The organism is Pinirhizobacter soli (assembly GCF_015905305.1).
GTDB classification, from domain to species: domain Bacteria; phylum Pseudomonadota; class Gammaproteobacteria; order Xanthomonadales; family Rhodanobacteraceae; genus Pinirhizobacter; species Pinirhizobacter soli.
In genome coordinates this window covers 400,581-458,251 of the sequence record NZ_JADZLQ010000001.1, presented here as the reverse complement: position 1 = coordinate 458,251, position 57,671 = coordinate 400,581, and the positions used below count along the sequence as shown (strand labels likewise).

At 63.3% G+C, this 57,671-nt stretch carries 40 protein-coding genes (2 of these 40 cut by a window edge); 30 read left to right on the top strand and 10 right to left on the bottom strand.

Annotation, left to right across the window (positions count from 1 at the left end; translation table 11 throughout):
- The 13 genes from trbG to NDK18_RS01590 form a co-directional block, all read left to right on the top strand.
- Positions 1-235 carry the 3' end of a P-type conjugative transfer protein TrbG gene (trbG, locus tag NDK18_RS01650; RefSeq protein ID WP_062794346.1) on the top strand. 767 nt of this gene lie to the left of the window's left edge, so the window shows 235 of its 1,002 coding nt (coding positions 768-1,002); its start codon lies beyond the left edge, outside the window; the stop codon is at positions 233-235.
- Positions 236-237: 2 nt separating this feature from the next.
- On the top strand, positions 238-1,524 hold the full coding sequence (locus tag NDK18_RS01645; protein ID WP_250626913.1) for a TraB/TrbI/VirB10 family type IV secretion system protein: 1,287 nt from the start codon (positions 238-240) through the stop codon (positions 1,522-1,524).
- Positions 1,521-1,736 carry a DUF2274 domain-containing protein gene (locus tag NDK18_RS01640; protein WP_019718195.1) on the top strand — a complete coding sequence of 72 codons (216 nt, stop codon included), beginning with the start codon at positions 1,521-1,523 and terminating at the stop codon, positions 1,734-1,736. Before NDK18_RS01645 ends, NDK18_RS01640 begins: the two co-directional genes overlap by 4 nt.
- A gap of 176 nt (positions 1,737-1,912) precedes the next feature.
- Complete coding sequence (locus tag NDK18_RS01635; RefSeq protein ID WP_250626912.1) at positions 1,913-3,013, top strand: hypothetical protein; 1,101 nt, start codon at positions 1,913-1,915, stop codon at positions 3,011-3,013.
- The gene (locus tag NDK18_RS01630; protein ID WP_250626911.1) at positions 3,013-3,909 is read left to right on the top strand and encodes an antitoxin; all 897 of its coding nucleotides are present in this window, start codon (positions 3,013-3,015) and stop codon (positions 3,907-3,909) included. Before NDK18_RS01635 ends, NDK18_RS01630 begins: the two co-directional genes overlap by 1 nt.
- 8 nt (positions 3,910-3,917) lie before the next feature.
- Positions 3,918-6,917: a DEAD/DEAH box helicase gene (locus NDK18_RS01625; RefSeq protein ID WP_250626910.1), complete on the top strand. Its 3,000-nt coding sequence runs from the start codon at positions 3,918-3,920 to the stop codon at positions 6,915-6,917.
- Between the two features lie 85 nt (positions 6,918-7,002).
- Positions 7,003-7,908 carry an AbiJ-NTD4 domain-containing protein gene (locus tag NDK18_RS01620; protein WP_019718199.1) on the top strand — a complete coding sequence of 302 codons (906 nt, stop codon included), beginning with the start codon at positions 7,003-7,005 and terminating at the stop codon, positions 7,906-7,908.
- Positions 7,909-8,004: 96 nt separating this feature from the next.
- Complete coding sequence (locus NDK18_RS01615) at positions 8,005-8,718, top strand: TIGR02391 family protein (RefSeq protein ID WP_250626909.1); 714 nt, start codon at positions 8,005-8,007, stop codon at positions 8,716-8,718.
- 167 nt (positions 8,719-8,885) lie between these two features.
- Positions 8,886-10,616, top strand: coding sequence for an ATP-dependent nuclease (locus NDK18_RS01610; protein WP_250626908.1), 1,731 nt, complete (start codon positions 8,886-8,888; stop codon positions 10,614-10,616).
- Positions 10,603-12,021 carry a UvrD-helicase domain-containing protein gene (locus NDK18_RS01605; protein ID WP_250626907.1) on the top strand — a complete coding sequence of 473 codons (1,419 nt, stop codon included), beginning with the start codon at positions 10,603-10,605 and terminating at the stop codon, positions 12,019-12,021. Before NDK18_RS01610 ends, NDK18_RS01605 begins: the two co-directional genes overlap by 14 nt.
- Before the next feature lie 76 nt (positions 12,022-12,097).
- The gene (locus NDK18_RS01600; RefSeq protein ID WP_250626906.1) at positions 12,098-13,555 is read left to right on the top strand and encodes a hypothetical protein; all 1,458 of its coding nucleotides are present in this window, start codon (positions 12,098-12,100) and stop codon (positions 13,553-13,555) included.
- 226 nt (positions 13,556-13,781) lie between these two features.
- Complete coding sequence (locus tag NDK18_RS01595; RefSeq protein ID WP_250626905.1) at positions 13,782-14,384, top strand: 2'-5' RNA ligase family protein; 603 nt, start codon at positions 13,782-13,784, stop codon at positions 14,382-14,384.
- A gap of 110 nt (positions 14,385-14,494) precedes the next feature.
- On the top strand, positions 14,495-14,881 hold the full coding sequence (locus NDK18_RS01590) for a YciI family protein (RefSeq protein ID WP_250624398.1): 387 nt from the start codon (positions 14,495-14,497) through the stop codon (positions 14,879-14,881).
- Between the two features lie 66 nt (positions 14,882-14,947).
- Here the strand turns inward: NDK18_RS01590 and NDK18_RS01585 are convergent, their stop codons facing one another.
- From NDK18_RS01585 to NDK18_RS01575, 3 genes are all read right to left on the bottom strand, one after another.
- Positions 14,948-15,487, bottom strand: a complete 540-nt coding sequence (locus tag NDK18_RS01585; protein ID WP_250626904.1) for a hypothetical protein — start codon at positions 15,485-15,487, stop codon at positions 14,948-14,950.
- Between the two features lie 40 nt (positions 15,488-15,527).
- Positions 15,528-18,086: a glycoside hydrolase family 3 C-terminal domain-containing protein gene (locus NDK18_RS01580; protein WP_250627639.1), complete on the bottom strand. Its 2,559-nt coding sequence runs from the start codon at positions 18,084-18,086 to the stop codon at positions 15,528-15,530.
- A gap of 131 nt (positions 18,087-18,217) precedes the next feature.
- Complete coding sequence (locus NDK18_RS01575; protein WP_250626903.1) at positions 18,218-18,829, bottom strand: NAD(P)-dependent oxidoreductase; 612 nt, start codon at positions 18,827-18,829, stop codon at positions 18,218-18,220.
- Positions 18,830-19,086: 257 nt separating this feature from the next.
- Between NDK18_RS01575 and aqpZ the strand changes: the two genes are divergently transcribed.
- Together aqpZ and tadA are read left to right on the top strand one after the other, a co-directional pair.
- On the top strand, positions 19,087-19,812 hold the full coding sequence (gene aqpZ, locus NDK18_RS01570; RefSeq protein ID WP_284692063.1) for an aquaporin Z: 726 nt from the start codon (positions 19,087-19,089) through the stop codon (positions 19,810-19,812).
- Between the two features lie 224 nt (positions 19,813-20,036).
- The gene (tadA, locus tag NDK18_RS01565) at positions 20,037-20,489 is read left to right on the top strand and encodes a tRNA adenosine(34) deaminase TadA (RefSeq protein WP_250626901.1); all 453 of its coding nucleotides are present in this window, start codon (positions 20,037-20,039) and stop codon (positions 20,487-20,489) included.
- A gap of 9 nt (positions 20,490-20,498) precedes the next feature.
- Here the strand turns inward: tadA and NDK18_RS01560 are convergent, their stop codons facing one another.
- Both NDK18_RS01560 and NDK18_RS01555 read right to left on the bottom strand, forming a co-directional pair.
- Complete coding sequence (locus NDK18_RS01560) at positions 20,499-21,314, bottom strand: NAD-dependent protein deacetylase (protein ID WP_250626900.1); 816 nt, start codon at positions 21,312-21,314, stop codon at positions 20,499-20,501.
- Positions 21,315-21,349: 35 nt separating this feature from the next.
- Positions 21,350-23,272 carry an LTA synthase family protein gene (locus tag NDK18_RS01555; RefSeq protein ID WP_250626899.1) on the bottom strand — a complete coding sequence of 641 codons (1,923 nt, stop codon included), beginning with the start codon at positions 23,270-23,272 and terminating at the stop codon, positions 21,350-21,352.
- Between the two features lie 209 nt (positions 23,273-23,481).
- Between NDK18_RS01555 and NDK18_RS01550 the strand changes: the two genes are divergently transcribed.
- The 4 genes from NDK18_RS01550 to NDK18_RS01535 all read left to right on the top strand — a co-directional run bounded on the left by NDK18_RS01550 (position 23,482) and on the right by NDK18_RS01535 (position 30,386).
- Positions 23,482-24,123, top strand: a complete 642-nt coding sequence (locus tag NDK18_RS01550; RefSeq protein WP_250626898.1) for a response regulator — start codon at positions 23,482-23,484, stop codon at positions 24,121-24,123.
- 324 nt (positions 24,124-24,447) lie between these two features.
- A complete protein-coding gene (locus NDK18_RS01545) occupies positions 24,448-28,563 on the top strand; it encodes an ESPR-type extended signal peptide-containing protein (RefSeq protein WP_250626897.1) in 4,116 nt (1,371 codons plus the stop codon).
- Positions 28,564-28,723: 160 nt separating this feature from the next.
- Positions 28,724-29,308, top strand: a complete 585-nt coding sequence (locus NDK18_RS01540; RefSeq protein ID WP_250622820.1) for a DUF1989 domain-containing protein — start codon at positions 28,724-28,726, stop codon at positions 29,306-29,308.
- The gene (locus tag NDK18_RS01535) at positions 29,301-30,386 is read left to right on the top strand and encodes an ATP-grasp domain-containing protein (RefSeq protein WP_250626896.1); all 1,086 of its coding nucleotides are present in this window, start codon (positions 29,301-29,303) and stop codon (positions 30,384-30,386) included. The genes NDK18_RS01540 and NDK18_RS01535 overlap by 8 nt, the downstream gene beginning before the upstream one ends.
- Before the next feature lie 12 nt (positions 30,387-30,398).
- On the opposite strand, the gene NDK18_RS01530 is transcribed toward NDK18_RS01535, so the two are convergent.
- The 3 genes from NDK18_RS01530 to NDK18_RS01520 all read right to left on the bottom strand — a co-directional run bounded on the left by NDK18_RS01530 (position 30,399) and on the right by NDK18_RS01520 (position 33,218).
- The gene (locus NDK18_RS01530) at positions 30,399-31,325 is read right to left on the bottom strand and encodes a lysylphosphatidylglycerol synthase domain-containing protein (protein ID WP_250626895.1); all 927 of its coding nucleotides are present in this window, start codon (positions 31,323-31,325) and stop codon (positions 30,399-30,401) included.
- 46 nt (positions 31,326-31,371) lie between these two features.
- Positions 31,372-32,067, bottom strand: coding sequence for a DODA-type extradiol aromatic ring-opening family dioxygenase (locus tag NDK18_RS01525; RefSeq protein ID WP_425600623.1), 696 nt, complete (start codon positions 32,065-32,067; stop codon positions 31,372-31,374).
- Positions 32,068-32,258: 191 nt separating this feature from the next.
- Entirely contained in the window at positions 32,259-33,218 is a 960-nt protein-coding gene (locus NDK18_RS01520) for a LacI family DNA-binding transcriptional regulator (RefSeq protein ID WP_250622824.1), read from the bottom strand.
- Positions 33,219-33,542: 324 nt separating this feature from the next.
- Between NDK18_RS01520 and pgmB the strand changes: the two genes are divergently transcribed.
- From pgmB to NDK18_RS01470, 10 genes are all read left to right on the top strand, one after another.
- Positions 33,543-36,608: a beta-phosphoglucomutase gene (gene pgmB, locus NDK18_RS01515; protein WP_250626893.1), complete on the top strand. Its 3,066-nt coding sequence runs from the start codon at positions 33,543-33,545 to the stop codon at positions 36,606-36,608.
- A 33-nt stretch (positions 36,609-36,641) separates the two neighbouring features.
- Entirely contained in the window at positions 36,642-39,200 is a 2,559-nt protein-coding gene (locus NDK18_RS01510; protein WP_250622826.1) for a TonB-dependent receptor, read from the top strand.
- Between the two features lie 103 nt (positions 39,201-39,303).
- Positions 39,304-40,569, top strand: a complete 1,266-nt coding sequence (locus NDK18_RS01505; RefSeq protein WP_250622827.1) for an MFS transporter — start codon at positions 39,304-39,306, stop codon at positions 40,567-40,569.
- 4 nt (positions 40,570-40,573) lie between these two features.
- Complete coding sequence (locus NDK18_RS01500) at positions 40,574-42,178, top strand: tannase/feruloyl esterase family alpha/beta hydrolase (protein WP_250626892.1); 1,605 nt, start codon at positions 40,574-40,576, stop codon at positions 42,176-42,178.
- Positions 42,175-44,688: a glycoside hydrolase family 95 protein gene (locus NDK18_RS01495; RefSeq protein WP_250622829.1), complete on the top strand. Its 2,514-nt coding sequence runs from the start codon at positions 42,175-42,177 to the stop codon at positions 44,686-44,688. Before NDK18_RS01500 ends, NDK18_RS01495 begins: the two co-directional genes overlap by 4 nt.
- A 12-nt stretch (positions 44,689-44,700) precedes the next feature.
- Positions 44,701-46,236, top strand: a complete 1,536-nt coding sequence (locus NDK18_RS01490) for a GH39 family glycosyl hydrolase (RefSeq protein ID WP_343219736.1) — start codon at positions 44,701-44,703, stop codon at positions 46,234-46,236.
- 8 nt (positions 46,237-46,244) lie between these two features.
- Positions 46,245-48,401, top strand: a complete 2,157-nt coding sequence (locus tag NDK18_RS01485) for an alpha-N-acetylglucosaminidase (RefSeq protein WP_250626891.1) — start codon at positions 46,245-46,247, stop codon at positions 48,399-48,401.
- A gap of 170 nt (positions 48,402-48,571) precedes the next feature.
- A complete protein-coding gene (locus NDK18_RS01480; RefSeq protein ID WP_250622831.1) occupies positions 48,572-49,564 on the top strand; it encodes a hypothetical protein in 993 nt (330 codons plus the stop codon).
- Positions 49,565-49,623: 59 nt separating this feature from the next.
- Positions 49,624-51,462 carry a family 43 glycosylhydrolase gene (locus NDK18_RS01475; RefSeq protein WP_250626890.1) on the top strand — a complete coding sequence of 613 codons (1,839 nt, stop codon included), beginning with the start codon at positions 49,624-49,626 and terminating at the stop codon, positions 51,460-51,462.
- Between the two features lie 336 nt (positions 51,463-51,798).
- Complete coding sequence (locus NDK18_RS01470) at positions 51,799-54,636, top strand: TonB-dependent receptor plug domain-containing protein (protein WP_250622833.1); 2,838 nt, start codon at positions 51,799-51,801, stop codon at positions 54,634-54,636.
- Positions 54,637-54,640: 4 nt separating this feature from the next.
- Here the strand turns inward: NDK18_RS01470 and NDK18_RS01465 are convergent, their stop codons facing one another.
- Complete coding sequence (locus NDK18_RS01465) at positions 54,641-55,147, bottom strand: hypothetical protein (protein WP_250626889.1); 507 nt, start codon at positions 55,145-55,147, stop codon at positions 54,641-54,643.
- The gene (locus NDK18_RS01460; protein WP_250626888.1) at positions 55,144-57,480 is read right to left on the bottom strand and encodes a glycoside hydrolase family 31 protein; all 2,337 of its coding nucleotides are present in this window, start codon (positions 57,478-57,480) and stop codon (positions 55,144-55,146) included. Before NDK18_RS01460 ends, NDK18_RS01465 begins: the two co-directional genes overlap by 4 nt.
- A 151-nt stretch (positions 57,481-57,631) precedes the next feature.
- On the opposite strand from NDK18_RS01460, the gene NDK18_RS01455 reads away from it, so the two are divergent.
- Positions 57,632-57,671, top strand: partial view of a nuclear transport factor 2 family protein gene (locus NDK18_RS01455; RefSeq protein ID WP_250626887.1) — the 5' end (the start) only. It continues 419 nt past the right edge of the window; 40 of the gene's 459 nt are visible here — the first part of the coding sequence; it begins with the start codon at positions 57,632-57,634; its stop codon lies off the right edge, out of view.

The following is a 57,671-nucleotide window of genomic DNA, read 5'->3' as shown; positions in this document are numbered from 1 at the left end:
CGCTTTCGACGACGGCGAGAAGGTCTATATCCAGTTCCCAGGTGGCATCGCTCAGGGCGAGCTGCCGCCTTTGTTCGTGATCGGCGCTCAGGGCGATGGGCAACTGGTGAACTACCGCTTCCGCTCACCGTACTACATCGTGGATCGGCTGTTCGGCGCGGCCGAACTTCGCCTGGGCGGTGACAAGGGCGACGTGGTGCGCATCGAGCGCACGGATGGCACGCGGGGGAAATGACCATGAGCCAGGACGAAACCCCGGATGTGCCGATTCTCGACGCTGCGCCGAAGGTCGCGCCCGAGAACGTAGCGCTGCGGGCGCAACCGCGCCCGGTGACGCGCCTCAATCGACGGACGCTGGCGCTGCTCACTGGCGGCCTCGGCGTAGCCGTACTGGGCGCAACGATGTGGTCGTTGCAGCCTACGCATCGGCGCGGCGGCAATGAGCCTGCCGAGCTTTACAACGTCGATCGCGTCTCGCGCTCCGAAGGACTGGACCAGCTTCCTACCGATTACTCCAAGCTGCCGCCCAAGGTGCCAGAGCTGGGGCCGCCGTTGCCCGGCGACCTGGGGCCGGCCATCGTAAAGTCTCAGCAGCCGGCCGTGGCCCAATACTCGCCGCCCGGTCAAGACCCGGGCGCCGCCGAGCGTGACGCGCGGCGCAAGGAGGCTGAAGCGGCAGCGGGATCATCGGTATTCTTCCGCTCCAGCAATCAACGCGCCTCAGCTAGTGCGCCGGCGCAGGTGGCCGCTGCCGGCCCGACATCTGGCTTGACCGGCTTCGATCCGCAGGCCGCTGGCCCGGCCTCGACGGCGGCTCAGCCCGCAGACCCGACTGCCGTGCAGAACCGGCAAGACCAGAAGGAGGCGTTCCAGAAAGCCGGAACTACGGAAACACGTAATTCCGGCAATCTGCAAATGCCGACCTCGCCGTACCAGGTGATGGCTGGCACGGTGATCGCGGCAGCGCTCGTAACGGGCATCAAGTCCGACCTGCCGGGCGACGTGATCGGCACAGTGACGGAGCCGGTCTATGACACGGCGACCGGCCGCTACCTGCTGATACCGCAGGGGGCGCGCATCTTCGGCAAATACAACAGTCAGGTCGCTTATGGGCAGAGCCGCGTGCAGGTGGTGTGGAACAGGGTCATTCTGCCGGACACGTCATCGCTCACGCTGGACAACCTTGCCGGCACAGACCCAGCCGGCTATGCCGGACTGGAGGATGGCGTCGATTGGCATTGGGATCGCATCTTCGCTGGCGCCGCACTGACGACGCTACTGGGTGTCGGTGCCGAGCTGGCCGCGCCGGAGAACCGCCAGGGCGGCGATCGCGTCATCGTCGCCGGTCGCGACAGCCTGCAGGACAGCGTGAACCAGGCCGGACAGGAGATGACCCGGCGCAATCTCAACATCCAGCCGACTCTGACAGAGCGGCCAGGCCTGCCGGTGCGTATCATCGTCAACCGCGACCTTGTGCTGCGGCCCTACCAACCGTTGTTCTTCAACCGGGGGACTTCACGATGAGCACGGCGCGCAAGCTGCGACTGGGCCCGTTGCCCAAGACCGAGAGCGTCAAGCTGACCTTCGTGTGTCCGGTCGCGCTGAAGGCAGACCTCGACCGCTATGCGGCCCTTCATGGCCGCACTTACGGTGAAAATGTCGACGCGGCGACCCTCATCCCTTACATGCTGGAGGCGTTCATGTCCCGCGATCGGGGATTCAAGCAGGGCGGGTAGGGCGCATCGAGTCGGGGGGCTTTGTCACGGACGCTCGGCCAGTAGACGCCGTCGCAGCCTTGGCGGAGGCGTCAGAGCGGCGGAAGCCATGATCTTCACTGCGCAGTAAATATTGAGCTTTTGCCGAATATTCGGTAGAATAGCCATATTCACTGCGCAGTAAAGAACCAAAAACCATGGTGCTTGAGTCCCCGACGAACGAGTGGCAACTGATCGAGCAGTTCCTGGAAACCCTCCAGGGGCTGCCGGAAGTGCATGCGAATCTGGGTCGCTGGGAGTCCGTTGGATCGCCGGACGAGCCTCGGCACGACGCCCAGATCGAACTCCATGTTGCTGGCAGGTCGTTCACGCTGCTGATCGAGGCGAAAAAGGCGGTCTATCCCAGGGATGTGCGCGAAGTTCTCTGGCAGTTCCGGGACTATGGCCGCAGCCAGCCTATGGGGAAGAGCGCCGACGAGGCTTTGCCATTGCTGGTTGCTGAGTCGATCTCTCCGGGAGCCAAGGACCTACTCAGAACCGAGCGTGTCGGGTATTTCGACAGCGGCGGCAGCCTGTTCTTACCTGCGCACGGCGCCTATCTCTACATCGACAGGCCGCCGCCCAAGACGTTGGCTAAATCTGTCCGATCGCTCTTTGCGGGTCGCCGCGCGCAGGTGCTGCACGCCTTGTTGGTTCGACACCAGGACTGGTTCAGCGTCAAGGAACTAGCCGAACAAGCGCAGGTGTCCCCGGCGACCACCTCGCAGGTGCTGACGGAACTGGAACGTTTCGATTGGCTGGCTACGCGCGGCCAGGGCCCGAGCAAAGAACGGCATCTCAAAGAGCCAGGCGCGATGCTGGACGCCTGGCTGAAGCAGCTTGCATCGATGCGTGCCCCCGCACTGCGGCGCTATTACGTGCCCGCCCTCAAGGCGGATCAATTGGTCGAGCATGCAGGCCATGTGTTCGGGTCCCACCAGGTTGGCTACGCGATCACCCATGAAGCGGCCGCGCAACGCTATGCGCCGTTCCTTTCCAACGTGTCTCAGGTTCGTTGCCGGTTGTTGGTCGGGTCCGCAGCTGACGCCGCCATCGACGAGTTGGGTGCAAGGGCCGTCAACGAAGGTGCCAATCTGACGGTCATTGAAGCCAAATCACCGGGCGAACTGCTGTTTCGCGAGCGCATTGGCGATGTCTGGTTGGCAAGCCCCATTCAGGTCTACCTCGACTTGCTGGGGGGCGAGGGGCGAGCCAAGGAAATGGCCGAGCATCTGCGCAGAGACAGGATTGGTTTCTGATGACCAAGCCCGCGACCCTTGACGGCTACAGCGATCAATACACCCTCGACTGCGAGCGTGTTCTCGTGACGCTGTTGCGCGGGCTAGGTCCATGGAAGGATTCGGTCTACCTGGTCGGTGGCCTGACTCCTCGATACCTAGTGGCCGCCCGTCCGCCACTAATACCTGCGCACGCCGGCACGCTGGACGTGGACATCGTGATCGACTTGCAGATGCTGGCCGACACTGAGGCGTACCAAACGCTGGAGGACAACCTCAAGAAGATGGGCTTCGAGCGCGCCGAGAACGAAAAGAAGCAAAAGCTCTCGTGGCGTTGGCAGACCCGCACCGAACACGGTGCCTTGATGGTGTTGGAGTTGTTGGCCGACGCGCCGCAGATCGCCGGCGGCAAGGTGCAGCCGTTGCCTACCGAAGGAACGATCTCGGCGCTGAATATCCCGCACTCGTCCATCGTCTTCGATCTCCACCAAGTCACCGAGATCCAAGCGGAACTGTTAGGCGACAACGGCGTCGCGACAGAGAAAATCAAGCACGCCAACTTGGTGAGTTTTACCTGCCTGAAGGCGTTCGCCTTCGACCAACGGTTTGAACGCAAGGATGCGCACGACCTGATCTATTGCATTGAACACGCGCCCGATGGCATGGACGCCGTTGCCGAAGCTTTCCGCAAGGAAAGCGATGGCACGCATGGCGCCGTGATTCAGGCTTGCCTGGCGATCCTGCGTAGCCGCTTTGTGTATGACGACAAGACGGAGGGGTATCGCAAGGACGGTCCGGTGTCCGTCGCCAAATTTGAACTGGGCGAGGGTGACGAGCCCGAGCAACGCGAGGCGAGGGCGTTGCGTCAGCGCCAAGCGAGCGACGTAATCGAACAACTCTTGGCGCGAATCGAATAGGGGGCGGCGTGGCGATCAAAGCAATTTTCGTGGGTATCAATAAACACCTCGACGCGACGATCCCCGAGCTGGGCGGGGCCCGCCGCGATGCTACGGCGTTGTGGGCGCTGTTCACCGACACTGTCGAAGGCTTGGCTGGCCGACTGCTTGTCGATGAGGCCGCCACGCATGCAGAGGTGTCTCAGGCCATCCTCGGAACGCTGTCGGCCGCGGGCCAGGACGACGTGGTCGTCATCACATTCGCTGGGCATGGCTCTCCCGATGGAAACCTGGTCCTGTTCGATACCAACGCAGCCGATCTTTCCAGCACAGGCCTGTCGATGGCGGGCTTGGCCGATGCCTTCAAGGCGACGAAGGCGCGTGCGGTGCTGTGCGTGCTTGACTGCTGCTTCAGCGGGCAGGCGCCTGCACGCGTACTGGAGGCTGCAGCGCGCCCGCGAAGCGCATTTGCGTTGACTGGGATTTACGGCGAAGGGCGCATTCTGCTTGCCGCCTGTGCAACCAACGAATCTGCCTGGGAGCAGCCGGGCACCGGACACGGATTGCTTACGCATGCCGTGATAGAGGCGTTGACGGGTGCGGTCGGCGACTCGGTCAGCTTCCCGGAAATCGCCGGCGAGATTATCCGGCTGGCGCGTGTCGAGGCCGAGCGCATCAGCGTGACACAGACGCCTGTATTCCTGGGCAACGTCCAGGGTGGCCTTGTGTTTCCAGCCCTTAAGCGTGGTGACAACTACGCCGCTGCGTTCCCGGCCAGAGCGGTCCAGCAAATGTCGGGATCATTTGCGGAATTTTCCGCGCACGGCTTTCCGCCGGAGATCGTCGATCAGTGGACGACGGATTTCCCGCGAGGCCTCAACGCGCTGCAACTCAAGGCCGTCAACGAACATGGCGTACTGGCCGGCAGATCGCTGCTGGTGGTCGCGCCGACCAGCTCGGGTAAGACCATGATCGGCGAACTGGCTGCGATTCAGGCGGTCACAGCCGGCAAGAAAGCGGCGTTTCTGCTGCCATATCGGGCGCTGGTCAACGAGAAGTTCGAGGAGTTCAGCAAGCGATACGGACCTGCGGGCCTGCGCGTCGTTCGGTGCAGCGGTGATGCAACGGATGGCATTGGCCCCGTGTTGGGCGGTCGCTATGACCTGGGTTTCTTCACCTACGAAACCTTTCTCAATCTGGCGCTCGGTTCGCCGCGCCTGCTCAACCAGCTCGGCCTCGTCGTGCTTGACGAGGGCCAATTCATCACGGACCCGAATCGAGGCATTACGGTCGAGTTGATTTTCGCGCTTCTGCTGCGGGCGCGTCAGCGCGGCATCGAGCCGCAACTGGTGATCTTGTCGGCGGTCATTGGCAACCTCAACAGCTTCGATCGCTGGCTCGACCTGCCCTTATTGATGTCCCGCGAGCGGCCTGTGCCCCTGGTCGAGGGCGTGCTCGATCGGCGCGGGACGTTCCAGTTCGTCGATGTGGACGGCACCACCAAGACCGAAGCCCTGTTGCCTGCGCATCGCATCGTGCAGCGTCGCGACAAGCCCAGCTCGCAAGACGTGATCGTGCCGTTGGTTCAGCAACTGGTAGCACAGGGCGAGAAGTTGCTGGTCTTCCGCAACATGCGTGGTCCGGCACAGGGGTGCGCCAAATACTTGTCCAAGGAATTGGGCCTGGGTCCTGCGACGACCGTCTTGGACGTGCTGCCAACTCAGGATCTGACCGGCGCCTCGCAGGATCTGCGGGAATGCCTTGCGGGGGGCACCGCGTTCCACAACACCAACCTCTTGCGCGCGGAGCGCGAAGCCGTCGAGAAAGGTTATCGCAACGCTGGCGGCGGTATCCATGCGCTGGTGGCCACCACAACGCTAGCTGCCGGTATCAACACGCCGGCATCGACGGTGATCCTGGCCGAGAACGAGTTCGTCGGTGAGGACGGCCGCCCATTCACCGTCGCCGAGTACAAGAACATGGCAGGACGGGCAGGACGGCTCGGATACAACGAGACCGGCAAGGCCATCATCCTTGCCGACACGCCGATGGAACGCGCGCAACTGTTCCAAAAGTACGTGCTCGGCGTGCCTGAAGACGTGAAGTCATCCTTCCAGCAGCGCGACCTGCCAACCTGGACATTGCGCTTGCTTAGCCAGGTTCGGGGCGTGCGAGCCACCGAAATTCCTGGCCTTCTTGTCAACACGTTCGGCGGCTACTCTGCATCACGCGCAAACCCGCAATGGATCGCGATCGTGGAGCATGAAGTCACCGCGTTGGTCGAGCGCCTGCTGCAGGCCGGGCTGGCCGAGCGCGAGGGCGAGTTGATCCACCTGACCTTGCTCGGACGCGCCTGTGGCGCTTCGTCCTTGTCGTTTGAGTCGAGCCTGCGGCTGGTCGAGTTGATGAAACAACTGAACGCCGCACAGACGTCGCCCACCCACGTGCTGGCGATGGTGCAGGTCCTCGACGAAATGGATGCGATCTACACACCGGTCATGAAGCGGGGGCGATCGGAGAGCGTGCGCGCCAATGACGTGGCGCAGCGTTATGGGCATGCGATGACGCAGGCACTGCAGCGATATTGCCGGGACGAGATTGAGTTCTGGTGCCGATGCAAACGCGCGGCGCTCTTGTACGACTGGATCGAGGGTACCCCCGTCGACGTGTTGGAGAAGCGGTTCTCGACCACGCCCTTCGGAGGCGCTGTCGGATACGGAAACATCATCGGAATCGCCGACGCAACCCGCTTTCACCTGCGCTCGACGCACCAAATCCTGTCGGCGCTCTTCCCGGACCAGCCCACGTTCCTGGCGGGACTCGACGAAGTTCTTCAACGACTCGAATTCGGCCTTCCGGCCGGTGCGCTGCCGCTCACAAACTTGCCGCTCGCCCTGACCAGAGGGCAATACCTCGGGCTCTTCAACGCCGGATGCTCGACGCCGGAAGCCGTGAACGACTTGAGCGGCGAGCGGCTAGAAGCATGCATTGGTCCAAACAGCGCGTCGCTGCTGAGGCCAAAAGCATGAACACAATGGTCCTGCGCAGGGGAATGAAATTATTGGATAGACACGTCGCCACCATGGCGTCGTGGCCGCGAACGGAGTCAACGTGATGAGCGACTACTTCAGCGATCGTCAGAACGGTCCGCGCGCACGCACCGAGCAGGTGATTTCTCCCACGGTCTGGGCAGGCCTCGTGGCAACGGTACAGGCGTTGATCAATAGCGGCGCATTCGGCCTGCGTTTTCCCGAACGCTGCCCGGATGGGCAAGCCACTTGCGGCGGCGATGCTGTCGCCTTGGCGGCTTCCGTAAGCGCAGAAATGCTGGGTCTGGCTTGGCCGTTGGAGACAGCCTCCATTGATGGGGAGGGCTACTTTGCTGAACGCCAGCCGTTCGCGCCGGACACCTTGCTCGTCTTGGATTTCATCGAGTTCGTTCACGCATCAGTGGCTAAGCCGATCTCAGGGAAGTATCACGACTACTTCAGTCATCACCACCTGACTTTCGATCAGGAGGCGGGGCAGGAAGACTTCCGAATGACTGTCAATCGCATATTCGCGCGCAACGGGGTTGCGTTCGAGATGCTGCCCAATGGCCGAATTGAACGAGTGCTCCCGCCGGTGCTTGGTGAAGAACTGAAACGAACGCTTTTCAATACGGGAGATCGCACGCTCGACAACATGCTCGATGAGTGCCGAGCCAAGTTTTCGGACCGCAATCCGTTGATGCGTCGTGAAGCGCTGGAGCGGTTGTGGGACGCATGGGAGCGACTCAAGTCACTGGCTGACCCAAGCGACAAGAAGCGCTCGGTCAAGATCATCCTCGATGCAGTTACCTCCGTGCCGTCGCTGCGAGAGAGATTGGAGACAGAAGCGGCAGAACTGAACTCCATTGGAAACAGTCACCTCATTCGGCATTCGGAGATCAGCCAGGTGCCGGTGATCGATGTGGACCAGGTCGACTATCTGTTCCACCGCCTGTTCGCCATGATTCAGCTGATGCTGAGGAAAAAGTAAAAGTGCAAAAGCCCGCACGTTGCGCGATAACGGCGATCGCTCATGCGGGTTTGCGATGCCTTGTGGAATTGAAAAGATCAAACGGGGAGAGGCGCAATGCTTGAATGGTACTTGGAGGTAAATGCCCTGTTTCGGGCAATGCGTCAGAAAGCGGTCGATGCACAAGGCCTCCTTGCGAGCGACGATAAAGCAGGGGCCAAGTTGATCAATGGCTATTTGAAAGCCGACTATCAACTACTGCGCAAGCTGTGGACCGGTGCAGGGTTCCCTGAGCAAGACATGGGAAATCTTGGCAGGCATATCGGATTTGGCGACGCCAATGACTACAACGATATCCTTGCGCGCGATCTTCCCCAGGTAGAAGTGAGGGCGGAAGCGCATGTGCGCGAAGCGACAGGTACCAAGCCGAGCATGGGCTTCGAGGAACTGCTGCACCCCGTTATCTTCGCGCATGCCTTCCAGCACTATGTGGACGGACACTACCGCGATGCCGTGTTGAACTCCGTCGTTGCGATCTTTGATTTGATGCGAGAGCGCACTGGCCTGGATCTCGATGGCGCGGCTCTGGCGACACAAGTGTTGAGCTTGGAAAAGCCGCACTTGATCCTCAGCGAACTCGACACGGAGTCGGGCAGAAATGACCAGAAGGGGTTCATGCAAATTTTGGTCGGCGCTTACCTTGGCATTCGCAATCCCAAGGCGCATTCGCTAAATCATGATCTCGACCCGGAGAAGGCCGCGCAGTATCTGATCTTTGCCAGCCTACTAGCCCGACGGATCTACGAAGCGAAAGACGCTCCGAAGACCTGAGGCGCGCCAGTTGCATCGGTGGCTCTCGATCCCACCGCAAGTCACTGGAAGTCAGGCGATGTCCTGCGAAGGAATGCAGGTAGCGCAAAGAGTCGAGCTTCGCAATGTGCTTTTGCATCAGGGATTTCTAAAGCGGAACAGGCCGCACACCATCACAGGGGGACCCAATGGCAAGAATAAGAAAGATCGAGATCGCCAATTTCCGTGGCATCAAGCAATTGGTGTGGTGTCCATCGCCTGGCATCAATTGCCTGATCGGCACGGGCGACAGCGGAAAATCCACGGTGCTGGATGCGATCGATCTGTGCTTGGGCGCCAGGCGCAACGTGCAGATTTCCGACGCTGACTTTTTCGGCTTGGACATTACCGCTCCAATCAGCATCACGCTGACACTGGGCGCGCTGGATGACAGCATGAGTACGCTGGAAAGCTTCGGTGCCTTTCTGCGCGGCTATCGCGCCGCCACGGGCGTCGTCGAAGACGAGCCGTCCGCCGGTGCAGAAGTGGTTCTTTGCCTCAATTTGACCGTCGCCAGCGATCTGGAGCCATCCTGGACTCTCATCTCCGACCGCGCCACCCAGCAAGGGCTGGTGAAGACACTCGCGTGGAAGGACCGTCTGGCCTTGGCGCCGACGCGGATCGGTGCGCTCGCTGACTACAACTTGGCCTGGCAACGGGGCTCGGTCCTGAACCGCATCTCGGAGGAACGCGCTGATGCTTCGGCGGCACTCGTGAAGGCTGCACGGGATGCGCGCGGCACCTTTGGCGACCAGGCCGAGCAGCAATTGGGAGAAGCGCTTGGGATCGTCGCCGCGACCGCGCAGGAACTCGGCGTCCACATTGGCGCGAAGGCGAGGGCACTGCTCGACTCGCATTCCGTGTCGTTCGGCGGCGGGACCATTTCCCTGCACAACGAAGGTGGCATCCCGCTTCGCAGTCTCGGTGTCGGGTCCACGCGTCTGTTGGTCGCTGGTCTGCAGCGCAAGGCAGCCAGCCAAACGTCGATCGTCCTTTCGGACGAACTGGAATACGGTCTTGAGCCGCATCGCATCGCTCGGTTTCTCGGCTCGCTCGGCGCGAAGGAAGCGGCTCCCCTGCAAGCATTCCTCACCACTCATTCGCCAGTGGCGCTCAGGGAGTTGTCGGGTGGCCAGCTTTTCGTGCTGCGCCGCAGTCTCCACGGGCACGAGGCCCGCATGGTGGGCACCGATAACGACACGCAGAGCACCATTCGTCTCTATCCCGAGGCCTTTCTTGCGGGCTCCGTGATCGTATGCGAAGGGGCCAGCGAGATCGGACTCTTGCGTGGTCTGGATTTGCACCGGGTCGAACATGGCGGCGTGTCTCTGGCAGCACAAGGCATTGCGATGGTCGACTGCGGCGGTGGCGAGCCCGACCGGCCCTATGCCCGCGCGACAGCCTTCCAGTCGTTAGGCTACCGGGTGATGGTGGTGCGGGATGACGACAAGAAGCCCACGCCTGCCATCGAACAGACATTTCTGCAGGCCGGCGGAGCGGTCGTCGCCTACCGCGCAGGCCGCGCATTGGAGGACGAACTGTTTGGCAGTCTTACGCCGGTGGCGTGCCAGCACTTAGTCAAATATGCCCACGACCTGCATGGCGACCTGATTCACGAACACCTGCGCACCGTCTCTAACAACACGCTGACCGTTCAGGCCGTCTGGGACGAAATTCAGAACACACAAGCGCTGTCAGTGCCAAGCCGAGCCCTGCTCGGGCAGGCGGCGCGCATCCGCAAGGCCGGTTGGTTCAAGTCCATCTCGTGGATGGAGGATGTAGCAAGGACTATCGTGGCGCCGGACTTGCCGCTATGCGATCCGGGCTTCAAGGCACTGGTAGACCAGGTATCTGCGTGGGCTGCCCATGGGCCCCGCTGAAATCGACCTGCGCACGATTGCCCGCGGTACCGTGACGGCGCCGGCCGGGTGCGGTAAGACGCAGTTGATTGCCCACGCCCTGGCTGCTCACGGAGGTCGCAAACCCATCCTCGTCCTCACGCACACGAACGCTGGCGTGGCGGCACTTCGTGGCCGGCTGGACCGTGCCGGTGTGCCACACAGTGCTTATCGATTGAGCACCATCGACGGCTGGGCCATTCGGTTGATTGCGAGCTTTCCGGGTCGCAGCGGTCATGACCCGGACATCCTGCGGCTCGCCATGCCTGCGCGGGATTACCCAGCGATCCGCGAATTCGCCTGGAAGCTGTTGCAGGCCGGGCACGTCAGCGAGGTACTGAAAGCGTCCTATGCGCATCTCATTGTTGACGAGTACCAGGACTGTTCGGTGCCTCAGCACCATCTCGTCTACTTTCTCTCGCTGATCCTGCCGACCTGCGTGCTTGGCGATCCGATGCAGGGCATCTTCGGGTTCGGTGGCAACGCCTTGGCTAACTGGGAGCAGCAAGTGTGTGCGCATTTCCCGGTCGTGGCGGAACTGGCCACGCCATGGCGTTGGCGCAATGCCGGTGCGGAAGCACTCGGACAGTGGCTGCTGGAGGCTCGCCGCCTGTTGGTGGCTGGTCAGTCGGTGGATCTGCGCACTGGACCGCCAGCACATGTGACATGGGTTCAGACCATGCCGCCTAACGACCACCCGCAACGGCTGGCTGCCGCGCGGACACTGCCGCCCACGGCGGAGGGGCGCGTGCTGATCATCGCCGACAGCCGTAACCGGTCGAGCCAGCAGAACTTCGCAAGCCAGACGCCAGGGGCCTCGACCGTTGAAGCAGTCGACTTACAGGACCTCATCGCCTTCGGCAACAGTTTCGATGTTGCGTCTGCCGGTGCCTTGGGGCAGTTGCTGGCGCTGGCGCAAAGCGTCATGACCAACGTGGGTGTCGCAGAGCTGACACGGCGTCTGGAGTCGTTGGCCCGAGGAACCGCAAGGAATCCGCCGTCCACAGCGGAGAGCAGTGCCTTGGCGTTCCAGCGCGCCCCGTCCATCGCCGGAGCCGCAACACTGTTGTCAGAGCTGCGCGAAATGCCGAACGTGCGCGTGCATCGGCCCGCCATTCTCTACGGCGTTCTCAAGGCGCTGCGTGGGGCCTCGGCAGGAAACGTCCCGCTTGCGGAGGCTGCCAGGCGCGTGCGCGAAGAGAACCGATTGTTAGGCCGCCCGTTGCCCAAGCGTGCGGTCGGCAGCACGCTGCTGCTCAAAGGGTTGGAGGCAGAAGTGGCGGTGGTGCTGAATACGGAGGGCATGAGCGCACAGCACTTGTATGTGGCCATGACCCGGGGATCAATGAAGCTGGTTGTGTGTAGCGCCAGCCCCATATTGGGCTAAGTAGGAGGGGAAAGTGGCAAGAGAGAACAAGTTTGCAAGCTCGGGCGGTGCAAAAGAGACACCTGTTGGAAAGCTCATGGAGACCATCGTCGAGGACGTAATCAAGGCGAAGGCGATGACCTTTGCACAGTGGCATGCCCTCAGCGCGAACCCCTTGGTTCCGCTTGCCATTCCGGTGTCGCAAGGCGGGCAGTATCGGGTCACGCAAACTGGCGTGGACGCAGCTCACTTGCTGTCACAGCAAAGCTGGAAATCACGCGAAGCCCTGCGCCAGACGATCGATCGGGAGGCCTTCATGAAGCTCTCGTTCCAGGCCATCGGGGACACGCTTCGCGACTGCCAATCGCGCCTTCCGACAGTGCCGGACGGCCAGAATGAGCATGACGTGCTGCTCGGTGACGATTTTTATACGGTGCTTGCCGACGACTACCAAGCGCGCTTGCAGCAGTTGGCCGCTAGCGCGAGTCCCGACGTCGACCGGCATATCCCTTGCCATCTGTTTCACTCGGATCAGGCCGTGCCGGCATTCTCCGTGGGGCCGGTGCGATTCCTGCCGAGAGCGGAATGGCTCGATTCCTTTGTCAAGGACTCGGAGGTCCGCGAGCTCATCCGCCAGGTCGAGGCTCGTGAACTGAACATGGAGAGGTTGAGCGCTCGATCAGCTGCAGCCGAGGGTGGCCGCTGTGCGTCGCATGCGTTGGACGTTTTGCGTACGCTACGCCACTACAGCTGGGTAGCGACCATCCGGATGGAAGGGCATGAGCATGTGCGGTCTCATTTCAAAGCGTCGGTGGTGGTGGGACTCGCGATTGACGCAATCGGCCTGAGATTCCAGGTTGAGGATGCGCGACGATTTACGAAAGCCGGCCGGCAGCATCTTTTTGCAGAGGACCGGTTCGCGACCACGCTGGACGGACGGATATTGCGGGGGTCGAGCGTACAGATGCCCGGCCTTGGCGCACGCCCCGGCGCGCTGGCAGCCAAGATGGCGGGCGAGCAATCCTTCCTGGATGCCGCTGGGTGCATCTTGCAGCACTACGTCGATGGACGACGAAGCGGACATGCGCTGCATCTCGTCGAGCGCTGGGCGAACGCCCTGTACTGGGTCGGTGAAGCTCGTCGCGAGGCTTCGGACTTCATGGCAGTGGTCAACTACGGCTGCGCCGCTGACGGGTTGTCGGGCGCAGGCGGCAAGGCTAACGATATGACAAGCTTCGCCGAGACCGCACTCAAGCCTGAGGGTGAGACCGTGCCCGAGGGCGCTCTTACGGTGAATGCCGCCGTCCACAAGGTCTATCGAGAAGGCCGCAACAAGCTCGCCCACGGCGAAACGTCGGGACTGCTGGAGGATCTCGCAGAGCCGCGCGCAGTCGGCGAAGCGCTGCTGTCGGCGCTGTTCGATGTTGTGACGCCGATACTGGCTGATCTCCTGCAAAACGACTCGAACCTTCCGAAGCTCGAAGAGAAGCTCGCCTATCGTCTGCTTGAAGCAAAACTGGCACGCGCAAAGCAAGCGCTTGACGTGAGAGTTTGAGCGCGAGAGGCGGGCGGACAAGGTGCCGAGCTTCCTGTATCCTTTCATCTGATTGATGATGGTGTCGCTAGAGTTGCTCTCCCGCAAATCGGTCCATCTCCCGCGCCAGCAAAAGATGTATTCCTATGACGGTAAAAGCGACGGTAACGGCCCATGTCAATCACAGCCAATCCCTTTAACCACGCGGGTTTGGGTGGCCTGTTGATGATGGAGTGGGAGTGAGGGGGTGACCCAGCAGAACCTGTTTGGCGAACCGCCAGCGCAGGCGACGAATGGCCAGCACGCACACAAGCCTGGCGGGCCACCACAGCACACCTGGTTTTTCGCCTTGCGACCCTCCATCGAGGACTCGCGGCGCATCCATGCGTTCGCCGGGGAGTTGCTCTCATTCCATGGCGTCTTGGGCAAGCGGATCGCCCCTGAGCGTTTGCACATCACCCTGGAGCTGGTGGGGCACGACGTGGACGACGCCTTGGTGGAGGCAGCCTGCCGCGCAGCTGATGCGGTTTCCTTTCCCGCGATGGAGGCGCGCTTCGAGGCCGCCATGACGTTCTCGGCGCCCAGCGGCCCGCTCGTGCTGCTGGGGTCTGAAGGCCTGGACGAGGTGCGCGGCCTGCGCATGGCGCTGGGCTGTGCCATGGCCGATCATGGCTTTGCTCCGCCCCGCGCCTACGAGCCGCACATGACCTTGTGCTACGACCCGCGGCACCGCCTGGCGAAAACCCCGATCACGCCGATCGGCTTTCATGCCGGGGACTTCGCCCTCATCAAGAGCCACATCGGTTTTTCACGCCATGAGGTCCTGCGTACGTGGCGGTTGGCTGGCTGAGGTAAAAAAAATCCGGGGACGATGTCGATTTCCTGGGCGTCCGTTCGTCGTATTCAGTACCAGCCCGACAAGGCCGGCTCAATCCCGACAGGAGACTTCCGATGCACGTGATGGTGTTCGTCAAAGCGACCGAAGACAGCGAAAAGGGTCATTTCCCGGAGCCGTGGACCAGCCAGATGATGGAAGCCATGGACAGGTTCAATCAGGAGCTGATCGATGCCGGCCTCATGGTTTTTGCCGGTGACATGCCCATTGCCCAGGGCCTGAAACCCTCCTCGCAAGGCAAGCGCGTTGCATTCGACGGCCCCGGGCGTACCGTTATCGATGGGCCATTCGCCGAGGCCCGCGAGCTGGTGGCCGGCTTCTGGCTGTGGAAGGTCAAGGACCTGGACGAGGCCGAGGCCTGGGTGAAGCGTTGTCCCAATCCGATGCCGGGACCCAGCGAGATCGAAATCCGGCCGCTGTATGAGATGTCGGACTTCCCGGAGAAAAGCTGATGACCAGGCGCGATCTGACTGATCGTGGCCTACAAAGGCACGCTCAAGCCGGATTGAATGTAGTGCCTACAACAGTCGCCTGACCTGAACCGGTGATATGGATTCCGCCGGGACGCGTTCTTCCGAGCCGGTCCCGACGACGCGCCATGTCTTGCCACCATCTGTACTGACGGATTTCTCGTAGATGATTTTGTCAGGGGTCTTGAACCGGTTGGTAACACGGAGCATGGTGGGCTTTCCCCCGTGGGATTCGGTCCAGGGATATGTCCATACGTTGCCGGCTATCTGCAGCGTGCCACCAGGGTGCTCGCTGCCGTCCGCTCCGATGTCCGTGAGGTCAAACAAACCGGGCGCTCGCTGGTGGTAGCGCACGGTGCCGGCAGATTGACCGTCAATCATCTGATCGCATCTCGCGTCTTCCGCAACGCGTGAGCAACGATTGCTCATCGTTATCGTACGCTCGGAAACCGCGTGGCCGTCGGCACCACGCTCAACGAACTGGCCTCGCCATGAACCTCCGTAGCCGGTAATGATCTGGTCGACAGATGCGGCGTTGACGGCTGGTTGGACAGCCAGTGCGAACAACAGGATCTGAAGACCTTTCAATGCAGTCGCTCCTTAAGTGCGCCAAGCCACTCCCGCGCTGTCAGCGCGGGAGACGGGCTTCGCCGGTGATGGTGAAGTCGTTCGAAGGTTCGCCAGGCTTCGGCTGCGACCCGCCGACGTATAGCTGGTAGCGGCCTGGACGAACGCGGCGTTTGCCATTGGCGTCGACCAAGCTCAAGGCACGAGGGCTGATCGACAGGTGCACCACGCGGCTTTTGCCTGCCGCGACGGAAACACGCTGGAAGCCCATCAACGCGCGGCGCGGTGCGTCGGTGGCGCTGGGGTAGGCTAGATACGCCTGGACCACTTCTTCGCCGTCGCGCTTCCCGGTGTTGTGCACGGTTACGTCCACATCCAACGGTCGCCCAGCCTTCACGTGACCAGTTGAAAGCACGGGCGCATCGTAGGCGAACCGGGTGTAGCTCAGGCCGTCGCCGAAGGCGTAAAGCGGTTCTCCGGAAAAATACCGGTAGGTCCTTCCCTTCATCGCGTAGCTGGTGAACGCGGGGAGATCATTGACGCTGCGATAGAACGTCACCGGTAAGCGACCCGCGGGATTGGCAACACCGGCCAACATGCGTGCAATCGCGGTGCCCCCTTCCTCGCCGGGATACCAGGCCACCACGATGGCATCGGCATGCGCCTTGGCCCAGTTCAAGGCCACCGCGCTGCCACTCATCAGTACCACCACCAGGGGCTTGCCGCTGGCTGCCGCGGTTTCCAGCAGGCGTTGTTGTGGGGCGGGTAGTTCAAGGTCGGTGCGGTCACCGCCGGCGAAGCCGGGGACGTCCACTTTCAGTTCCTCACCTTCAAGGCCCGGCGACAGGCCGACGAAGGCCACCACGGCGTCGACGCCATCCATGGCGCGTCGTGCCTCGGCCAGTTGCGCGTCGGCCGGGGCGATCCATTGCAGGTGGATCCCCTCATCCTGGCCGTGTTCCCACTCCAGGCGCAGCCGTCGAGCGTGCGTATCAGTGACATGCAAGGTGGCTGTCGCGCTGCCGTCGTCGGCCGGGATCTGCGTGAGCAGGTGATCATCGATATATAGGCGAAGCTTGTCGTGTGCCTGACAGTCGTAGCAGCGTTCCACCATCACGCGCAGGGTGTAGTCACCAGGTCCGGGAGGCAGCAGGTCGCCCGACCAGCGCACGGCATAGCCTTCGGCGGGCAGCCCCGCCGCGGGCGCAGCCTGGTCCACATCCAGGTCGATCGTGGCATCGGTGCGTACGGCTACGGGTTTCGCGGTGAAGTCGTGCGTGGCGAAGTATTCCCCGCGCAGGCCCGAAGTGCCTTCACCGGTTGCATCGCGTAGCGCGGTGGACGGCAGCACCACGGGAACACCGGGGGCAAGCGTCGAGCCCTGGGCATAGCGGATGTTGGCCTTGCCCAACTGCGCCACCAGACCGGTCAGTGGGGATACCGGGTTCCGGGCCGTGCCGTGGTAGTTGGCTTCCAATACATCAAGCACGTCCGCATTTGGCCCGATCACGGCGATGCGCGCACCCGTCTTCAACGGAAGCACATCGTGTTCGTTCTTCAGCAAGACGATCGATTGCAGCGCCGCGCGCAAGGTCAGTTGGCGGTCGGCCTCGGTTTCGGTCGTGCCTGACCGCCATGCCTGGGTAGGCGGGTCGAACATCCCCAACCGAAAGCGTGCGGCGAAAAGCCGTTCGGCCGCGGTATCGATGCTGTGAGCATCCACCTTGCCTTCAGTCACTGCCTTGGCTAAAGCAGCATAGGCATCGCCGCAGTCAAGATCGGTGCCGGCCCGCAAGGCGCTGGCCGCGGAGCCGGCATTGTCGGGACGGTAGCGGTGGAACTGCGTCATGTCGTCGATGGCATCGCAATCGGAGACCACATAGCCCTGGAAATGCCAGTCCTTACGCAGTCGCTCGCCCAGCAGCCAGGGCAGGGCGCAGACGGGCGTGCCGCCGATGGCGTTGTATGCACACATGATGGAGCCCGCGTGAGCGTCGACGATCGCCGCACGAAATGCGGGCAGGTAGGTGTCTTCCAGGTCATGCGGCGATGGATCGACGTTGAAGCCGTGGCGGCCGGGTTCCGGCCCGCTGTGCACGGCGAAGTGCTTGGGCGTGGCGATCACCGTGGGATGCAGTGGGTCGCTACCCTGCAGGCCGCCGATAAATCTGCGGGCGAGCGCGGCGGTAAGGGTGGGATCCTCGCCGTAGGTTTCCTGCCCGCGGCCCCAGCGCGGGTCGCGGAAGATATTGATATTGGGCGACCAGATCGTCAGCCCGTGGTATTGCGGATGGTCGTTGCCAGTTCCGACGGCGGTGTAGCGCTCGCGAGCCTGGCGTGCCACCACGCCTCCCACTTCTTGCATCAGTGACGGGTTCCAGCTGGCGGCAAGGCCGATGGCCTGCGGAAACACCGTGGCCGGGCCGCTGCGGGCAAGCCCGTGCAGGCCCTCGTTCCACCAGTTGTAGGCGGGCACGCCAAGGCGCGGGATGGCAGGTGCCGCGTTCTGCAGCTGGGCGATTTTTTCCGCCAAGGTCATTCGCGCTATCAGCGCGTGCGCACGTTCGCCGGCGTCGTTCCCGGGCGATGCCGCTTGCACAGACCACGACACGTTGAACATCACGGCGGCGGCGAGGGCGATGACCCTGCACCGTGTGCGCTGGCGACGACAAGCCATGAAGATTCCCCTGGGACCGAAGTGTTCGACCTAGCATAGCCAATCCACGCGGCGCCCCAGGGGAATCCCAACACCTAGTAACCAATGGTGAAACGCTGCCGCACGTGGGCCGGTTGCTCGATCTCGTCGAGCATGGCGATGGCGAAGTCCTCGTAGGAGATCCAGCTCTTGCCGTGGCCGTCATGCAGCAGGGTGTCCCTGCCCAGCTGGAAGTTGCCCGTGCGCTCGCCGGCGACGAACAGCGCCGAGGGGCTGAGGAAGGTCCACTCAAGGTCGTCTTGCTGGCGCAGGGCGTCGAGGAAGCGCTTGCCGGCCGAGGCTTCGCTCTTGTACTCGGGTGGGAAACCGGGTTGTTCCACCAGCACCTTGCCGGGCGCGACTTCAAGGCTGCCGGCACCACCGACCACAAGGAGGCGCTTCACGGCTGAGTCGCGCACGGACTGGAACAGCGCCTGTGCATCGGTGCCATCGAAGTGCAAGGCGCTGACGATGGCATCGTGCCCCTGCAGCGATCGGACAAGGGCATCGGGATTCGCAACGTCCACGGCTACGGGCGTGACATGCGCCTGGCCCTGGAGCCTGGACGGATCGCGCGCGATGGCGGTGACGTCGTGGCCGCGGTTTACGGTCTCGGCGAGGATGCGGCCGCCGACATTGCCGGTGGCACCGATGATGGCGATTTTCATGGAACGAACTCCAGGAGGAAGGGGTAGTCTCTATTAGTAACCAGCAAATCGTAAGAGAGCTTCCCATGGTCAACAAGAAGGCAGGTGTACCGTCCCTGGTTACTTCGGGGGAACCATTGCAGCCAGGCGCTCAAGTAGGAGATCCCCTACAACTTTCGTCACGGTGTCGCCCCTATTCATGAGGGGGTAAATTCCCGGGAGCCTCTTTACCCGGGCGATGGCCGCCTCCGGCCGCCGCCACTCTCTGAGGATTCATCATGGGGATGTCCAAGCGCTTGGGTGCCGAATTCCTCGGCACGTTCTGGTTGACCTTCGGCGGTTGCGGCAGCGCGGTGCTGGCTGCGGCATTCCCCGAACTGGGCATCGGCTTCGCGGGCGTGGCCCTGGCCTTTGGCTTGACAGTAATGACCATGGCCTACGGCGTGGGCGCCATTTCCGGCGGCCACTTCAATCCCGCCGTGACCCTTGGCCTGTGGGCCGGTCGCCGGATTCCCGCCAGCTACATTCTTCCCTACATCGTGGCCCAAGTAATCGGCGCGGTCGTGGCGGCGGGGGTGCTGTACCTCATCGCCAGTGGCAAGCCCGGTTTCGTCACCGGTGGCTTCGCGTCCAATGGCTACGGTGATTTAAGCCCCGGCCACTACAGCCTGCTGGCGTGCCTGTTGGTGGAAGTGGTGGCCACCTTCTTCTTCCTGCTGGTGATCATGGGATCGACCGCGCCCACCGCACCCGGTGGTTTCGCACCCATCGCCATCGGTTTCGCCCTGACCCTGATCCACCTGATCGCCATCCCCGTCACCAACACCTCGGTGAATCCCGCGCGCAGCACCGGCCCGGCCCTCTTCGCTGGCGGCGCCTACATCAGCCAACTCTGGCTGTTCTGGCTGGCCCCCATCGTCGGCGGCATGCTCGGCGGCATCGTCGCCAGGATGCTGGGCGACACCCCAGCCTCCACCGACAAACCCAACATCGCCGCCAGCTAAAAACAAAGCAAAGCGAAGCGCCCGACGAGTACCGAGCGCCCAGCGATGCCGGAAGCCCCGCGATGGCGGGGTCAGACCACTAGTGCCAGCGCAACGCCCGAAGGCAACGCCCCAGGGCCCCAAGCGCTAGTGCTCTGACCCCACCTACGAAGCGAGGCTCTGACCTTTCTACGAAGCGAACGCTCTTACGCACCTACGAAGCGATCGCTCTTATCATTCGCTCCATGCCTACCGACGAAACCTGGATGCGCCGCGCCCTCACCCTGGCCGAACACGCACGCGATGCCGAAGGCGAGGTACCCGTAGGTGCCGTCCTGGTCCTCAACGACGAGGCAGTAGGCGAAGGCTGGAACCGCAACATCGGCACCCACGACCCCACGGCGCACGCCGAGATCGAAGCCCTGCGCAGCGCTGGCCGCAAGCTCGCCAACTACCGGATCCCCGGTTCCACGCTCTACGTCACCCTCGAGCCCTGTGCGATGTGCGCAATGGCCATCGTCCACGCCCGGATAGCGCGGGTGGTCTACGGCGCCACAGATCCGAAGACCGGTGCAGCCGGCAGCGTGTTCGACACCCTGATCTCTGAGCGCCACAACCACCGCGTTGCCGTGGACGGCGGCGTCATGGCGGATGAAGCATCCTCGATGCTGCGTGAGTTCTTTCGCTCAAGACGCTGACGCAATTACTTAATTCATCAGGAAGGCAAGGCTTTCCCCACACGGCGCCTCAACCTTCAGGCTCAGTAGTTCATCGGCCCGGGTACGTCCAAGGTTGAGCGCCGCGACAGGAAGCCCCCGCCGCGCCGCCTGCAGCACGATCCGGTAGCCGGAATAAACCATCAGCGACGACCCCACCACCAGCACCGCATCGGCGGCATCGAGCCCTGCCTGCGCGTCGTCCACCCAGGGCCGGGGGATGTTCTCGCCGAAGAACACCACGTCGGGTTTGAGCATGCCGCCGCAATGGGGGCAGGGCGGAATGGCGAAAGCGTCGAAGTCCAAGCCTTCCAGGTCCGCATCGCCGTCGGGCGCACGCAGCGCGTCGAGGGAAACCCAATCCGGATTCAACGCCTCAAGCTCCGCCTGGAAACCATCGCGGCCCAGCGAATGCCGGCAAGCCAGGCAACGCACGATGTCCAGCCGGCCATGCAGATCCACCACATCGCGGCTGCCGGCCTTCTGGTGCAGGCGGTCGACGTTCTGGGTGACCAGGCGGCTGACCTTGCCGTGTTCCTCCAGCCTTGCCAGCGCCCGGTGCGTGGCATTGGGCTTGGCCATCCCGAAGTAGCGCCAGCCCACCAGGCTTCGCGCCCAGTAGCGGCGCCGCGTGGTGTCGTTGCCGGTGAAGGCCTGGAAAGTCACCGGCGGCTTGCGTTTCCAGGCACCGTCCGCGTCACGGTAATCAGGAATGCCCGAATCGGTGCTGCAGCCCGCGCCGGTAAGAACCAGCAAGCGCGGATGGCGGTCGATGAAGGCTTCGAGGTGGGCGATAGGGTGGGTCACGGCTTCAGCATAAATAGGCCTTGACCCGGCAGCTATCAAGGCTTGTGGCGCATCCGGCCATCCTTGAACATCTCCGCCGCCCCCTGGTAGGCCGCGATGGCGTTCGTCACGTCCTCCTGGTTCACCGCCTGCACGGCCGTGGCTTCACCCGTGCGGAAGTCCGGATTGACCTGTTCCACGCTTTGCTGGGTGGAGAGCACGGTCATCCGGTCGCCGTGGATATAACCCAGCTTCTGGTAGGTAGAAGGAAACGCCCGCTCGCGGCCAGGCTCCAGCGCCATCAGGTCGTAGCCGAAGAAGTGGCTGGTGTAGCTGAAGTTGAGCAGGCCCAGCAAGGTGGGGCCGATGTCGATCTGCGACATCAGGCGGTCTTCGTGGCGCGGCGTGATCCACTTCGGCGCGTAGATCAACAGCGGGATGTGGTAGCGGTTCACCGGGATCGAGCTCTTGCCCGCGCTGGCGGCGCAATGGTCGGCGGTGATCACGAACACCGTGTCGTCGAAATAGGGCTTGGCGCGCGCACGCTTGATGAAATCGGCGATGGCCCAGTCGTTGTAGCGAAGCGCGCCGGTGCGCGTGCCCTGCTTGCCCTGCACGCGCCCTTCGGGATAGGTGAAGGGCCGATGGTTCGACGTGGTCATGATGTGCAGGAAGAACGGCTTGCCGTCGGCCTGCGCCTTGTCCATCTGCTGCAATGCCAGGGTGTAGAGGTCTTCGTCGGCGACGCCCCAGACATTCTCGCTGTGGATGGGGATGTCCTTGCCGATCGCCGTGCGGTCGGCCACGCCGTAGCCGTTGTTGGCGAAGAAGTAGTTCATGTTGTCGAAGTAGCCGTAGCCACCGTAGACGAACTTCGACTCATAGCCGCGCTCGTTGAAGATGTCGGCGAGCGAATGCAGGTTCTCGTTGCCTTTCTGCTTCACCAGCGAATCGCCCGGCGTTGGCGGCACGCTAAGGGTGAGCGCCTCAAGGCCGCGCACCGTGCGCGTGCCATTGGCATACAGGTTGGTGAAGAACAGGCTTTGCGACGAGAGAGCGTCGAGGTTGGGCGAGACGTCCCTCGTACCACCAAGCGACCGCAGGTATTCGCCCGAAAGGCTCTCCACGCTGATCAGCACCACGTTGAGGTGCTTCTCAGGACCTTCGTGGGTGATCTTGCGGGTGATGTCGTTCGGATCGTTCGACACGAACTCAGCGTCGGGTGTCTTCAGCTGCTGGCGCAGGGTGGCGGCGACCTCGGCATCGGGCAAGGTCTTGTAGAAGTGCGGGTAGTCCAGCCGGCTGTTGCGGAAGGCGGCGACGAACTCGTAGATGCCGTCGCCTGACAGGGCATCGACATAGGCGTTGCCGGACGTGTTCTTTGCCACGGAGGTCACGCCAAAAGACACCGCCACGGTGACAACGAGCCACGCCAGTACCACCAGGGTCCGCGCCCCGAAACGGCTGCCGTCGTCGCGCGGGGCGAGCACCCGGCGCGTAAGCCACACCACCACCAGCGCCACGATCGCCAGCTCCGTCATCCAGCGGACCACCGGGTACGACTCGCGGATGTTGCCCACCACCTCGGTGGTATAGATGAGGTAGTCCACGGCGATGAAATTGAAGCGCGTGGCGAATTCGCCCCAGAACGTCCATTCGGACAGGGCGATGAACATCAGCGTGTAAAGCCACGCGAAGCTGAAGACGAGGGTGAGCCAGCGCTGCACCGTCGACAGGTACACCCGTTGCGGCACCAGCCACAGATAAAGCAGCACCGGCCACGCCAGGTACAGGAAGACGATGAGGTCGTAGCCAAGGCCCAGGCCGAACACCCGGGGCCAGGATCCTGCCGACACGTCGGCGCGCGCGGCCACCAGCAGCACGATGCGGATAACCAGCTGGATCAGCACGAAACACACGCCCAGCCAGACCAGCGGGCGAAAGCGCTGCCAGAGCGCCCGGCGATTATCTTCAGACACTTTGGCAAGCTCCATGGGCATGTGCCCGGATAATCTACGGAATTTTAGGAAGCGGCGCTTTGTTTTTCCTTTCGATAGTAGAGGCTGACCGACCCCGGGATGGGCATTATTTGAGCTTGCTTCGCTGGCAGGACGAGGAGCCAAGGCGCAAGATTGTTCCTGCCGATCTGATGCGGCCCACCTAAAAACGCCCGATCGGGGGACAAAAGATGGATATCCGGATCATCGTGGCCGATGACCACCCCGTCATCCTGGCGGGTATCAGTGTTGCCATTCGCCAGGCCGGGGTGGGGCAGGTGGTGGGCGAGGCCACCACCCCGCAGGGCCTGCTCGACCTGCTGGCGAGTACACCCTGCGACGTGCTGGTGACCGACTACCGCATGCCCGGGGAGGGCCATCGCGATGGCCTGGGCTTGATCGACGATATCCGGTCAGGGTGGCCGGATTTACCCGTCGTGGTGGTCACTGCGGTGATGAATGCCGCCCTTTACCGGGAAATGATCGACGCCGGCGCCACGGGCCTGGTCGACAAGACCAGCGACGTCAATGAGATTCCGCAAGCGATCCTTGCCGCCCACCGAGGGGATCGTTACCTCAGCAAGAACGTCGACGCACTGGCAGGCAGGCGGCGGTCCCTGGACATCCGGGTAGCCACGCTCGAGGACCTCTCCCCGCGGGAGCTGCAGATCCTGAAACTCTTCAGCGAAGGCATGAGCGTTACCGAAATCGCCCGCTCCACCTCCCGGGGGATGTCCACGGTGAGCCAGCAGAAGACCAGTGCGATGCGCAAACTGGGGCTCACCAGCGACGCCCAGATCTTCGATTACGTGCGTTCCAGGCGCTCAGATTGAGAAAAATTCCAACCCCGGGGTAATTACTTAAGTATTTGAATTTAAGAAGAAAATTCGGGTCGGCGAGATGTTCTCGCCGGCCCGTTTTCGTACCCGGGGGAATTTGAGCTTTCTTCCATGGGTCCAGATGCGCCCGTCGGAGAGGATGCGTTCGCCGACAGGGTCTTTGCCCTGCCGGACGCCTTCGCAAGTACATGGGATCAAGCGGCTCGAGGGACTCGAACCCGCCCATGCGCACCCCCGGCGTCTAGGACGGACTCCCCCTTGTGAATTGCCAGTGCGCCGTGCAGCGCACGACATTCATCGCAATCGGGAATAACCATCATGAATACCATCTATCGCATCGTCTGGAACGTGACCCTGGGTAAGTGGGTCGTTGCCTCTGAACTGGCCAAGGGCCGCAAGAAGAAATCCTCCCTGAAGACCGCCATGCTTTCGCTCGCCGTGATCGGTGCGATGGCAGGCATCGGCGCGTCCAGCGTGTACGCCGCCGACGTCACCGCGCCCTCGTCTGTGGTTGGCGAAGATCCGCATGAAACGGCTTCCAACGAACTGGTGATGACGCCATTCTTCGTCGGCGGTGCCGCCGACGACAAGGGCAACGCGACCAATACCGCCATTGGGCAGGGCGCGAGCGCTGGCATCAGCTCGACCAGCGATACGAAATCCACCGCCGTGGGTAGCGGCGCCCAGGCCACGACGTTCTATGCCACGGCCGTGGGCGGCGACAGCTACGCTGCAACGCAGAATTCCGTGGCGATCGGCAACGGTGCCCGAGCGGGTATTGATACTGCCAACGTGGTCGCCGGCCTCGCCCAGACGGCGATCGGCTCCGGGGCTTCCGCGACGGGTGCGAGCGGTGCGACGGCGATCGGCTGGGGCGCGAAGGCCACTTCGGTTGTGAAAGATGAGTGGAGCGCCACGGCGGTGGGCACCCATGCGGTGGCGGACGGCGACGGCGCGGCGGCATTGGGCGACTCGGCCAATGCCACTGGCGACCGGACCGCGGCATTCGGGCGTGGCGCCAAGGCCACCCAGAACGATGCCACGGCGTTCGGTGCCGGCACCTCGGTCGTGGCCGCGGGTGGCACGGCGATCGGCAGCGGCGCGCAGGTTGCCGCGACAGCCAGCAGTGCCGTAGCGATCGGCAACGGAAGCAGCGCCAATCGCGCCAATACGGTATCGGTGGGCACGACGGCGGCCGGCGGGCAGCGCCAGGTCGTCAATGTTGCCGCTGGTACGCAAAACACCGATGCGGTGAACGTGAGCCAGCTCAACAGTACGGCTAAGAGCGTGGCCGATGCCCTGGGCGGCAGCGCCTCGGTCAATCCGGACGGCACCGTCAAGGCGCCAAGCTACACCTTGGCGGACCTCGCCAACGGCGGCAACAAGACGGTGAACAACGTCGGCGATGCACTGGGCCAGCTGAACTCGAACGTGACCAATGTCGATGCTCGCGTGACCGCGGCGACCCGTTATTTCAAGGCCAATGGCAAGAACGACGGCACGGACGATGCCAGCGCCGCGGGCGCCAATGCCATTGCGATCGGCAGCAATGCCAAGGCCCTGAAGACACTCAGTGCGGGCGCCATTGCCATCGGCAACAACGCCGTGGCCGAATCCGGCACTTCCGCGAACCTGCAGAGCAGTATCGCGATGGGCGTCAAGGCCGCGTCCTACAACGCCGGCGCCGTCGCCATCGGCGAAGATGCGCGAGCGGGTGTCGACAAGGATGGTAACAAGAGCAACGCTAATTTTGGCGTGTCGATCGGCACGGGTACCCGTAGCGCCAATGGCGCCTCGGCGGTCGGCTATCTGGCGAGCGCCGCCGGTGGCTCGTCGGTTGCTTTCGGTATTCGTGCGGACGTAGGCGCCAACGCATCGTCCGGCATCGCCTTGGGGAACCAGTCCACGGTAACCGCCGGTGACGGGCGCACCGCGAACGGCAGCATGGCGCTGGGTAATGGCGCGGCCGTATCGACGACGGGTGCTACCGGCACGGGCAATGCGGACAACAGCCTGGCCATCGGTACCGGGGCGAAGGTTACGGCCTCGAGTGCACAGCATGCCAATAATAGTATCGCCATCGGTAACGGCGCTAAGGTGACCTCTTCGACTACCGTCGAAGCCAGCAACAGCATCGCGCTCGGTAATGGCGCCAGCGCAACTGCTTCCAATGCGGTTGCCTTGGGTGCGGGCTCAACTGCGACCACGGCCAATACGGTGTCAGTGGGTAACGCCACAACGCAGCGCAAGATCATCAACCTGGCCGCTGGCACCGCCGATACCGATGGGGTGAATGTTTCCCAGCTCAAGGGCACGGCGCAAAGCGTCGCCGGCTCGCTGGGTGGTGGTTCGACCGTCAAAGCGGACGGCACGATCAACCGGCCGAGCTACACCGTGGCCGACCTGGGCAAGGGTGGCAACAAGACGGTGGACAACGTGGGCGACGCCCTGGGTCAGCTCAATGCCAATACGACCCAGCTCGACGGCCGCGTCACCAAGAACGAGGGCGACATTGTGACCATCGGCGACCGCGTGACCAAGACCGAAGGCGATATCGTCACTGTCGGCAAGCGCGTGACCAAGAACGAAGGCGACATCGTTACCATCGGCGACCGCGTGACCAGCACCGAAACCAACATTACCAACCTCGACGGCCGCGTTACGACGAACGAAGGCGACATCGTCGATATCCGCAAGCAGCTGGGCAGCGGTTCGATCGGCCTGGTGCAACAGGATGCGACCAGCCGCGACATCACGGTGGCCGCGGGTACGGATGGCGGCCGGGTGAATTTCGCCGGCACGGACGGCGCTCGCAAGCTGGCGGGTGTGGCCGCGGGTGAACTGTCGGCGACGAGTGCTGAGGCGGTGAACGGTTCGCAGCTGTTCGCAACCAATGAGCGCGTGACCAAGAACGAAGGCGACATCGTCACCATCGGCGACCGCGTGACCAAGAACGAAGGCGATATCGTCACCATCGGCAGCCGCGTGACCAAGAACGAAGGCGACATCGTTACCATCGGCGACCGCGTGACCAGCACCGAAACCAACGTTACCAACCTCGACGGCCGCGTGACGACGAACGAAGGCGACATCGTCGATATCCGCAAGCAGCTGGGCAGCGGCTCGATCGGCCTGGTGCAGCAGGATGAGACCAGCCGCGATATCACGGTGGCTGCGGGTACGGACGGCGGGCGGGTGAATTTCGCCGGCACGGACGGCGCTCGCAAGCTGGCGGGTGTGGCCGCGGGTGAACTGTCGGCGACGAGTGCGGAGGCGGTGAATGGTTCGCAGCTGTTCGCGACCAATGAGCGCGTCACGAAGAGCGAGGGCGATATTGTCAATCTCGATGGCCGTGTCACCAAGAACGAAGGCGACATCATCGACCTGGGCGACCGCATCAACAACGGTTCGGTGGGCTTGGTCCAGCAGGCCGGTGCGAATGCGAGCGTGACGGTGGCGGCGGCGAGCGGCGGTACGGTCGTTGACTTCACCGGCACCGACGGCACGCGTCAGCTCAAGGGCGTGTCTGAGGGTTCGGACGACACCGATGCGGTGAACGTCGGGCAGCTGAAGAAGGCCGGCCTCGTCGGCGGCGACGGCAGCACGCTTGACGCCGTGGTCTACGACGCCGGCTCCAACCGTGGCTCGGTGACCTTCGGTGGCCTGGGCGGCACGAAGCTGACCAACGTCATGGCGGGTCTTGTGTCCTCCACCAGCACCGATGCCGTCAACGGCAGCCAGTTGTGGATCCTGCAGGACCAGGTAAACCAGCTGGGTGATAGCGTGACCAACATGTCGATCAATATCCAGAACAACGCTGCTCCCGGCAACGGTCCAGCCATGCCGTCCCCCGTACCGGCGCCCGGCAATGGCGAGGGTGGTCGTGACCCGGCCTTCGCCGCCAACGGTGACGGTGGCCCAGCTTCTGCCACCGGCAAGGACAGCGTTGCCGCGGGTACCGGCGCCTCGGCCACGGCCGACAATTCGGTGGCCATCGGTGCCGGGTCCGTGGCTGATCGCGCCGACACGGTGTCGGTGGGCTCGGCAGGCCATGAGCGCGTGGTGAGCAACGTTGCGGCCGGTTCGCAGCGTACCGACGCCGCCAACTGGGGCCAGGTGCAGGATGCGCTGGCGACGGCCAACCGTTACACCGACGATCGCTTCGACGGCGTGAACCGCCGGATCGGCGAGGTGCAGCGCCAGGCCAACCGTGGCATCGCCGCTTCCGCGGCCTTGATCAACGTCACGCCGTACATGCCCGGCAAGACGGTGCTCAACGCTGGTGTCGCGAACTATCGCGGTGAGTCCGCCCTGGGCGTGGGCGTGTCGCGCTGGAACGATACCGGTCGGGTGAACTTCAACGCGGGCATGTCGGCCGCGGCTGGTGATTCGCCGATCTTCCGCATGGGCGTGGGTGTCGTCCTGGGAGACTGATCGGCTACGGGTAAGTCACCGCGGCAGGGACGCCGCGGCCCAACGGACTGGAAGCGGTGACGGATCACCACAGCGGGCGCCTTCGGGCGCCCGTTTTTTTCACGGGGAGTTACGCCAACTGCTCATAGCATCGAAGGTGAATCCCCCGTCACAGGTAGTCATGCCACGCATCCCCCCACGTAGCGGCGTTGCATTCCCGATGAAGGCCGGCCAACGGCTGGTAGTCACTGATCCCTTTGGCGAGCAGGTGGCGGACCTGGTTGCCTTCAACCTGGACGATCCCCGGGAAGTCATTTCCTCGGGCCGGAGCATCGACTATGCGGGGAAAATCTATCTTTCCACTGGGGACGAGCTCTATTCCAACCGCAGCCGGGCCATGTTCCGTATCGGCGAGGACCACGTCGGGCGGCACGATTTCCTCTTGACGCCATGCTCGGCGGAGATGTTCCGCAAGCTCTACGGCGATAGCGAACCGCACCGCGGATGTTTCGGCAACCTTGCCGCGGCCCTGGCGCCCTATGGCATCAGTGGCGATCAGATCCCGGTGGCCTTCAACGTGTTCATGAACGTCCCGGTGCATGCCGATGGCAGCATCACGGTGGAACCACCGCTTAGCCGCGCCGGCGACTGCACCGTGTTCGAGGCACGGATGGACCTTATCGTCGGGCTCACCGCCTGTTCGGCCGGGCAGTCGAACAACTTCGCCTACAAGCCAATCGACTACCTGGTGCACAACGATGACTGAGCTTGGCCGACGCCTTGCACGGCCACTGGCGGCAGCCCCGCGAATTGGCCGCTTCGAGCGACTGCCCAAATGGCTGAACCTGGTGCCGATGGTGGCGCAGTGGTGCTGGCTGGGCATCGGGTATCGAAGCCTGACATTGCCATCGGCGCTCAACCCTGGCATCACTGCCGGTGGCTTGGTCGGTGAAGGCAAGTCCGAATATTTCCGTGCGATGGGGCCGCTGGCGAAGGCCGCAACGGCACCGTACATCAGCTGCAAGAAGTTCGCCGAGTGCGATGTCCAGGGCCTTGCGGCCGGGCTCCGTGACGCGGGCCTGGCCTACCCGGTGGTCGCCAAGCCCGAGATCGGCTGGTGCGGATTTGGCGTGCGACGCATCGATGACGATGCGGGGCTTGCCGATTACCTGGATCGTTTTCCCGAAGGCGAGGATTTCATCCTGCAACGGTACCTGGACGAACCTGGCGAAGCCGGGCTGTTCTATACGCGCGAACCCGGGCAATCGCATGGCGAACTCTTCGCTATCCTGTTGCGTGCATTTCCCAGTGTGGTCGGTAACGGTGTCGACGATATCGGCACCCTGGCGTGGCGCGATATCCGCGCGCGGCGTGGCATGCACGATTCGCATCACGCCTCGTCGTTCGATCCACGATACATTCCCGCAAAGGGTGAACAGGTGCGCGTGGCGACTGTTGCCTCCACGCGGGTAGGTGGCGGTTACGAAGACGGTGCGCGGTTTCGCACGGCGGCACTGGCCGAGAAAGTCGACGAGATCGCCCGGGACATGGGTGATTTCCACGTGGGACGTTTCGATGTCCGATATGCCACGCCAGCGGCGCTGGCCGCGGGGGAATTCACCATCATGGAAGTCAACGGTGCAGGTTCCGAGGCCGTGCATGCGTGGGATCCACGCTATGGCATCAGCGACGTCTACCGCATCGTCTTCGCCAAGCAACGGATGCTTTTCCGGCTCGCTGCCATGGCCCGAGCCCGTGGCAACGCCCCGGTAAGCGGATGGAGGCTCGCGTCGTTGTTCCTTCGCCAAAGACGCCTGTTGCGGACCTATCCGCCGTCGAACTAGCCGTTGCTTGCCTTATGCTTCGCCCGGCGCCGGCTGGTTGGCCAGGCGCTTGCGCAGGAAGTATTGCCAGCTGAACACCATCACCGCCGCAGTGCACGGAAGCAGGTTGTAGATCAGGCGGTAGAGCACCAGCGCGGCCAGCACTTCCTCGCCCGGTACCGAGGGCAGGGCGGCGAGCACGGTAGCCTCGAACACGCCAAGGCCACCGGGCGAATGACTGACGATGCCGATCAGCACGCCGATCACCAGCACCGGCACCAGGCCGGTGAAACTGGGCACCGCGCCCTTAGGCAGCAGGATGTAGAAGGCGATCGCCGCGGCCGTGGCTTCGATAAGCCCCAACACCAGCTGTTGTGCAAGCCAGGCGCGGCGGATGCGGGGTACCGTGACGTTACGGAACGGCTTCTTGCCGCTAGCCGCGGGCAGCCACCAGATGGTGGCCAGCAGGGCAATAGCGATGATCGCGCCGGCCACACGGTGGGTCCAGGGATCTTCCGGCGCGATGATCATGGTGATCGCAAGCAGGCCACCGGAACCGAGGCCCACACTGATCCCGACCAGGGTGACGATGCTGCCGATGTCGATCGCATTGAGTCCGCGTGCCTTATAGGCCCGGTAGCGCACGGCACCGCCGGTGAATGCATGGAAGCCCAGCGTGTTCGACAGCGCATGGGCCATCCAGCCCACCGAGAGCGACTGGCCTGGCGGGATGCGTCCGGGAACCACCGCCTGCGTGGCGTAGCGCTCGTACAGCGCCAGCACGGTGAAGCTCGCCACCGTGGCGCCCAGCGCGATCAGCATGCTCGACCACGAGGTATCGGCGAAGGACTTATGCAGGCTCGCCCAGGACATGGTCCTGGACAGGTGCACCAGGGTACCTATGGCCAGCGCCAGTAGTGCCAGCGCCAGGCCCACCTGTATCCACGTCCTTCCCTTCATCGACTCGCCATGATCGCCGCGATACGGCGGTGGCGGCCATTGTGGCTCAAGCAGCGTCGGGAAGGGGCAGCCCCCACGCATAGGAATCCATCGCCAGCACGCCGTAGGTCATGCCGCCGGGAAGCAGCTGCGCCTGTTCGCCTTCGGTGGCTGCACCGGCGGCCACCATGAGTGGCAGGAAATGTTCCTCGGTGGGATGTGCACGCTCGGCGGACGGCGCATGCACGCGGTAATGCAGCAGCGCATCGGTGTCGCCGCCCAGTACTGCCCGGGTCGTCCAGTTGGCAAATGCCTGCGCATAGGGCGCTTCCTTGCCGCCGTGGAATACCTCATAGAGGTTGTGGGTGAGGCTTCCCGAACCCACGATCGCCACGCCCTGCGCCCGCAGCGGCGCCAGTGCGCGGCCCATGCGCAAGGCTGCTGCGGTATCGAAGTCGCGCGGCATGGACACCTGGAACACCGGCGTGTTCGCCTCGGGCAACAGATACCGCAGTGGCACCCATGCGCCATGGTCAAGCCCGCGCCCGGCATCGGGCTCGGCGGCGAAACCGGCCGATTCGAGCAACTGCACGGCATGCGCGGCCCAATCGGGTGCGCCCGGCGCCCGATAGCTCAGCTGGTAAAGCGGTTCGGGAAACCCGCCGAAATCGTGGATCGTGTCGGGTGCGGGTGTTGTGGCTACGCGCACACCGCGCGTCGTCCAGTGTGGCGAGACGATAAGTACCGCCTTCACCGTTCCCATGCGCCGTCCTGCCGCTGTCAGTACCGGGCCAAGCTGGCCAGGTTGAAGGGCAAAGGTGGGCGCTCCGTGGGAAATGAATAGGGCGGGGGCAGTAGGGGAAGCGTTGGTGTCCATGCACCCAATGTAGGTTGCCCGAGCGTGGATGGAAACGTTCGCCGCGCGCACGCATTGTTTCCCCTGGCGTTACGATCTCAGGTGCCGCGGATCACCAGTTCAACAGGCAGGCTCTCCGATTCGGCGTCTTCGTGGCCAATCAGGCCCAGCACCTTGCGAGCGAGCAGTGTGCCGCCGAGCTGCCAGTCCTGGCGCACGGTGGACAGGGCCGGGAGGAACGTGGCGCCCGCGGGCATATCGTCGTAGCCCACCACCGAAACATCGCGGGGAACGGACTTGCCCAGTTCGACGGCGGCGCGGATGGCACCCATCGCCAGCAAGTCGTTGCAGGCGAAGATGGCGTCGAAGGCCACGCCGCGTGCATGCAACGCCTGGACGGCCTCGGCACCTGATTCGGGAGTGAATTCGTCCCGCTTAAGTAGCAATGGCTTGATGCCGCGTGCGGCCAGTGTGTCGACGAAACCGTTGAGGCGGTCGAAGATTTCCGGATGGCTGGGATTGCCGATGAAGATCGGTTGCCGCCTTCCCAGGGCGAAGAAATGTTCCGCCACGCGCGCGCCGCCGCCGCGGTTGTCGCTGCCGATGGTGACGTGGGAACCGGCCACCGACGTGGCGCCCCATACCGCCATAGGCAACCCCAGGCGGTCGAAGCGGCGTACCGCTTCCTGGTTCGCGCCCTGGCCGAGCAGGATCAGGCCGTCGGCTGCCTGCACCGCCGCTACCGTGGCACCCTGGCGCGTAGTCAACAGCACGCTGTAGCCGGCGGCGGTGAGCTCCTGCGAGATGCCGCCGAGCAGGGCAAGCGGGTAGGGATCGAACATGCCGCGTTGCGCCGTGGGCTTCATCTCTACGATCACGGCAACGGTATGGCTGCGGCGCAGCCGCAGGTTGCGCGCATTGACGTTCAGTTTGTAGCCATGCTCGCGGGCAATCGACTGGATGCGATCACGGGTCTGGGCATTGACCAGAGGGCTGTCGCCCAGGGCGCGGGAAACGGTGATCTTCGACACGCCCGACAGGCGTGCGAGGTCTGCCATGGTAGGGCTGGACGGCAGCACGCGACCTGCAGTGGCTTTAGTCGTCCGGCTCAACGGCTTGGGTTCCCTGTGTGCTGTCGCAACCATGGCGTCCGCATGGTTGCCTGGCCGCGGCCATGGTGCCTTATCGGCGCCGGGAATTCAGCCAACCTGTAATTGTGCACTGCAATATGTAACGACGGTGTGACGCTACCGTGAAGTTACTTCGTTCGGACGGCTTGATATCGATAACAATCGCTGGCACAGTTCGCTCGCCTGTGGCGGGATGCAATCGTTTACGGGTAATGATATCGATAACAACCGACGTGCCGGGAATCCGTTAACGTGCCGATCAGCGCCACCGCTCCCTTGGCAGAAATTCCCAGCGCAGGGAAATGCGATCCCTGGGTGCTGCGCCGCCAGGGCACCGACCCTTCCGCCTTCGCCCAGGAAGAAAGCCTCTTCGCCGTAGCCAATGGCGCGCTGGGTGTGCGAGGCGGCTTGGAGGAAGGCGGCAACCACAGCCAACGCAGTTTCATCGCTGGCATTTGGGAACGTTCGCCGATCCACTACCACGAGAGGTTTTCCGGCTTTGCCCGGCATACCGATACCCGCGTGCCGGTGGCCGACGGCACCGCTATCCGCCTGCGACTGGGCGATACGCTTGTAGACCTGGCGCAGGGCCAGTGGCTGGACTTTACCCGTGAACTGGATATGCGCCGCGGCGTCTTCCGGCGGACCCTGCGCTGGCGCAGTGCGTCGGGGCAGACGCTGGACATCATCGCCGAGCGCCTTGCCGCGCTGGACGAGCCGGGCCTGCTGGCGATGCGCTACCAGGTGATCTCGGTGGACTACCAAGGCCCCATCACGCTGGAATCGTCCATCGACGCGGGCAAGGCTCCGGTGGAGCAGGGCGACGACCCGCGCATCGGCGCACAGATTGAAGGTGGCTTGCACCTGGTCGACGCCCATGCCGACGAACGATCGGCCTGGGTGATGCAGCGGACCACCCATAGCGACATTTCCCTGGTGTGCGCGCAACGCCACCGCGTGATCGAGGGCGACCTTGCCATCGGCGCCTGCAAGAGCACGCCGCGCGGCGTGGTGCAGGTGTTCAGCGGCACGCTGGCTCCCGGGCAGGGCGTGTCGATCGAGAAAAATGTCGGCTATGCATGGACCGATCCGGGCCATGGAAGTGCAGCGGAACGTTTGCATGCGTTGGCCGAAGCGGTACTGGACCGCGCCGGCGCGATGGGTTTCCCGGCGTTGCTGGTGCAGCAGACCGGTACATTGGAACGCTTCTGGAATGAAGTTGACCTTGGCTGCGACGACGCCCTGGTGGAACAGTCCCTGCGCTTCAACCTGTTCCATCTTTATCAGTCGTCCGGGCGCGACAGCAGCGGCAGCACCGCTGCCAAGGGCCTCACCGGCGAAGGTTACGAGGGGCATTATTTCTGGGACACCGAGGTCTTCATGCTGCCCGCGCTGGCGCCGGTGGCGCCGGAGATTGCACGCAACATGCTGGCGTACCGCTATCGCACGCTTGATCGTGCCCGTGCCCATGCCCGTGAGATGGACCACGCAAGCGGCGCGCTGTACGCCTGGCGCACGATCAGCGGCGATGAGTGTTCGTCTTACTTTCCCTCAGGTTCGGCGCAGTACCACATCAATGCCGCCGTGGCCTGGGCGGTTCGCCACTACTGGGATGTCAGCGGCGACGACGGCTTCATGCTGGACGAGGGCGCCGAGATACTCTTCGAGACCGCGCGAGTGTGGCGCGACGTAGGTCACTTCAGCGACCGCCACGATGGCGCGTTCTGCATCCACGAAGTGACCGGCCCGGATGAATATTCGGCGCTGGTGAACAACAATTTCTATACCAACCGCATGGCGCAGCGGCATCTTGCCGATGCGGCCGGCACGGCGCGCTGGATGGCCCAGGCGCATCCGGAACGGTTCGACGCGCTCGCCGCGCGCCTGTGCCTGACCGATTTCGAAGTGGCGCAGTGGCGGCAGGCGGCAGCGATGATGTACCTGCCCACGGATGCGGCACTGGATATCTATCCGCAGGACGATGGTTTCCTCGACAAGCCGCGGCTGCCAGCGAACTTCCAGGATCACACCAACAAGCAACCGTTGCTGTTGCGCCTGCATCCTTTGACCATCTACCGCTACCAGGTGTGCAAGCAGGCTGATGCGCTGTTGGCGCTGATGCTTGCCGGTGAGCACGTGGGCGTGGCGGCCAAGCGGCGCAACTTCGACTATTACGAAGGCGTCACCGTGCACGACTCGACGCTTTCGGCGTCGACATTCGCCGTGATGGCTGCGGAAGTTGGCCATGCCGACAAGGCCTACGACTATTTCCTGGACACGCTGCGCGTGGATCTGGACGACCTGCATGGCAATGCAGCGCACGGCGTGCACATGGCGGCCATGGCCGGCAGCCAACTGGCGTTGACCTGGGGCTTCGGTGGGCTGCGCGTGCGCCATGGCAAGCCGTGGTTGGCGCCGCAATTGCCCAAGGCATGGAATTACTACCGGTTCGGCCTGCATTGGCAGGGCTGCCACCTGCGCGTTGAAGTGGACGCCACGGGCGTGCTGTATACCCTCACTCGCGGCGAGCATCTTGCCTTCGCCCATGGCGGCGTACCGCAGACCCTCCAGGCCGGGCAATCCGTACGCCTTGCACTGCCGGCGTTGCCGGCACCGGCGCCGGCATTGGCCCGGCCGCTGAAGGCGGTGATCTTCGACCTGGACGGCGTGATCGCCGACACCGCCGTGGTGCACGATGCGGCGTGGAAGCGCCTTGCCGGCGAGATCGGCGTGTCCTTCGGCGAAGGCATGGGCGAAAGGCTCAAGGGCGTCGACCGCATGGGATCGCTCGACATCCTGCTGGAGAACGCCGGCCGTGCCTTCAGCATGGAAGAAAAATTCGCACTCGCCGAACGCAAGAACGACTACTACAAGGCCCAGGTGCAGGTGATGGGCCCGCATGACCTGCTTCCCGGTGCGCGGCAGGCGATCGAAGCGGCGCGGCGCCAGGGGCTGAAGGTGGGCCTTGCGTCAGCCAGCCGCAATGCGCCGTTGTTGCTGGACCGCCTGGGCATTGCCAAGCTGTTCGACCATGTCGTGGATGCCGGGCTGATCGGCCATTCGAAGCCCCATCCGGAAATATTCCTTAGCGCGGCAAACGCCCTTGGCGTGGACCCGCAAGAGTGTCTCGGCGTGGAGGACGCCGCGGCTGGCATCGCCAGCATTCTCGCCGCAGGGATGGCGGCAGTGGGCATCGGCCAGCCCCATGTACTGGCTGACGCCCACGTGGTGCTGTCGAGCGTCGCCGAACTCGACTTGAGTTTCATCAAACATATCAGGCGGGAAGAGAGCGCAACGTCGGCATCGCCGGCGATATAGCGCATTAGTAGTTAACCCTGGGGAGGATAGACCGTGAAATCGCAAACCAAACTGACCCGCCTCGTGTTGTCGGCAGCTATTGCCGCGACCCTGGCTTCCGGCGCCGTCATGGCGCAAGACACCAACGCAGCCAACCAGCCGCCCGTTCCGGCTCCGGCTTCCCAGCCTGTGCCGCCGCCTCCTGCCCCAGCCAATGCGGCGCAGGCCAAGCAGCTGGACCAGGTGGTCGTGACCGGTAACGCCGCCAATGGCGGCTTGAAGAAGATCGATACCAGCTACAACATCACCGTGGCCAATGAAGAGGCCATCAGGCTGGCCAACCCGAAGAGCACGGCGGATCTGTTGAAGATATCCCCGGGCCTGTGGCCGGAATCCACCGGCGGCCAGACTGGCGCCAACATCGAAATCGCCGGCTTCCCCGGCGGTGGCGACGCGCCGTTCAACACAGTGCAGATGATGGGTTCGCCACTGTACGGCTTCCCCACCTTGAGCTTCTTCGAGCAGACCTCGATTTTCCGTCTGGACGATACTGTCCAGCGCGTGGAAATCATCCAGGGCGGCCCGGGCGTGGTGTTTGCCGACGGCCAGATGGGCGCGTCGGAAAACTTCATCCTGAAAACCGGTACCGACCAGCCATCGGGCAGCATCGGCGTGACCTACGGCAATGAAGGCCTGTGGCGCGCTGACGGCTTCTATGGCTTCAAGGTGGCCGACCGCTGGTATGGCAGCATTGGCGGCTTCTACCGCAAGTCCGATGGCGTGCGCGACCCGCAGTTTGCCGCTGACAAGGGCGGTCAGCTTACCGCCACGCTGTCACACGACCTGGAAAACGGCACGCTCACCTTCTGGGCGCGCGCGCTCAACGACAAGAACCAGTTCATCACGCCGATCCCGCTGATCCAGGACGGCACCCATAACTTCCGTTCGTACCCAGGCTTCGATCCGCTTACCGACACGTACTACAGCAAGGACATCCAGCACGTAACGCTGCCTGGTTACCCCGGCGGAGGCACGCATGCCGACCTTGCCGATGGCCGCGGTGCGAAGGTGAACTTCGCCGGGCTTAACTTCGACAACGACCTTGGTGACGGCTGGAGCATCTCCGATAAATTCCTGGTGATGGGAGGCGATGTCGACACCAACGCCTTGTTCTCGGGCACCAACCCGGCATCGCTGGACGACAAGCTTTACAACCTGACAAGTAACTTCGGTGGATTCGGCCTTCCCGCTGGCTCCGCCACGGCAACCTACAAGAATGGCGCGGCTGTCGACCCGAACCAGAGTGTGATCAGCCAGGGCTGGTGGTACATCCACAAGCACCTGCGCAACATGAACAACGACTTCCGCATCAGCAAGGAGCTGTTCGAGGGCAATACGCTGACCGCAGGCCTTTACGTGTCCAAGTCGTGGGACGATGACAAGTGGAACCTGGGCAACAACATGCTCATGACAAACACGCCCAATGCCAAGCCGATCACGGTGAGCTACGTGGATGGTGGCGTGGTCAAGCAGCTGACCGACAACCAGGGCTTCCTGGACTACGGCAGCTTCAACATTACCGAGCAGGGTCGTTCGACCAACAAGGCGTTCTACCTGTCCGATTCCTGGCGCGTGGGACCCTGGCTGTTCGACTTGTCCGCCCGTACGGAAAACCAGGATGCGACGAACAAGGTCTGCAACCTGACCAACGTCAACCTGGACGGCAACAACAACACGCTGTACGACAACGCCGTGCCGGTATGCAATGGCACTTACTCCAAGCCGCACTACGACAAGACGCACACGTCATACACCGGTGGCGCCAACTACGAGATCGCTCCGAACATGAGCGTCTACATTCGTGCGAACAAGGGCTATCACTTCTCGGACTTCGACAACGGCATCCGCGGCCAGAGCCCGGTCGACAACTTCCCGCCGCTGCAGAAGCTTGAGAATTTCGAAGGTGGCTTCAAGTACCAGTCGGAGCTGTTCTTCCTCGACATGAGCGTGTATCACCGCTTGTTCAGCGGCCTGCTGTTCACCCCGACGGACGTCAACGGCACGCCGCTGACGGGCCAGCAGGCGGTGTACGGTTCGGATTCGAAGGGCGTGAACATCGCAGCGGCAGTCAGCCCGACCAAGGATTTCAAGGTCCAGGTCGTGGCCGCCTACCTCGACGGCAAGTACTCGCATTACGATGCCTGCATCCCGAACACCAACCTGGTGACGGGCCAGACCACCTGTACGTTCATCAACGGCGTGAAGCTGCAGCGCCAGCCGACCTTCCGCTACATCCTGACACCCAGCTATCACTTCCCGATGTCGTGGGGTGACATCACGGCGCAGGTGTCTTACACGCGCGTTGGCCCGCACACGCAGGACATTTCCGGCCTGCAGCAACTGGGTACCTACCACACCTTCGATTTCGCCATCGTGGCGAATATCCAGGATCACTGGCAGGTGCGCCTGCAGGGCACGAACATCACCAACGAACTGGGCCTGACCGAGAGCAACTCGCGTATCTTCGGTACGGCCGCCGGTTCCGACGGTGTGATCCTTGCCCGGCCGCTGGAAGGCCGCGAGATCAACGCGCAGGTGAAGTACCTGTTCTGATCATGCGGTGAAGTGCATTGCCCGGGCCGTCTCTGGAGACGGCCCGGGTTTTTTACGGGATGATGTCCGTCAGTCACGTTTCGCCACTTCAAGTCGAGGCGCCATGAGTCGCATCCGCATGTTCGTCGCCCTGGCGCTCATCTACATGGTCTTCGCCGTGCTGCTCAACAGTGTCGGCGTGGTGATCCTGCAATCAATCTCGAGCTTCGGCGTGGACAAGCCCGCGGCGAGCCTGCTTGAACTTTTCAAGGACCTGCCGATCGCGGTCACGTCCTTCCTGGTGGCCTCGATGCTGCCGGTGCTGGGATATCGGCGGGCGATGATGCTTTCCCTCGCGCTCGTGGCCGGTGGTTGCGTGCTGATGCCGCTGTTCCCGGGGTTTCATACCACCGAATTGATGTTCTGCTGCGTGGGTGTTTCCTTTGCATTGGCCAAGGTGGCGGTGTATTCGTCCATTGGCCTGTTGACCAAGGATCGCGCCGAACATACCCGCTTGACCAACACCATCGAAGGCCTGTTCATGGCCGGCGTGCTGCTGGGCGGCTGGCTGTTCAGTGGCTTCATCGACGACGCATCGCCGGCCAACCCGGTGTGGCTGAACGTGTACTGGGTGCTGGCGGCGATCTGCCTGCTGGTGGTGGCGCTGCTCGCCACCTCGCACCTGGACGAATCGGCAGCGCACGCGGATCCCTCGAAGGTCGTACGCGGCACGCCCATGGAAATGTTCCGGCTGGCCGGCAAGCCGCTGGTGTATGTGTTCCTGATCTCGGCGTTTTTCTACGTGCTGATCGAGCAAAGCTTCAGCACGTGGCTTCCCACTTTCAATAATGAAGTGCTGAAGCTTCCGCATGCGATGAGCATTCAGATGGCCAGCATCCTTGCAGGCGCCACGGCCGTCGGCCGCCTGGTGGCGGGGCAGGTGTTGCGCCGCGTCCACTGGCACCTGCTGCTGAACCTCTCGGTGGTCGGGATGGGCCTGCTGGTGCTGTTGGTGATGCCGCTGGCCCGCGGCGTGGTGATCGACAGCCATGTCGGCTGGTTGAGCGCGCCGATCGCCGCCTACCTTATTCCGCTGATCGGCGTGCTGATGGCGCCGATCTACCCGGTCATCAACTCAGTGGCGCTAAGTTCCCTGCCCAAGCATGCCCATGCATCGATGACGGGGCTCATCATTATTTTCTCGGCGCTGGGCGGCACGCTGGGTTCGCGTGTCACCGCCCTGGTTTTCGCGCATTTCAATGGCATCACCGCCTTCTATTTTTCGCTGGTGCCGATGAGTCTTGTCCTGGTAGCACTGCATTTCTTCAAGCGCGAGACAGAGCGCGTGGGTTCGACCGGGCCCGTGGCGGTTGGCCTGGGCGCCAAGTAGCGCCATGTCCGCGTCACCGGCCATGGTGCGGGCGCCAGGCCGGGTGGGTCCGCGACGCCGTGCAAGCACGCCCCGAGCCTTGCTGGCTCTCCTGGCATTCATCACCTTACCCGCGAAGGCGGACGACGCCTGCCGAGCCCTTGCCGGCGTAGCCCTTGCGCATGCCAAGGTCGAATCCGCCATGGTGCAGCCGGGCGCGGATTTCCCGGCCAAGGGAGATCGCCTGGCGGCGCATGCCGGCGCCCATTGCGCGGTCCGGGTGGTCAGCCACCCCACGGCCGATTCGGACATCCACTTCGAGCTCTGGCTGCCACCGGCGGACGCTTGGAACGGTAAGTACCTGCAAAAGGGCAGCGGTGGCTGGGGCGGCGAGGTGTACACCTACGCGCTGGTGACGCCGCTCAACCGCGGCTACGCCACAGCGGTCACGGACGACGGGCACGTGGCCGACGGCACGGCCGGATTCACCGTGGGACACCCGCAGAAGATCCGTGACTTCGGCTACCGGGCCATCCATGAAACTTCCGTACTTTCGCGCCGCCTGATCGCCGCCTATTACCGGCGCGCACAGAGCCAGGCGTATTTCGTGGGATGTTCCGATGGCGGGCGCGAGGCGTTGATGCAGGCGCAGCGCTTCCCCGGCGACTTCGATGGCATCGTGGCCGGTGCGCCGGCCGCACGTTGGAGCCGCCTGATGACGGCCTTCGTGGCCAACGCCAGGCGGCTCGACGATGCTCCGTTACCCGTGTCGAAGCTGGCGGCGATCCAGAAAGCATCGCTTGCCTCCTGTGATGCGCTTGATGGTATCCGCGACGGCATCGTGGATGATCCACGGCGCTGCCGTTTCGACCCCGCCAGCATCCAGTGCAAGGGTGGCGACAGCAACGATTGCCTGACTGCCGAACAGGTGGCGACGGTGCGCGCGCTTTACGCAGGCCCCATGGATCCGGTCACCGGGGCACGCATCCATCCCGGCCTGGAGCCCGGCATGGAAGACGATGGCGGAAGCTGGCGGCTGTGGATTCTCGGTGGCGAGCAACGCAAGTTCGGTTTCAGCAACTTCGCCGACCTGGTGTACCAGGGGCGCGGCTGGGGTCCGGCTGGCCGCGACATCCATCGTGACCTGGTGGCCGCGCAGGAACGCGAGGCACCGTACCTGGATGCGTTCGATCCGGACCTCAGGGCATTCCGGGCCCATGGCGGCAAGCTGTTGCTGTTCCACGGCTGGGGCGATGCCGCCGTGCCGCCGCGGGGCACGATCGAGTATGTCCAGGACGTCGGCAACTTCATGGGCCGCCATGGCGAGCCTGCGAACCTTGACGATTTCGCCCGCCTGTTCATGGTGCCTGGCATGGGCCATTGTTGGGGTGGCCCGGGTGCCACATCCTTCGGCAACGAGGAAGTTCCACCGCCGGGCTTGCCGCAGGATGCCGACCACGACATCGTGATGGCGCTGGATCGTTGGGTGACCGAAGGCAAGGCACCGGAACAGCTTGTCGCCACGCGAACGGCCGAAGCTGTCGATTCGCCTGCCCGGACGCGGCTCTTGTGCAAATATCCCCAAGTTGCCCGGAACGGGCGCTGTGTTGCTGCTGGAAATCCTCCATGAAACAACTATCGCGTCGCGCGTTCCTGCGCGGCGCCAGCTCGCTTGGCTTGCTGCCCCTGGTGCCCCGTGGCATCGCCCAACCGGCGTCGGTCCCGCTACCTCAAGTCGATGCCGCGGAAACCTTGCTCTGGTTTGCCCAGCCCGCTAGTCGGTGGATCGATGCCTTGCCCCTGGGCAATGGCCGCCTCGGTGCGATGGTCCATGGTGGCGTGGACGGCAACGCATGGGAAGAACACCTGGCATTGAACGAAGACACGCTCTGGTCAGGCTATCCGCGCGACGGCAATAACCCCGATGCCAGCGCTCATTTGCAACCCCTTCGCGATGCGGTGCTCAAGCAAGCGGACTACCATCTGGGCGATCACATCGCCAGGCAGATGCAGGGGCGTTTCGCCGAGGCGTACCAGCCCCTGGCGGATGTGCGCATCAGCATGCGGTCGGCGTCCGTGGTGTCGGGCTATCGGCGCGAGCTGGACCTTGACCGCGCCTGTGCCACGGTGCGCTATACCGCCGATGGCGTGGCCTACCGTCGTGATGTCTTTGTGTCCGCGCCCGACCAGGTGATCGTGGTGCGCCTGGGCGCCGACCGAGCCGGAAGCATCAATGCCACCGTTGCGCTGGATGCGGTGCTCAAGGGATCGACCGGTGTGTATGCCGACGGGCGCCTGCAGTTGACGGGCAAGGCGCCTTCGCACATCGGTGGCAATGGCCGTCCGGTCACGCCCGATCCCGTGGAGAAAAGCCAGGCCGTGGGCGAGGGCATGTTCTTCGCAGCGACTCTCAGGTTGCTGCACGAGGGCGGTACGCTGGCGGTTGCCGGGGGCAAACTGGTGGTGACTGGCGCCGATAGCGTAACGTTGGTGATCGGCGCCGCCACTGGATTCCGCGGTGCACGCAGCAAACCCGATACGCCGCTCAACCAGGTAGCGGCCAGGGCGTGGCATGCCGTGGGCGAAGCGTGCAAGCATTCGAAGGATGCGCTCGTCGATCGCCATGTCGCCGATCACCAGGCGCTATTCCGGCGCACTAGCTTGCGCCTGGGCAAGCTTGCGCCATCGACCGATCCCACCGACCGACGCCGCGCGGGGCTTGCCGACCGGCCTGATCCATCGCTGTTCGCGCTGTACTTCAACTACGGCCGCTACCTGCTTATCGCCAGTTCCAGGCCCGGGTCGCAACCGGCGAACCTCCAGGGGCTGTGGAACGACTTTGTGCGTGCGCCGTGGAACTCCAATTACACCACCAACATCAACCTGCAGATGAACTACTGGCCGGCGCATACCTGCGGCCTGGATGAATGCGCCACGCCACTGCACGATTTCATCGCCACGCTGGCCGATACCGGTCACATTGCTGCACGCGAAACCTATCAATTGCCCGGCTGGGCCAGCCACCACAACAGCGACATCTGGGCGGCGGCGAATCCCGTGGGGCAGGGCATCGGTGATCCGTATTGGGCGAATTGGGCGATGAGCGGCCCATGGCTGTGCTCGCATCTTTACGATGCGTGGCTATTCTCCGGCGACAAGGACTTCCTGCGCGATAAGGCGTGGCCGGTGATGAGGGGCGCCGCCATCTTCTGCCTGGCGTGGCTGGTGGATGATGGCAAGGGTGGTCTTACCACGTGCCCATCGTATTCCACCGAGAACGACTTCATCGCTCCGGATGGATCCGTGGCCCAGACCAGTGCCGGCTGCACCATGGACGTGGCATTGCTTGGCGAGCTTTTCGCCAACTGCATCGACGTGGCGACGATACTTGGCGTGGACGGCGACATGGCACAGAAGCTCAAGGTTGCGCGCGGCAAGCTGCCACCGTACCGGGTAGGCCGATTCGGCCAGTTGCAGGAATGGTCGGAGGATTTTGCCGAAAGCCAGCCTGGGCAACGGCATATGTCCCACCTGTATCCGTTGTTCCCCGGGCGTGAGTTCACGCCGCGTCGAACGCCAAAGGAGGCCGCCGCGTCACGCGTGGCACTCGAACGGCGGCTGGCCCATGGTGGTGGCTCCACCGGCTGGAGCCGAGTATGGGCGGTCGCCCTATGGGCGAGGCTGGGTGATGGTGAGGCGGCATTCGCGTCGCTGGCGACGCTGCTGAAAGACCATACCAGTGCCAACCTGTTCGACACCCTCCCCGTGGACGACGGCCCGATTTTCCAGATCGACGGGAATTTCGGCGGCACCGCGGCGATTGCCGAAATGCTGCTGCAAAGCCATGCCGGCGAAGTGGCGCTTTTGCCGGCGCTGCCGAAGTCGTGGCCAGAGGGTTCCGTGCGGGGCCTGCGCGCCCGCGGAGGGTTCATCGTGGACGTTATGTGGTCCGGCATGCGCGCCACGTCGGCATCGATCGTCTGCCAGCAAAAAAATTCCCTGCTGCTGCGTGCGCCGCCGGGACAAGTAGTTACATCCGTTTTCATGGACGGCAAGGCCCGCGATGCCACCACGGGCGCCGATGGCTTGTTGCAATTGCAGGGCAAGGCGGGGCTCAATATCCAATTGTCGTTCTCTTGAAGGTGAATACCCGTGCCCAAGATCCGCCACCTCATGCTTTGCCTGGCGCTTGCCTTGCCCGTGGCTGCGCAGGCCGCTGACGCAAAACCGGAACAGATCCGTGTCGACGCTTCGGCCAAGGCCGAGCCGTTCCCGCACTTCTGGGAACAGATGTATGGCTCGGGTACCGCATCGCTTGCCTTGCGCGACGACTACCGGAAGGACCTGGAAAAGGTCAAGGCCGCCACGGGCTTCCAGCATGTCCGCTTCCACGGCATCTTCAACCGCGATGTTGGCGTGATCACCGCCAACAAGGACGGCACCTGGCAGTACAACTGGTCGTACGTCGACCAGATCTACGATGGCCTGCTCGAGCGTGGCGTGAAGCCGTTCGTCGAGCTGTCCTTCATGCCACCGGAGTTTTCCTCAGACCCGAAGGCCTTGCACGATTTCTGGGACCACCCGAACATCGCGCCGCCTAAGGATTACAAACTCTGGAACGGCATGATCGAAGCGTTCGCCAAGCACCTTATCGAACGCTACGGCATCGAGGAGGTATCCAGCTGGTACTTTGAAGTGTGGAACGAGCCGAACGGTTTCTGGACAGGGCGGCCGATCGAGTCGACCTATCTCGAGCTCTACGACAACACCGCGCGCGCGCTGAAATCAGCGGACAAGCGCCTGCATGTCGGCGGACCTTCCACGGCCCAGGCGGCGATGGTGCCTGCGTTCCTGGCGCACGTGAAGAAGGAAAACGTGCCGGTGGATTTCGTCAGCACGCATGTCTATGGCGACGACACCTCCGATGATGTCTTCAAGACCGATGAGAAGATCCCGCGTTCGGACATGGTGTGCCGCGCGGTGGACAAGGTCCACAAGGAGATCGAAGCCTCGCCTTACCCGAAGCTGCCGTTCATCATGAGCGAGTTCAACGCTTCTTATGCCAACCTGCCCAATGTCACCGACACGGTGTACATGGGCCCGTGGATGGCCAACACCATCCGCCTGTGCGCGGGCAAGGTCGACATCATGAGCTACTGGTCGTTCTCGGATGTGTTCGAGGAACAGGGCGTGGTGCGTACGCCGTTCTACGGCGGCTTCGGCCTGATCGCCGCCGACCGCATTCCCAAGCCCGCCTTCAACGCCTTCGCCATGCTGCATAAGCTTGGCGACGAACGGCTGCCGGCGACGACCGACAGCGCGCTGGTAACGCGTCGCAAGGATGGCACGGTGGTGATCGCCGCCTGGAACTACGCCGAGCCCGTGGGTAACACTGACAAGTACACGCCAGGCAAGCCGAAGGGCGAAGTGCGCCACTTCCAGTTCGACGTTGCCCATGCAGGCGGCAAGGCCACCGTGTGGCGCCTGGACGAGACGCACGGCAACGCCGTGGCCGCTTTCGATGCCATGGGGCGCCCGCCGTTTCCCAGCCGCGAGCAGATCGTGCAGCTGCGCAAGGCCGGCGAAATGGCGCCGGTTGAGCACATCGCCATCACCGGCGGCAAACTCGGCCTGGATATCCCACCCCAGGGCCTGGTGGTGATCGAGATTCCCGCCGCGGGCAAGTGATGCACACGATGCGTCGAGCCTGCGTGGCTTTCGCCCTGCTGCTGGCATTGCCGGCAGCCTGGGCGAAGCCGTTCGACGTGGCGCCGGCGCGTGGCGTGGTGCAGCGACTGTTTCCGGCGCGCTTCGCAGCGCTTGAGCTGGCTTCGATGGAAGGCGAAGGCGAGCGCTTTCGCATCCTTGAACATGACGGCCATCCGCGGGTGGAGGGCACCAGTGCCAGCGCACTGCTTGCGGGCGTGAACTGGTACCTGAAATACGTGGCGCATGGCCAGGTGTCCACCAACGGCAGCCGCTTCGATCCCGGGCTGCCGTTGCCGGCGCACACCATCGAGCGCACATCGGCTTTCGCCTGGCGTTACGCGCTGAACCAGAACACCGACGGTTACAGCTCGCCGTACTGGGACTGGCCGCGCTGGGAGCGCGAGATCGACGTGCTGGCCCTGTCGGGCATCAACGCCATGATCGTCGAGCGCGGCATGGACACCGTGCTGTACCGCACCTTCGCCGATTTCGGCTACGACGATGCTGCGATCCGCGGCTGGATTACCCAACCGGCGCACCAGAACTGGCAGCTGATGGGCAACCTGTGCTGCTTCAACGGTCCTATCAGCCAGGCCTTGATGGACAAGCGCGCAGCATCGGCCCGCCGCATCGTGGACCGCCTGCGCGAGCTGGGCATCACGCCGGTGTTCCCGGGCTTCTACGGCATTGTGCCGGCCGACTTCACCAGGCGCTTCGAAGGCGCCCACGTGGTGCCCCAGGGCGAATGGGCCGGCTTCACCCGGCCGGGCTGGCTCGATCCCCGTGATCGGATGTTCGCGAAAGTGGCGGCATCCTTCTACCGGCACCAGCATGAACTCTTCGGCGACAGCACGATCTACGACATGGAAGTGTTCCAGGAAGGCGGCGACTCGGGCGACGTTCCAGTACCCGAGGCGGCACGTGCTGTACAGGACGCTTTGCACGCCGCGCACTCAGGGGCGGCGTGGATGATGCTGGCCTGGCAGGGCAATCCCCGCCAGGATCTATTGACGGGCGTTGAGCGTTCGAAGCTTTTCATCATCGATATCGACCACGACAAGGTCCCGCGCGACGACCGCATGCACGATTTCCAGGGAGCGCCCTTCCTGTTCGGGGGAATCTGGGCATTTGGCGGCCGCACCACGCTGGGCACGAACATCCGCAACTACACCGAGCGGTTGCCGCGCATGCATGCGGCCAACGCCAACATGGTGGGCACCGCGGTATTTCCCGAAGGGATGGATTCCAATCCGTTTGCCTTTGACCTGTTCACCGAAATGGCATGGCACGATGGCCCCGTCGATCGCGAGGCCTGGGCCGCCGACTATGCACGGCGGCGTTACGGCGGCGACGATGCGCATGCGCTCGCCGCGTGGAAACTCCTTTTGGATACCGCATACGACCTCCGCCCGGAGGGCGTGGAATTCCACAGCGAACGCGATGCCGGCCAGGAATCGCTGTTCGCGGCGCAGCCGTCGCTGGACGTGAACCGCGCCTCGAACTGGTCGCCGGAGGGCTTGCGCTACGATCCATCCCGGTTCCGTGGCGCTCTGGACGAATTGCTTGCGGTTGCGCCGGCCTTGCGTGGCACGCCGACCTATCGATACGACCTGGTCGATGTTGCGCGCCAGGTGCTGGCCAATGAAAGCCGACTTCTGTTGCCGAAGATCAAGCAGTCCTTCCAGGCCGGCGACGCAAAAACCTTGCGAGCGCTGGAGGATCGCTGGCTGTCGCTGATGGATGTGCAGGACAAACTTCTGGCGACCGATGCGGACTTCATGCTGGGAACGTGGCTTGCCCATGTAAAGGGCTGGGCGTCCAATCCGGGCGAAGATGCCGTGCTGCACTACGATGCGCGCTCGCTCCTCACCACCTGGGGTGACCGCAAGGCAAGCGAAGGAGCGGACCTGCACGACTACGGCAACAAGGATTGGTCGGGATTGACGCGCGATTACTACCGCCCCCGCTGGCAGGCCTTCTTTGCCACGCTTGATGCTTCGCTGGCCACACATCAACCGCCTGGGCACGTCGACTGGTTCGCTCGTGGCGATGCGTTCAACCACGCGAAACAGGTTTACAGCGCAACACCATCAGGCGATGCGTACACGCTGGCGAAACAAGTTGCCGAACTCGTTCATCGCTAGTTCCTGCGAATTGCCTCGATTCAAACCCGTGTCACAAAACGAGCGGGAGCCCGGCGCTACGGTCTAAGTCCACTTTCTTGCGAGGGTGGCGGAGCGGGGGCTCGTGCCGGCCAGTCGGGTCGGGCATGACTCATGGACGACGTCCCTTTCATGGCAAAGGAGTCGTACCGATGGTGAAGTCACGTTCGAAACTCCACTCTGTTGCATGCGTGCTTATCGCGCTATGCCTTGGGTTTATCTTTACCCTTCCTGCTGTTGCGGCCAGTGCTGTCAGCAGCCAACTCACCCGCGTGGGACAACTCGACACTGCGGCACGTCCGCAAGGCGTCCCGGATGATTACGTCATTACGCCCAATGGTTATTTCTCGCCCAGTTGTGTCGCCACAGTGCACAAGGGCGATCAGCTGCAAGCCAACGGCATGATCCGGCGCGCCAGCGGCGCGATGGAAAAGCCTGCGTTGTGTACCAGCGATAATTTCACCCTGCAGGGTGTCAGGGTGTCGCCGAACGGCAAGCGCTCGACGGCGCCTGTCCGCAAGCCCGAGCAGACCGGCTGGGTGGAAACAGGCAACTACAGTTCCAGCACGCCGATCAACCGCATCGTGGCCAGCTGGACGGTCCCGGCGCAACCGGCCAACAGGGGCAACCAGACCATTTATTTCTTCCCGGGCCTGGAACAGCTGCCTGACGTGCAGTCGATCCTGCAACCGGTGCTGGGCTGGAACGGCTACGGCGACAAGGCCTGGACGCTCGCCAGCTGGAATTGCTGCGTGGATGGCACGACCTTCCATAGCGACCCGATCCAGGCCCGCGCCGGTGACGAAGTAGTGGGCGATACCTATTCCACGTGCGGTGCCGGGGTTTCCTGCGGCACATGGAACATCGATTCGAAGAATGTGACCACCGGCCAGACCAGCTCCCTCAGCACCAGTCCCTATGCCGACCTCAACTGGGTGTTCGGCGGCGTGCTGGAGGTCTACAGCGTGGCCAGTTGCAATCAATACGCTGGAGGGCCGATCACCTTCCATAACATCCAGGTGTATGACCGCAACAATAACCTCGTGGCCAATCCGCCATGGGGTGGAAGCGATACCTCGGGCATCGATCCGCAATGCAATTACGCCCAGCAATTCACGCCGACCTCGGTGACGTTGTCCTACTGATACTGCATCCATGCCGCCGCCAGTTGCACTGGCGGCGGCGAAAGTCGCATGCTTGCGCGATGACCAGACAGCACGCAGTACAACGGGCCATTTTTCTTGCCCTGATCCTGGGTAACTTCGGTTCCGCCATCGCAGGCCCGGCCGATATTCGGCCCGGCCGCACGTGGATCAACCCGATCGACATCGACTACCGCTACAACTTCGAGCAGATGAACGACGGGATTTCCTACCGTACCGGTGCGGATCCCGCGATCGTGCGTTACGGCGATGATTACTTCCTGTTCCAGACACTGGCCGACGGCTACTGGCAATCCCACGACCTGGTGCACTGGCAGTTCACCAAGCCCGACCACTGGCCGTTCGACAGCGTGGTGGCACCGGCTACCCTGGTGGCCGACGGCAAGCTTTTCCTGATGCAGTCGGCGGTCTCGCAAAGGCCGCTGATGTATTCCACTGATCCTGCGCACGGGAAATGGCAGTTCTGGACCCGCCAGTTGCCGCCCGTCCCGGGCGCGGTGTCCGAGGGCAGCCCCGTGCCGGCCGGCCGCCTGCCACCGGGCCCGACCGATCCGGGCCTGTTCGCCGATGACGACGGCAAGGTGTACCTGTATTGGGGATCGTCCGATGTATATCGGTTGCACGGTGCGCAGATCGACCTGAAACTTGACGATGCCGCGGAAGGCGAGGGCAAGCGGCTGGCCTTCGTAACGAAGCCCCAGGCGTTCATTTCGATGGATCGAGCCCACCACGGCTGGGAACGCTTCGGTCAGGATCACACTGCCGGCGACAAGCCCTCGTACATGGAGGGCTCGTGGATGAACCGCCACGGCGATACCTACTACTACCAGTACGCCGCGCCTGGCACCGAGTACAACGTGTACGCCACGGGCGTCTACACCGGCAAGAGTCCGCTGGGGCCGTTCACCTACGCGCCCTACAACCCGCTGGGCTACAAGCCAGGCGGCTACGTTACCGGGGCAGGGCATGGTTCGACCTTCCAGGATGCATACGGCAACTACTGGAACACCGGTACCGCGTGGATCGGCATCAACTGGCGTTTCGAACGCCGCATCGACATGTTCCCCGCGGGCTTCCATGACGATGGCCAGATGTGGGTGGACACCCGCTTTGCCGATTTCCCCCAGGTCATGCCCGATCACGCCCTGCGCGAAGGTGAAAGCACCTTCGCCGGCTGGATGCTGCTTTCCTATCGCAAGGCGGCGTCAGCCTCGGGAAGCCTTGCCGGGCACGATCCTTCAACCGTCACCGACGAAGATCCCCGTACCTTCTGGGTCGCACCGCGTAATGCACCCGGGCAGACGCTTACCGTCGATCTTGGCGGCCCCCGCACGGTTCGCGCGGTGCAGGTGAACTATGCCGACTACCAATCCGGCCGATTCGGCGACGCACCCGATCTCATCACCCAGTTCAGGCTGGAGGGATCCCTTGACGGTAAGTCCTGGGAGCCGCTTGCCGACTGGTCGAAGGAAAACCGCGACCACGCCAACGCCTATGTGGAACTGGCACAGGCGGCCCGGGTCCGTTTCGTCCGTTATGTGCACCAGCATGTGGGCGCGAAAAACCTTGCCATCTCCGACCTGCGTGTCTTTGGCGTTGCCGACGGCGTACCGCCCGCGGCGCCGGTGCTGGTGTCGGCGCGTCGCCATGCGGACACGCGCGAGGCGGACATTGCGTGGAAGCCCGTGCCCGGTGCGGTGGGGTACAACGTCCGCTGGGGCCTGAAGGCCGACCGCCTGCACTGGACCTACCAGCGTTTCGCCGACCAGCCCACCACGCTGACCCTGCGCTCGCTCAATACGGGCGTGCACTACGTGGTGGCGGTGGAGACGTTCGACGAAAACGGTGTATCCGGCCTTTCGCAGGTTCTTTCCTTCTAGCTCCCCGGAGCGCCCCCGGGGCATAGGCTTGATGGCCGTAAAGCCGTCCGTAAAAAATTGTTGTATTCGCCGAAATAGCGGAGTAGCGTCGTATTTGCCCGCATGCGCATCGGTCATCCCCAACCGGCATGTGGCAGGCCACGAGGAAGGCGTGGCTTCGTTTCGTACAGCACTGCCACAACCGTGGAACGCGCGGCCGTGCAATGTCGGAGCGTCACTATGAACGTACCTTACTGCACCTGGTTATAGCCGCCCACACGGCTTGACCCGTGCCGCTTTGCCGCGGCGCTCCTGATCGTCGTCCGCCTTACTCCCCTACAGGCCTCGGAGATCTTTATGCATACCCTAACGCACGCCCGTGCGCTGCGTCGTCGCACCCTTGCGACCGCGCTCCTGGCCGCCTTGTCCCCACTGGCGGTCTACGCACAACAAGCCAATCCACCGGGCCCAGGCTCCCCCACAGGACCACAGCCACAGCCCCAAACGACGGAACTGGCGGCCATCACCGTCACCGGTTCGGCATTGCCACGCATCGATGCCGAAACGCCTTCGCCGGTGACGGTGATTACCGCCGACCAGATCCGAAAAAGCGGCCTTACCACCGTATCGGATGTGGTCCGCGCCGTGTCGGCCGACAATAGCGGTTCGATCCCCGCGGCATTCACCGCCGGTTTCGCCGCAGGCTCGTCGGGTGTTGCGCTTCGCGGCCTTACAGTGAACTCCACCCTGGTGCTGATCGACGGACGGCGTGCGGCAAGTTATGCACTGGCTGACGACGGCCAGCGTTCCTTCGTCGACCTCAACACCATTCCCTCCAACGCCATCGAGCGCATCGACGTGCTGAAGGACGGCGCTTCGTCGCTGTATGGCGCCGATGCCATTGCGGGCGTTGTGAACATCATCCTTAAGCCCAGCTTCACCGGCGTGGACGCCACCGCAGACGTGGGTACCTCGCAACACGGCGGCGGCACCACGCGTCGCGCCACGGCGTTGATGGGCACGGGCAGCCTTAAAGACGACGGCTACAACGCCTACGTGAGCGTGGAATACCAGAAGGACGATGCCATTGGCGTGGGTCAGCGCGGCTTCCCCTTCAACAACGCAGACTTGAGCCGCATCGGTGGCAACAACCTCACCGCCGGCCAGCCATCGCAGAACTCAGGCTCGTTCTGGGGCACGGTAACACCCGGTACGCTGGGTACGCCCGGCGATATCACCACCGGCGTTCCGCTTCCGGGCGCCGTGGCACAGCCGCTGGTGCCTTGCGGTCCGGGTGGCTCGCTGGTGACGAACGATCCGTCCAACCCCGGCAGTTACTGCGCGCAGAACCAGGCCCTGTTTGGGCAGATCCAGCCGGAGATGAAGCGGACGGGCGTGTATGGCCGCCTGACCATCAAGATTTCCGATGACACTACGGCTTATATCGGCGTCAGTTATTACGACACCAAGACCAATGTGCGCGCCGTGCCGGCACAGATCCAGGCCAGTACGCCGAACAATACCAACTCCATCGCCTTGCCCGTAACCTTGAGCGATGGCCGGCTGAACCCGTACAACCCGTTTGCGGCGGCCGGGAACGTGGCCCTGATCAACTTCGCCTTCCCGGATATTCCCGGTGGTGCGAAGAACGACAACCACAACCTGCGGTTCGTGGGCGGCGTGCATGGACGCTGGGGCGAGTGGGACTACGACAGCGCGCTGGTGTTGAACCACACGTCGCTGGACGTGGACAACATCGGTTTCCTCAACTACGCAGCCCTCATCAACGACATCAATACCGGCGCCTACAATTTCACCAACCCCGGCGCCAACTCCCAGGCGTTGCGCGCGGCACTGGCCCCGGTCCTGAGCAAGACCTCCACCAGCGATCTGCAGTCGCTCGACTTCCGGGCGTCACGTACGCTGGCTGACCTTGGCGGCGGCGCTCTGGGTCTTGCCACCGGCATCGACCTGCGCAAGGAGCGCCAGGACGATCCGGACCTGAATCCAAACCTGGCCGCCCAAGGCCTCGGCGTGGCGCATACGCAAGGCCACCGCGTGGTGCGTGGTGCCTACCTCGAACTGGATGCACCGTTCCTGGAAAGCCTTGAGGTGGATGCTTCCGGCCGCTTCGACCGTTACTCCGACTTCGGCAGCAACTTCTCGCCCAAGGTCGGCATCAAGTGGAAACCGATCGACCAGATCGCCGTGCGTGGCACATGGTCGAAGGGATTCCGCGCGCCAAGCTTCGCTGAGAATGGCTCGAGCGCGGCTGAGGGTTTCGCCACCTTTACCCCGCCGGCGGATTTCCAGGACGCCCACGGCGGCAGCGGGTACGTGCAACCCTATCCGCTGGCGTTCCTCACCTCGGCCAATCCGCGCATCCAGCCGGAGAAATCCAAGAGCTTCACCCTGGGTTTGTTATTGCAACCCTGGGACCGCTTCAGTGCCTCGGTGGATTACTACCAGATCAAGAAGACTGGCGTGATCGCCCAGCAGGATCCGAATGCGGTGCTGGACGCTTACTTTGCCGGCGAGCCGTTGCCGACAGGATCCTCCATCGTGGCTGATGTCCCGGACCCGGCCGCACCCGATGCGCTGCCGCGGCCGATCGTGGTGGATGCCCCCTATGTGAACCAGAACTCGCTCAAGACCAAGGGTGTCGACGTGAATCTTCATGCCAACGCCGATTGGGGAGCGCTGCACTGGGATTCGGACTTGAACCTGACCAAGATCATCAGCTGGACGCTGACCTTGCAGGACGGCAGCAAGCAGCAGTTCGTGGGAACGCACGGGCCGTACGGCGTTTCCTCCGGTGCCGGCACGCCGCGCTACCGTGGCTCGTGGTCCAACAGCGTGACTTTCGGCAAGGCCACCATCACCGGCACGCTCTATTACACCAGTGGGCTGAAGCTCACCGCGCCGGATGTCACCGAGGGATGCTTCTCGACCAATACCATCACGGGAGAGAATTTCCCGCCGAGTTGCCGGATGTCATCGTTCACCACGTTCGACCTGACCGGAAGCTACGACCTCACGCCGAAGATCAGCCTGACGGCATCCCTGCTCAATGCCTTCGACAAGAAGGCGCCCATCGACACGCTGAACTACGCCGCTTTGAACTACAACCCCACCTATGCCCAGCCGGGCGCGGTAGGGCGTTTCTATACCGTGGGTGTCAGGGTGAAGCTATGAGGCTTTAGAAACCGCCGCGGGCGAACAGCCATGAGCTGTTCGCCTGCCGCAACATCCCGAAGGTGCGGTCGGCCTCCTCGTTGCTGTCGGCGTCGTAGAACAGCACGCGGAAGGTCAGCGTGCCATCGGGACGTTGCTTCACGGAGTGGATGTGGCGGATCGACATGCACTTGTCCGGGTCGTGATAGCGCGTGGCGCTGATCGCGGAAAGGTAGTAGGTGCTGACGCTGAAACCCGGTACCTGAAACTTGGCCAGGTGTGTCCACGCGTCCCATCCCGCGTAGCAGGCAAGGAACGAAACGACCGGCTCGATGACAGGCTGCGCTTCTTGCCACGAGCCCTTGAGGTTCTCGGGCACCGGCGCCTGTTCCAGCGCCTGGTGAAGCTCGTCCGTTTGCAGCTTGGTGGGCTTGGGTGTCGGTGCCGCGGCGATGTCAGCGGCCAGGGCGGTGATGTCGTGGCCGGCGAGCAGTACCAGCACGACCGCAAGCACATGCCGGATAGCGCTCATGGCTGCACTTCCCACGAGCCTGGATGCCCGGCAGGCAGTTTCAGATAGGTAACCTCGCCATAGGTGTCCTTGCCTGTAGCCCAGCCTGGTCCATCGGTGGCACGCAGCGCATCTTCATCCTTGCGTTGGGCCACGCCCACTACGGACTTGCCCGTTACGCCATGCATCTTCACCAGGTAGTACTTCAGCGGCAGCTTGTATTTTCCCGACCGCGGCCCCGTGGTGAACACCGCGCCCTTGCCGCTGCGGTGGGTGGAGAGCTCTTGCGCGAAATACTCGCCCTTCTCGTAGTTGTAGTTCGTGCCGTTGTCGTCGTAGTAATTGAAATGGGATTCGTCGTCGGCGGGGAATACGTCCACGTCCACCGTCAGTAGCGGCGTCTGCCCGACGTACTGCACCGGCGCCTGGCTGGGAATGATCGCTCCTTCGCGGATGAACAGCGGGATGTCGCCCCAGGTCTTGGCATCCACGGCAAGGTTGATGGATCTGCCGCCTTCGTACATCTTGCCGTCGAAGTAGCCTGTCCAGCGGCCTTTGGGCAGGTACACCTGCTTGCCTATCTGGCCTCCGGTCACCACCGGCGACACCAGCAGGTACTGGCCGAACATCCAGCTGTCCACGGTGTTGCGCACGTTCGCATCGGTGGGGAACTCGAAGGGCAGGGGCCGTACCAGGCCCACACCGGAATCGTAGGTGGCGTGCTCGTACGAGTAGATATACGGGATGAGCGCATAACGCAGCCGGATGGCCCGGGTCGCTGCCGCTTCCGCCACGGGGCCATAGCGCCATGGCTGGCGTTTTTCGGCCAGCGATCCATGCACGCGGAAGATCGGCGTGAAGGCGCCGAACTCGATCCAGCGAGCGTAATTCTCATCGGAAGGATGGCCGACGAAGCCGCCGCCATCCATGCCCCATTTCCATTCGCCCAGATTGATGGCGCTGAGCATTCGCTCGCGCTGGCTGGCCATGCTGTCAAAACCCGTGTCGATGTCGCCCGACCACATGCCATAGGCGTAGCGCTGCGAGCCCAGGTAGAAATTCCGGTTCAACGACCACACCCGCAGCGGCGAGTACGCCCGCTGGCCTTCATAGAGGCTGCGCTGCATGTTCATGAACTGGTAGTCGTCGCCCGTATCGTCGGCCTCGTCGTTCCACCAGCCCACGATGCCGGTATCGAAGGAGTGCTTGAGCGTGTCGTTGAAAAACCACCGGCGGGTGTCGGGCTTGTTGAAGTCGAGGTCGCGCACCATCTTGAGCGAGAAGTAATCGCCCAGCGCGGGCTTGGCGTCGAACCACAGGTGGTGGTCGTTGGCGTAGCGGCCCTGCACGCTGTCCACCAGGATGCGCGGCTTCATGATGCCGGCAAGCTTGATGCCCTGGGCATCGAGCTGCGTCTTCAGCCGGCCATTGGGACCATCGGGAAACTTCCTGTCGTTCCAGCGGAACTCGCCGTAATTGTCCTCGCTCCAGCCCTTCCAGTCGAAGTCGAGCGTCATGTTGTCGATCGGGATCTGCTTCTGCCGGTAGGTCTTGACGATGTCCAGCAGTTCCGCCTGGTCGATGCCGAACTGGCTGTTGATGAAGCCCATCGCCCATTTGGGAAAGATCGGCGCCGGGCCGCTGAGCCGCGACAGAGCGGAGAAGATCTCCGGTGGCGTGCCGGTGATCAGGTAATAGGTGAAATCGCCCTTGGGAAAGCCGTCCGCCGTGAGCGTTCCGCCGTCGAGGTTGAAGCGCGCGGGCCGCGCGTCCACCAGCACGCCGTAGCCGGTCGTACTCCAGGCGAACGGGGCGCCGGCGTAGCCCTGCTCGCCGGATTTGGCCACCTGCACGCCGTGGCGCAGCAGCCCGGCTTGCGAAGGCTCCGTGGCGAAGTAGCCACGGATGCCATAGATGGGGTCCGAGGCCGCATGGGTAAGCACGATGCGGCCCGAGGCCAGCGCCAAGGTATCGGCCTGGGTCAGTAGCGGTTTGCCTGCAGGTGTGGTCAGGGTAAGTGTGCCGGTAGCCTTGTCCCAGCGGGCAAGGAAGCCAGGTGTCGAAAGCGCTACTTCCTGGGCCGTATCTTTCAGCTTGTCCGGTGCCACCGCCTTGGGCTGCGACTTTGGGTCGATTACCAAGGGTGCAGACGGGGGCGGGGCGCCGCCCTGGCTTACGTGCACTTGCAGCACGTTGGGGGCTACCGGCCGCAAGGTGATGGTTTGCTGTTCCTGGGTGACGGAAATTCCGCCATCCGCGCCTCGGGCCGTGGGAGCGGCAAGGATGGGTGGGGCGGTAGACAGGGCCAGGACGGCGAGGATAGTCAGGTAGCGGCGGACAACGGGTTGTCCCATCGGCTTGCATCCCTATGCGGTCGAAAGTCAAGCATAGGCCAAGCCGGCGTGAAGGGTCGATCCTTAGCCTTGTTTTGGCTCGACTTGGACCTTACACAATGGTGTAGTTGGCAGGACGCCGAAGTATTCCACACAAAAGGAAGTTGCCGCCATGCACCGATTTGCCCGAAACCTTGTGCTGTCCTGCCTGT

What these genes read in the sequence shown, in the direction of transcription:
- NDK18_RS01645 (WP_250626913.1), top strand. Translation starts at nt 238, where the DNA reads ATGAGCCAGGACGAAACCCCGGATGTGCCGATTCTCGACGCTGCGCCG.
- NDK18_RS01640 (WP_019718195.1), top strand. Translation starts at nt 1,521, where the DNA reads ATGAGCACGGCGCGCAAGCTGCGACTGGGCCCGTTGCCCAAGACCGAG.
- NDK18_RS01635 (WP_250626912.1), top strand. Translation starts at nt 1,913, where the DNA reads ATGGTGCTTGAGTCCCCGACGAACGAGTGGCAACTGATCGAGCAGTTC.
- NDK18_RS01630 (WP_250626911.1), top strand. Translation starts at nt 3,013, where the DNA reads ATGACCAAGCCCGCGACCCTTGACGGCTACAGCGATCAATACACCCTC.
- NDK18_RS01620 (WP_019718199.1), top strand. Translation starts at nt 7,003, where the DNA reads ATGAGCGACTACTTCAGCGATCGTCAGAACGGTCCGCGCGCACGCACC.
- NDK18_RS01615 (WP_250626909.1), top strand. Translation starts at nt 8,005, where the DNA reads ATGCTTGAATGGTACTTGGAGGTAAATGCCCTGTTTCGGGCAATGCGT.
- NDK18_RS01610 (WP_250626908.1), top strand. Translation starts at nt 8,886, where the DNA reads ATGGCAAGAATAAGAAAGATCGAGATCGCCAATTTCCGTGGCATCAAG.
- NDK18_RS01605 (WP_250626907.1), top strand. Translation starts at nt 10,603, where the DNA reads ATGGGCCCCGCTGAAATCGACCTGCGCACGATTGCCCGCGGTACCGTG.
- NDK18_RS01600 (WP_250626906.1), top strand. Translation starts at nt 12,098, where the DNA reads ATGGAGACCATCGTCGAGGACGTAATCAAGGCGAAGGCGATGACCTTT.
- NDK18_RS01590 (WP_250624398.1), top strand. Translation starts at nt 14,495, where the DNA reads ATGGTGTTCGTCAAAGCGACCGAAGACAGCGAAAAGGGTCATTTCCCG.
- NDK18_RS01580 (WP_250627639.1), bottom strand. Translation starts at nt 18,086, where the DNA reads ATGTTCAACGTGTCGTGGTCTGTGCAAGCGGCATCGCCCGGGAACGAC.
- NDK18_RS01575 (WP_250626903.1), bottom strand. Translation starts at nt 18,829, where the DNA reads ATGAAAATCGCCATCATCGGTGCCACCGGCAATGTCGGCGGCCGCATC.
- aqpZ (WP_284692063.1), top strand. Translation starts at nt 19,087, where the DNA reads ATGGGGATGTCCAAGCGCTTGGGTGCCGAATTCCTCGGCACGTTCTGG.
- tadA (WP_250626901.1), top strand. Translation starts at nt 20,037, where the DNA reads ATGCCTACCGACGAAACCTGGATGCGCCGCGCCCTCACCCTGGCCGAA.
- NDK18_RS01550 (WP_250626898.1), top strand. Translation starts at nt 23,482, where the DNA reads ATGGATATCCGGATCATCGTGGCCGATGACCACCCCGTCATCCTGGCG.
- NDK18_RS01545 (WP_250626897.1), top strand. Translation starts at nt 24,448, where the DNA reads ATGAATACCATCTATCGCATCGTCTGGAACGTGACCCTGGGTAAGTGG.
- NDK18_RS01540 (WP_250622820.1), top strand. Translation starts at nt 28,724, where the DNA reads ATGCCACGCATCCCCCCACGTAGCGGCGTTGCATTCCCGATGAAGGCC.
- NDK18_RS01535 (WP_250626896.1), top strand. Translation starts at nt 29,301, where the DNA reads ATGACTGAGCTTGGCCGACGCCTTGCACGGCCACTGGCGGCAGCCCCG.
- NDK18_RS01530 (WP_250626895.1), bottom strand. Translation starts at nt 31,325, where the DNA reads ATGAAGGGAAGGACGTGGATACAGGTGGGCCTGGCGCTGGCACTACTG.
- NDK18_RS01525 (WP_425600623.1), bottom strand. Translation starts at nt 32,067, where the DNA reads ATGGGAACGGTGAAGGCGGTACTTATCGTCTCGCCACACTGGACGACG.
- NDK18_RS01520 (WP_250622824.1), bottom strand. Translation starts at nt 33,218, where the DNA reads ATGGCAGACCTCGCACGCCTGTCGGGCGTGTCGAAGATCACCGTTTCC.
- NDK18_RS01505 (WP_250622827.1), top strand. Translation starts at nt 39,304, where the DNA reads ATGAGTCGCATCCGCATGTTCGTCGCCCTGGCGCTCATCTACATGGTC.
- NDK18_RS01500 (WP_250626892.1), top strand. Translation starts at nt 40,574, where the DNA reads ATGTCCGCGTCACCGGCCATGGTGCGGGCGCCAGGCCGGGTGGGTCCG.
- NDK18_RS01495 (WP_250622829.1), top strand. Translation starts at nt 42,175, where the DNA reads ATGAAACAACTATCGCGTCGCGCGTTCCTGCGCGGCGCCAGCTCGCTT.
- NDK18_RS01485 (WP_250626891.1), top strand. Translation starts at nt 46,245, where the DNA reads ATGCGTCGAGCCTGCGTGGCTTTCGCCCTGCTGCTGGCATTGCCGGCA.
- NDK18_RS01480 (WP_250622831.1), top strand. Translation starts at nt 48,572, where the DNA reads ATGGTGAAGTCACGTTCGAAACTCCACTCTGTTGCATGCGTGCTTATC.
- NDK18_RS01475 (WP_250626890.1), top strand. Translation starts at nt 49,624, where the DNA reads ATGACCAGACAGCACGCAGTACAACGGGCCATTTTTCTTGCCCTGATC.
- NDK18_RS01470 (WP_250622833.1), top strand. Translation starts at nt 51,799, where the DNA reads ATGCATACCCTAACGCACGCCCGTGCGCTGCGTCGTCGCACCCTTGCG.
- NDK18_RS01465 (WP_250626889.1), bottom strand. Translation starts at nt 55,147, where the DNA reads ATGAGCGCTATCCGGCATGTGCTTGCGGTCGTGCTGGTACTGCTCGCC.
- NDK18_RS01460 (WP_250626888.1), bottom strand. Translation starts at nt 57,480, where the DNA reads ATGGGACAACCCGTTGTCCGCCGCTACCTGACTATCCTCGCCGTCCTG.